61 protein-coding genes, 3 tRNA genes and 3 pseudogenes (1 of these 67 cut by a window edge) are annotated in these 54,118 nt (G+C 67.9%); 36 read left to right on the forward strand and 31 right to left on the reverse strand.

The window, feature by feature from the left end:
• Positions 1-120: 120 nt before the first annotated feature.
• Both E3O42_RS03710 and E3O42_RS03715 read right to left on the reverse strand, forming a co-directional pair.
• Positions 121-420 carry a Dabb family protein gene (locus E3O42_RS03710; RefSeq protein WP_134452590.1) on the reverse strand — a complete coding sequence of 100 codons (300 nt, stop codon included), beginning with the start codon at positions 418-420 and terminating at the stop codon, positions 121-123.
• Positions 417-686, reverse strand: a complete 270-nt coding sequence (locus E3O42_RS03715; protein ID WP_134452591.1) for a glutaredoxin family protein — start codon at positions 684-686, stop codon at positions 417-419. The genes E3O42_RS03710 and E3O42_RS03715 overlap by 4 nt, the downstream gene beginning before the upstream one ends.
• Positions 687-738: 52 nt before the next feature.
• On the opposite strand from E3O42_RS03715, the gene E3O42_RS03720 reads away from it, so the two are divergent.
• A complete protein-coding gene (locus E3O42_RS03720; protein WP_134452592.1) occupies positions 739-1,458 on the forward strand; it encodes an HAD family hydrolase in 720 nt (239 codons plus the stop codon).
• A 42-nt stretch (positions 1,459-1,500) separates the two neighbouring features.
• Here the strand turns inward: E3O42_RS03720 and E3O42_RS03725 are convergent, their stop codons facing one another.
• From E3O42_RS03725 to E3O42_RS03735, 3 genes are all read right to left on the reverse strand, one after another.
• Complete coding sequence (locus E3O42_RS03725) at positions 1,501-1,599, reverse strand: 30S ribosomal protein bS22 (protein ID WP_003792170.1); 99 nt, start codon at positions 1,597-1,599, stop codon at positions 1,501-1,503.
• A gap of 60 nt (positions 1,600-1,659) precedes the next feature.
• Positions 1,660-1,893 carry a helix-turn-helix domain-containing protein gene (locus E3O42_RS03730; RefSeq protein ID WP_134452593.1) on the reverse strand — a complete coding sequence of 78 codons (234 nt, stop codon included), beginning with the start codon at positions 1,891-1,893 and terminating at the stop codon, positions 1,660-1,662.
• 64 nt (positions 1,894-1,957) lie between these two features.
• Entirely contained in the window at positions 1,958-2,416 is a 459-nt protein-coding gene (locus tag E3O42_RS03735) for an ArsR/SmtB family transcription factor (RefSeq protein WP_134452594.1), read from the reverse strand.
• 76 nt (positions 2,417-2,492) lie between these two features.
• Here E3O42_RS03735 and E3O42_RS18890 point away from each other — a divergent pair, with 76 nt between their 5' ends.
• The 3 genes and pseudogenes from E3O42_RS18890 to E3O42_RS03745 all read left to right on the forward strand — a co-directional run.
• On the forward strand, positions 2,493-2,765 hold the full coding sequence (locus tag E3O42_RS18890) for a hypothetical protein (RefSeq protein WP_420897854.1): 273 nt from the start codon (positions 2,493-2,495) through the stop codon (positions 2,763-2,765).
• Positions 2,766-2,786: 21 nt separating this feature from the next.
• Entirely contained in the window at positions 2,787-3,053 is a 267-nt protein-coding gene (locus E3O42_RS18895; RefSeq protein ID WP_420897855.1) for a hypothetical protein, read from the forward strand.
• A gap of 22 nt (positions 3,054-3,075) precedes the next feature.
• Positions 3,076-3,486, forward strand: a pseudogene (locus E3O42_RS03745) (potassium channel family protein); the annotation flags it as partial.
• 120 nt (positions 3,487-3,606) lie between these two features.
• On the opposite strand, the gene proC reads toward E3O42_RS03745, so the two are convergent.
• Complete coding sequence (gene proC, locus E3O42_RS03750) at positions 3,607-4,455, reverse strand: pyrroline-5-carboxylate reductase (RefSeq protein WP_134452596.1); 849 nt, start codon at positions 4,453-4,455, stop codon at positions 3,607-3,609.
• Between the two features lie 83 nt (positions 4,456-4,538).
• Here proC and E3O42_RS03755 point away from each other — a divergent pair, with 83 nt between their 5' ends.
• Together E3O42_RS03755 and E3O42_RS03760 are read left to right on the forward strand one after the other, a co-directional pair.
• Positions 4,539-5,501 (forward strand): cation diffusion facilitator family transporter, encoded by a 963-nt coding sequence (locus tag E3O42_RS03755; RefSeq protein WP_134452597.1) that lies wholly within the window; start codon positions 4,539-4,541, stop codon positions 5,499-5,501.
• A gap of 10 nt (positions 5,502-5,511) precedes the next feature.
• A complete protein-coding gene (locus E3O42_RS03760) occupies positions 5,512-6,243 on the forward strand; it encodes a glutamine amidotransferase-related protein (RefSeq protein ID WP_134452598.1) in 732 nt (243 codons plus the stop codon).
• Here the strand turns inward: E3O42_RS03760 and tadA are convergent.
• Positions 6,185-6,700: a tRNA adenosine(34) deaminase TadA gene (gene tadA / locus E3O42_RS03765; protein ID WP_255454918.1), complete on the reverse strand. Its 516-nt coding sequence runs from the start codon at positions 6,698-6,700 to the stop codon at positions 6,185-6,187. The genes E3O42_RS03760 and tadA overlap by 59 nt on opposite strands.
• Before the next feature lie 42 nt (positions 6,701-6,742).
• On the opposite strand from tadA, the gene upp reads away from it, so the two are divergent.
• From upp to E3O42_RS03780, 3 genes are all read left to right on the forward strand, one after another.
• Complete coding sequence (gene upp / locus E3O42_RS03770; protein WP_134452599.1) at positions 6,743-7,375, forward strand: uracil phosphoribosyltransferase; 633 nt, start codon at positions 6,743-6,745, stop codon at positions 7,373-7,375.
• A 590-nt stretch (positions 7,376-7,965) separates the two neighbouring features.
• Entirely contained in the window at positions 7,966-8,676 is a 711-nt protein-coding gene (locus E3O42_RS03775) for a winged helix-turn-helix domain-containing protein (RefSeq protein WP_134452600.1), read from the forward strand.
• 548 nt (positions 8,677-9,224) lie between these two features.
• Positions 9,225-9,626 carry a RidA family protein gene (locus E3O42_RS03780; RefSeq protein ID WP_134452601.1) on the forward strand — a complete coding sequence of 134 codons (402 nt, stop codon included), beginning with the start codon at positions 9,225-9,227 and terminating at the stop codon, positions 9,624-9,626.
• 143 nt (positions 9,627-9,769) lie between these two features.
• On the opposite strand, the pseudogene E3O42_RS18705 reads toward E3O42_RS03780, so the two are convergent.
• Positions 9,770-10,231 (reverse strand): annotated as a pseudogene (locus E3O42_RS18705) (DedA family protein); the annotation flags it as partial.
• Between the two features lie 214 nt (positions 10,232-10,445).
• Entirely contained in the window at positions 10,446-11,387 is a 942-nt protein-coding gene (locus tag E3O42_RS03790) for a diacylglycerol/lipid kinase family protein (protein WP_134452602.1), read from the reverse strand.
• Between the two features lie 129 nt (positions 11,388-11,516).
• Here E3O42_RS03790 and E3O42_RS03795 point away from each other — a divergent pair, with 129 nt between their 5' ends.
• The 3 genes from E3O42_RS03795 to E3O42_RS03805 all read left to right on the forward strand — a co-directional run bounded on the left by E3O42_RS03795 (position 11,517) and on the right by E3O42_RS03805 (position 13,113).
• The gene (locus E3O42_RS03795) at positions 11,517-11,963 is read left to right on the forward strand and encodes a MarR family winged helix-turn-helix transcriptional regulator (protein WP_134452603.1); all 447 of its coding nucleotides are present in this window, start codon (positions 11,517-11,519) and stop codon (positions 11,961-11,963) included.
• A gap of 246 nt (positions 11,964-12,209) precedes the next feature.
• Positions 12,210-12,395, forward strand: a complete 186-nt coding sequence (locus tag E3O42_RS03800) for a DUF1918 domain-containing protein (protein WP_134452604.1) — start codon at positions 12,210-12,212, stop codon at positions 12,393-12,395.
• 97 nt (positions 12,396-12,492) lie between these two features.
• On the forward strand, positions 12,493-13,113 hold the full coding sequence (locus tag E3O42_RS03805) for an NUDIX hydrolase (RefSeq protein WP_134452605.1): 621 nt from the start codon (positions 12,493-12,495) through the stop codon (positions 13,111-13,113).
• Between the two features lie 67 nt (positions 13,114-13,180).
• Here E3O42_RS03805 and E3O42_RS03810 read toward each other — a convergent pair.
• From E3O42_RS03810 to E3O42_RS03820, 3 genes are all read right to left on the reverse strand, one after another.
• Positions 13,181-13,253, reverse strand: a tRNA-Arg gene (locus E3O42_RS03810).
• 52 nt (positions 13,254-13,305) lie between these two features.
• Positions 13,306-13,713 carry an MmcQ/YjbR family DNA-binding protein gene (locus E3O42_RS03815; RefSeq protein ID WP_134452606.1) on the reverse strand — a complete coding sequence of 136 codons (408 nt, stop codon included), beginning with the start codon at positions 13,711-13,713 and terminating at the stop codon, positions 13,306-13,308.
• Between the two features lie 2 nt (positions 13,714-13,715).
• Entirely contained in the window at positions 13,716-15,101 is a 1,386-nt protein-coding gene (locus E3O42_RS03820; protein WP_241984616.1) for an MFS transporter, read from the reverse strand.
• A gap of 498 nt (positions 15,102-15,599) precedes the next feature.
• Here E3O42_RS03820 and E3O42_RS03825 point away from each other — a divergent pair, with 498 nt between their 5' ends.
• From E3O42_RS03825 to E3O42_RS03835, 3 genes are all read left to right on the forward strand, one after another.
• Entirely contained in the window at positions 15,600-16,802 is a 1,203-nt protein-coding gene (locus tag E3O42_RS03825; RefSeq protein ID WP_134452608.1) for an MFS transporter, read from the forward strand.
• An 87-nt stretch (positions 16,803-16,889) separates the two neighbouring features.
• Positions 16,890-17,627: a flavodoxin family protein gene (locus E3O42_RS03830; protein ID WP_134452609.1), complete on the forward strand. Its 738-nt coding sequence runs from the start codon at positions 16,890-16,892 to the stop codon at positions 17,625-17,627.
• A 47-nt stretch (positions 17,628-17,674) separates the two neighbouring features.
• Positions 17,675-19,264 carry a carboxylesterase/lipase family protein gene (locus E3O42_RS03835; protein WP_134452610.1) on the forward strand — a complete coding sequence of 530 codons (1,590 nt, stop codon included), beginning with the start codon at positions 17,675-17,677 and terminating at the stop codon, positions 19,262-19,264.
• A 20-nt stretch (positions 19,265-19,284) separates the two neighbouring features.
• Here the strand turns inward: E3O42_RS03835 and E3O42_RS03840 are convergent, their stop codons facing one another.
• Complete coding sequence (locus E3O42_RS03840) at positions 19,285-19,728, reverse strand: winged helix-turn-helix transcriptional regulator (RefSeq protein ID WP_134452611.1); 444 nt, start codon at positions 19,726-19,728, stop codon at positions 19,285-19,287.
• A gap of 111 nt (positions 19,729-19,839) precedes the next feature.
• On the opposite strand from E3O42_RS03840, the gene E3O42_RS03845 reads away from it, so the two are divergent.
• The 3 genes from E3O42_RS03845 (at position 19,840) to E3O42_RS03855 (ending at position 23,126) form a co-directional block, all read left to right on the forward strand.
• On the forward strand, positions 19,840-20,694 hold the full coding sequence (locus E3O42_RS03845; protein ID WP_134452612.1) for an SDR family oxidoreductase: 855 nt from the start codon (positions 19,840-19,842) through the stop codon (positions 20,692-20,694).
• A 77-nt stretch (positions 20,695-20,771) separates the two neighbouring features.
• Positions 20,772-21,269: an FBP domain-containing protein gene (locus E3O42_RS03850; RefSeq protein WP_134452613.1), complete on the forward strand. Its 498-nt coding sequence runs from the start codon at positions 20,772-20,774 to the stop codon at positions 21,267-21,269.
• Between the two features lie 87 nt (positions 21,270-21,356).
• Entirely contained in the window at positions 21,357-23,126 is a 1,770-nt protein-coding gene (locus E3O42_RS03855) for a putative bifunctional diguanylate cyclase/phosphodiesterase (protein WP_134452614.1), read from the forward strand.
• Between the two features lie 12 nt (positions 23,127-23,138).
• On the opposite strand, the gene E3O42_RS03860 is transcribed toward E3O42_RS03855, so the two are convergent.
• A complete protein-coding gene (locus E3O42_RS03860) occupies positions 23,139-23,663 on the reverse strand; it encodes a metallophosphoesterase family protein (protein ID WP_134452615.1) in 525 nt (174 codons plus the stop codon).
• A 53-nt stretch (positions 23,664-23,716) separates the two neighbouring features.
• On the opposite strand from E3O42_RS03860, the gene E3O42_RS03865 reads away from it, so the two are divergent.
• A complete protein-coding gene (locus E3O42_RS03865; RefSeq protein WP_198414056.1) occupies positions 23,717-24,064 on the forward strand; it encodes a DUF389 domain-containing protein in 348 nt (115 codons plus the stop codon).
• Here the strand turns inward: E3O42_RS03865 and E3O42_RS03870 are convergent.
• The 5 genes from E3O42_RS03870 to serS form a co-directional block, all read right to left on the reverse strand.
• Positions 24,046-24,136 (reverse strand) — tRNA-Ser (locus tag E3O42_RS03870). The genes E3O42_RS03865 and E3O42_RS03870 overlap by 19 nt on opposite strands.
• Before the next feature lie 92 nt (positions 24,137-24,228).
• Positions 24,229-25,497 carry an LCP family protein gene (locus E3O42_RS03875; RefSeq protein ID WP_241984617.1) on the reverse strand — a complete coding sequence of 423 codons (1,269 nt, stop codon included), beginning with the start codon at positions 25,495-25,497 and terminating at the stop codon, positions 24,229-24,231.
• A gap of 43 nt (positions 25,498-25,540) precedes the next feature.
• Positions 25,541-25,625 (reverse strand) — tRNA-Ser (locus E3O42_RS03880).
• 153 nt (positions 25,626-25,778) lie between these two features.
• Positions 25,779-26,591, reverse strand: a complete 813-nt coding sequence (locus tag E3O42_RS03885; RefSeq protein WP_134452616.1) for an HAD family hydrolase — start codon at positions 26,589-26,591, stop codon at positions 25,779-25,781.
• Positions 26,588-27,853: a serine--tRNA ligase gene (gene serS, locus E3O42_RS03890; RefSeq protein ID WP_134452617.1), complete on the reverse strand. Its 1,266-nt coding sequence runs from the start codon at positions 27,851-27,853 to the stop codon at positions 26,588-26,590. Before serS ends, E3O42_RS03885 begins: the two co-directional genes overlap by 4 nt.
• Before the next feature lie 48 nt (positions 27,854-27,901).
• On the opposite strand from serS, the gene E3O42_RS03895 reads away from it, so the two are divergent.
• Complete coding sequence (locus tag E3O42_RS03895; RefSeq protein ID WP_241984618.1) at positions 27,902-28,933, forward strand: diacylglycerol/lipid kinase family protein; 1,032 nt, start codon at positions 27,902-27,904, stop codon at positions 28,931-28,933.
• 16 nt (positions 28,934-28,949) lie between these two features.
• Here E3O42_RS03895 and E3O42_RS03900 read toward each other — a convergent pair whose 3' ends face one another.
• Both E3O42_RS03900 and pheA read right to left on the reverse strand, forming a co-directional pair.
• The gene (locus E3O42_RS03900; protein ID WP_134452618.1) at positions 28,950-29,450 is read right to left on the reverse strand and encodes a hypothetical protein; all 501 of its coding nucleotides are present in this window, start codon (positions 29,448-29,450) and stop codon (positions 28,950-28,952) included.
• Positions 29,447-30,391 carry a prephenate dehydratase gene (pheA, locus tag E3O42_RS03905; RefSeq protein WP_134452619.1) on the reverse strand — a complete coding sequence of 315 codons (945 nt, stop codon included), beginning with the start codon at positions 30,389-30,391 and terminating at the stop codon, positions 29,447-29,449. The genes E3O42_RS03900 and pheA overlap by 4 nt, the downstream gene beginning before the upstream one ends.
• A 36-nt stretch (positions 30,392-30,427) precedes the next feature.
• Here pheA and pgm point away from each other — a divergent pair, with 36 nt between their 5' ends.
• Positions 30,428-32,044 (forward strand): phosphoglucomutase (alpha-D-glucose-1,6-bisphosphate-dependent), encoded by a 1,617-nt coding sequence (pgm, locus tag E3O42_RS03910; protein WP_134452620.1) that lies wholly within the window; start codon positions 30,428-30,430, stop codon positions 32,042-32,044.
• A gap of 15 nt (positions 32,045-32,059) precedes the next feature.
• Here the strand turns inward: pgm and E3O42_RS03915 are convergent, their stop codons facing one another.
• The 3 genes from E3O42_RS03915 to E3O42_RS03925 form a co-directional block, all read right to left on the reverse strand.
• Complete coding sequence (locus E3O42_RS03915; protein ID WP_166787888.1) at positions 32,060-32,740, reverse strand: amidase domain-containing protein; 681 nt, start codon at positions 32,738-32,740, stop codon at positions 32,060-32,062.
• 119 nt (positions 32,741-32,859) lie between these two features.
• Positions 32,860-33,816 carry an amidase domain-containing protein gene (locus E3O42_RS03920; RefSeq protein WP_134452622.1) on the reverse strand — a complete coding sequence of 319 codons (957 nt, stop codon included), beginning with the start codon at positions 33,814-33,816 and terminating at the stop codon, positions 32,860-32,862.
• Positions 33,817-33,910: 94 nt separating this feature from the next.
• Positions 33,911-34,771, reverse strand: coding sequence for a M15 family metallopeptidase (locus tag E3O42_RS03925; RefSeq protein ID WP_241984619.1), 861 nt, complete (start codon positions 34,769-34,771; stop codon positions 33,911-33,913).
• 89 nt (positions 34,772-34,860) lie between these two features.
• Between E3O42_RS03925 and E3O42_RS03930 the strand changes: the two genes are divergently transcribed.
• The 6 genes from E3O42_RS03930 to E3O42_RS03955 all read left to right on the forward strand — a co-directional run bounded on the left by E3O42_RS03930 (position 34,861) and on the right by E3O42_RS03955 (position 41,439).
• Positions 34,861-35,556 (forward strand): NAD(P)H-binding protein, encoded by a 696-nt coding sequence (locus E3O42_RS03930; RefSeq protein ID WP_134452623.1) that lies wholly within the window; start codon positions 34,861-34,863, stop codon positions 35,554-35,556.
• Between the two features lie 202 nt (positions 35,557-35,758).
• Complete coding sequence (locus tag E3O42_RS03935; RefSeq protein ID WP_420897857.1) at positions 35,759-37,042, forward strand: ABC transporter substrate-binding protein; 1,284 nt, start codon at positions 35,759-35,761, stop codon at positions 37,040-37,042.
• A gap of 99 nt (positions 37,043-37,141) precedes the next feature.
• Entirely contained in the window at positions 37,142-38,131 is a 990-nt protein-coding gene (locus tag E3O42_RS03940; RefSeq protein WP_134452625.1) for a carbohydrate ABC transporter permease, read from the forward strand.
• Positions 38,128-38,973 carry a carbohydrate ABC transporter permease gene (locus E3O42_RS03945; protein ID WP_134452626.1) on the forward strand — a complete coding sequence of 282 codons (846 nt, stop codon included), beginning with the start codon at positions 38,128-38,130 and terminating at the stop codon, positions 38,971-38,973. Before E3O42_RS03940 ends, E3O42_RS03945 begins: the two co-directional genes overlap by 4 nt.
• The gene (locus tag E3O42_RS03950; protein WP_134452627.1) at positions 38,970-40,400 is read left to right on the forward strand and encodes a GH1 family beta-glucosidase; all 1,431 of its coding nucleotides are present in this window, start codon (positions 38,970-38,972) and stop codon (positions 40,398-40,400) included. The genes E3O42_RS03945 and E3O42_RS03950 overlap by 4 nt, the downstream gene beginning before the upstream one ends.
• Before the next feature lie 10 nt (positions 40,401-40,410).
• Positions 40,411-41,439 carry a LacI family DNA-binding transcriptional regulator gene (locus tag E3O42_RS03955; protein WP_134452628.1) on the forward strand — a complete coding sequence of 343 codons (1,029 nt, stop codon included), beginning with the start codon at positions 40,411-40,413 and terminating at the stop codon, positions 41,437-41,439.
• Positions 41,440-41,457: 18 nt separating this feature from the next.
• Here the strand turns inward: E3O42_RS03955 and E3O42_RS03960 are convergent, their stop codons facing one another.
• Both E3O42_RS03960 and E3O42_RS03965 read right to left on the reverse strand, forming a co-directional pair.
• On the reverse strand, positions 41,458-42,384 hold the full coding sequence (locus E3O42_RS03960; protein ID WP_134452629.1) for an LLM class F420-dependent oxidoreductase: 927 nt from the start codon (positions 42,382-42,384) through the stop codon (positions 41,458-41,460).
• Positions 42,381-43,286 carry a DNA-methyltransferase gene (locus tag E3O42_RS03965; protein WP_134452630.1) on the reverse strand — a complete coding sequence of 302 codons (906 nt, stop codon included), beginning with the start codon at positions 43,284-43,286 and terminating at the stop codon, positions 42,381-42,383. The genes E3O42_RS03960 and E3O42_RS03965 overlap by 4 nt, the downstream gene beginning before the upstream one ends.
• Positions 43,287-43,320: 34 nt before the next feature.
• On the opposite strand from E3O42_RS03965, the gene E3O42_RS03970 reads away from it, so the two are divergent.
• Complete coding sequence (locus E3O42_RS03970) at positions 43,321-43,641, forward strand: GNAT family N-acetyltransferase (protein ID WP_241984621.1); 321 nt, start codon at positions 43,321-43,323, stop codon at positions 43,639-43,641.
• 27 nt (positions 43,642-43,668) lie between these two features.
• On the opposite strand, the gene E3O42_RS03975 is transcribed toward E3O42_RS03970, so the two are convergent.
• Complete coding sequence (locus tag E3O42_RS03975; RefSeq protein WP_134452631.1) at positions 43,669-44,718, reverse strand: lipoate-protein ligase LplAB; 1,050 nt, start codon at positions 44,716-44,718, stop codon at positions 43,669-43,671.
• A 9-nt stretch (positions 44,719-44,727) separates the two neighbouring features.
• Entirely contained in the window at positions 44,728-45,636 is a 909-nt protein-coding gene (locus E3O42_RS03980; RefSeq protein ID WP_241984622.1) for an alpha/beta fold hydrolase, read from the reverse strand.
• Between the two features lie 151 nt (positions 45,637-45,787).
• Here E3O42_RS03980 and E3O42_RS03985 point away from each other — a divergent pair, with 151 nt between their 5' ends.
• Together E3O42_RS03985 and E3O42_RS03990 are read left to right on the forward strand one after the other, a co-directional pair.
• Positions 45,788-46,294, forward strand: coding sequence for a MarR family winged helix-turn-helix transcriptional regulator (locus E3O42_RS03985; RefSeq protein ID WP_134452632.1), 507 nt, complete (start codon positions 45,788-45,790; stop codon positions 46,292-46,294).
• A complete protein-coding gene (locus E3O42_RS03990; protein ID WP_166787889.1) occupies positions 46,291-47,682 on the forward strand; it encodes an MFS transporter in 1,392 nt (463 codons plus the stop codon). The genes E3O42_RS03985 and E3O42_RS03990 overlap by 4 nt, the downstream gene beginning before the upstream one ends.
• Before the next feature lie 12 nt (positions 47,683-47,694).
• Here E3O42_RS03990 and E3O42_RS03995 read toward each other — a convergent pair whose 3' ends face one another.
• A complete protein-coding gene (locus tag E3O42_RS03995) occupies positions 47,695-48,099 on the reverse strand; it encodes a substrate-binding domain-containing protein (protein WP_420897858.1) in 405 nt (134 codons plus the stop codon).
• Between E3O42_RS03995 and E3O42_RS04000 the strand changes: the two are divergent.
• From E3O42_RS04000 to E3O42_RS04025, 6 genes and pseudogenes are all read left to right on the forward strand, one after another.
• Positions 48,092-48,699, forward strand: a pseudogene (locus E3O42_RS04000) (FGGY-family carbohydrate kinase). The gene E3O42_RS03995 and the pseudogene E3O42_RS04000 sit on opposite strands and share 8 nt — an antisense overlap.
• A gap of 27 nt (positions 48,700-48,726) precedes the next feature.
• Positions 48,727-49,122 (forward strand): sortase, encoded by a 396-nt coding sequence (locus E3O42_RS04005; RefSeq protein ID WP_241984623.1) that lies wholly within the window; start codon positions 48,727-48,729, stop codon positions 49,120-49,122.
• 78 nt (positions 49,123-49,200) lie between these two features.
• Positions 49,201-49,794 carry a DJ-1/PfpI family protein gene (locus tag E3O42_RS04010; RefSeq protein ID WP_134452634.1) on the forward strand — a complete coding sequence of 198 codons (594 nt, stop codon included), beginning with the start codon at positions 49,201-49,203 and terminating at the stop codon, positions 49,792-49,794.
• Positions 49,795-49,834: 40 nt separating this feature from the next.
• Entirely contained in the window at positions 49,835-50,206 is a 372-nt protein-coding gene (locus E3O42_RS04015; protein WP_241984624.1) for a helix-turn-helix domain-containing protein, read from the forward strand.
• Between the two features lie 134 nt (positions 50,207-50,340).
• Entirely contained in the window at positions 50,341-51,102 is a 762-nt protein-coding gene (locus E3O42_RS04020) for a FadR/GntR family transcriptional regulator (RefSeq protein ID WP_241984625.1), read from the forward strand.
• A gap of 67 nt (positions 51,103-51,169) precedes the next feature.
• Positions 51,170-52,444 (forward strand): alpha-hydroxy acid oxidase, encoded by a 1,275-nt coding sequence (locus E3O42_RS04025; RefSeq protein WP_134452637.1) that lies wholly within the window; start codon positions 51,170-51,172, stop codon positions 52,442-52,444.
• 101 nt (positions 52,445-52,545) lie between these two features.
• Here E3O42_RS04025 and rocD read toward each other — a convergent pair whose 3' ends face one another.
• Complete coding sequence (gene rocD / locus E3O42_RS04030) at positions 52,546-53,805, reverse strand: ornithine--oxo-acid transaminase (protein WP_166787890.1); 1,260 nt, start codon at positions 53,803-53,805, stop codon at positions 52,546-52,548.
• On the reverse strand, positions 53,802-54,118 hold the 3' end of the coding sequence (gene ddaH, locus E3O42_RS04035) for a dimethylargininase (protein ID WP_134452655.1). 475 nt of this gene lie beyond the right edge of the window; only the last 317 of its 792 coding nucleotides appear in the window; its start codon lies off the right edge, out of view; its stop codon occupies positions 53,802-53,804. The genes rocD and ddaH overlap by 4 nt, the downstream gene beginning before the upstream one ends.

Here is a 54,118-nt window from a genome sequence, read left to right on the forward strand (position 1 = left end):
ACCGACGCCGTCGCCGACCAGCTCCTCGTAGGCATCGCAACCATCACCGTCAACACCAAGTAACACCCACAACACACCAAAAACGGCCGAGCCCCGCTCGGCCGTTTTTGTGTGCGCGGACTAGACGAGCAGGTCGACAGCCATCCGCTCTGCGGTGACCGAGCGCACGTAGGCGCCCGCGGTGACGTGGGCCGGATGCACCTGGTAACGGCCCAGCGCCGCCTCGTCGTCGAACTCGGCAACGAGGGCGATGTCCCAGTTGGCGCCGCCGACCACGTCGGGGCCGATGCGGAGCGAGCGGATCTCGTCGACCACACCGACGAGAGCGCCGAGCCGGGCCGCCATCTGGTCGGCGTGCTCGGCCTTCTCGGCGGGTTCCGTGGCCGTCAGCTTCCACGACACGATATGCAGAATGGTCATCGAACCTCCAGCAGGGCGGTGTGCAGGCGTGCCGGGTCGATACGCCAGTAGTTGTGCACCAGGCCGTTGATGAGCAGCACCGGGATGTCTTCGACGTAGAGCTCGTGCAGCTCAGGGTCGTCGAGAATCGACTTCTGCTCGAGCACCACGACCGGGGAGCCTGGTTCGGCCGCCAGCTCTGTCAGCACCGTGGTGACCACGGCTAAGGCATCGTCGCAGAGGTGGCATCCCGGCTTGCCGATCAGGGTCAGGTTCGCGGTGGACATGCCCCCAGCCTAGGCCTCCGCCGTGCGGTGACCCTGAGTAGACTCAGGCGAAATGTCCGACGAATCCGGCCCCCGCGCAATCGCGTTCTTCGACGTGGACAACACGCTGCTCCGCGGTGCGAGCCTCTACCACCTGGGCGTCGGCGCCTGGCGGAGGCAATTCATTTCCCTCGCCGACATCCTCTCGTTCGGCTGGAATCAGACCCGGTTCCTGTATATCGGCGAAAACGGTGTCAATATCCCCCGGCTCCGGTTGCGCGCCATGGACATCATCACCGGGCACACCAGGGACGAACTCGTCTCCCTCAGCCACGATATCTTCGACAGCCGGCTCATCCATCGGCTCTGGCCGGAAACGGTCGCCGTGGCGCACGCTCACCTCACGGCGGGGCGCGAGGTGTGGCTGGTCACGGCCACTGCCCAGGAGGTCGCCGACGTCATCGCGGAACGCCTGGACCTCACCGGCGCGCTCGGCACCAAGCTGGCCACCGTCGATGGCATCTTCACGGGTCAGCTCATCGACGGCATCTGCCACGGCAGCCGCAAGGCCGTCGTCGCTCGCGAGGTCGCCGAGGCGCGCGGTATCGACCTGGCGCTTTGTTGGGCATACTCCGATTCGCACAACGACATTCCGTTGCTCGAACTTGTGGGCAACCCGGTTGCCGTGAATCCGGACACCACGCTGCGGCGATATGCGCTGGCGCGCGGCTGGCCGATCATGCACATGAAAATCGCCCAAATCAAGGCCGCCCGCGCAAGCAAAAAGCGCTAGGTCAATGACCTAGCGCTTTTTCAGGTAAACGGTCGAGACCGTCTACTTCTTATTACGACGCTGGTGGCGAGTCTTACGAAGCAGCTTGCGGTGCTTCTTCTTCGCCATACGCTTGCGTCGCTTCTTGATTACAGAACCCACACGGACCTCACAAAGATTTGGTTTAGCCGCGGGATTCGCGACCGACACGAAAACCCCATTCTAACGGATAAAGAAAGTCCCGTCCGACTCACTTCCACCGAGAGTGGGTTTGATTGCCCTCAGGACGGCCGATTCGGGCACCCGAAATGAGCGTCCGAAGCGGATGGCGGGCAACTCACCGGCGTGCACCATGCGGTACACAGTCATTCTGGACACCCGCATGACCCCGGCGACTTCGGCGACCGTGAGGAAGCGCAGATCGTCGAGTCGTGGGTCGGAAAGCTCGCGTGACATGGCGCCTCCCTTGCTTTCGACTGGTGAGTGTGCCCGTCACTGTAAAGCGAAGCCCGGCTGCCCGCTAGTCGCCTTTGCGCCACTTCTTGACGCTCTTCTTCACACCGGAGTCCTTGACCGCGTGCTGCATCTGGAAGGAGGTGTCCGCGAAAGCCTTACCGATCGCCGCCGCAAAGGCACGCTGCTCATCCTTGAGGATCTCGGTGTCGTCGACGGCACCCGCGAGAACGGCGCCCACGTCGATGCTGAGGAACGGGATCAGCCAATCCTCGATCTCCTCGAGCGGGGCATAGTCGAGGTGGTAGTACCGGTGCTGGCCCTCTTCTCGCACACCGACCAACCCGGCCTCGCGCAGCACCTTGAGGTGCTTGGACACCGTGGGCTGGCTCAACCCGAGCGCACTGACGATGTCGGAGACACTCAACTCCCCCTGGGCGGCGCTGGATTGGTTGTAGCGCTCGAGGAGAATGCGTAAGATATCGCGTCGGGTCGAGTCCGCCACTACGCCAAAGATGTCTGCCATGCCCCAAGGCTAGTCATTCCGGGTGAGGGTGCTACGACAAGTTGTCAGCGACCCCAGTCCAGGCAACGGGCTTCGAGTGAAAACGCAGGCCCCCAACGTGCGGTTCGCGCAACATTCGAACACTGTGCATGGGCGCATCCGGGACTCGGTCGACGGCCTGGTGCGCAATTCCCCATCCAGGTTCGCGCTGCTCGTCTTCACCGCGCTGATCCTGCTCTTCACCCTGCTGTTCTCCCTGCCGATCGCCTCGGCGGGCGACACCGAAACCCCGCTCCACGACGCCGTCTTCACCGCGGTGTCGGTAATCTGCGTCACCGGCCTCAGCACGGTCGACATGGCCACGCACTGATCACCATTCGGCAATGCGCTAGTGGTCATCGGTGTCAACATCGGCGGCGTCGGCGTGTTGACGCTGGCCTCCCTGATGGGCCTGGTCATCTCCCGCCGGCTCGGCCTGCGCGCGAAACTCATGGCGGCCAGCGACTCGAACCCGTCGCGCATCCACATGGGCCCTGTTGTGCTGGCAGCGACCATGTTCATGGGCCGGGTTGGTACAGTGACCCTCGCGGCGGCGCTGGCAGCGAGCCAGAGCAGACAGTTGTTCAGACGCCCCGAGGAGAGGCCCATGGTTGGTTGACCGGATCAAGTAGAAAGCTCCCGTGCTCATCATCGGCCTGGGCCGCTTCGGTGCAGCGACGGCGGGCAAACTCGACAGGCTGGGCCGCGAAGTGCTCGCCGTCGACAGCGGCGAGGCCCTGGTACAGAAGTGGTCAGAGCGCATCACGCACGCCGTTCAGGCCGACGCCAAGTCGATCGACGCGCTGCGCCAGATCGGAGCGCAGGATTTCTCGGTCGCGGTCTGCGCCTTCGGATCCTCGGTCGAGGCCAGCGTGCTGATCGTCGCGAACCTCGTCGACCTCAACATCCCGCAGATCTGGGCCAAGGCCATCTCACAGACACACGGCAAGATCCTCGAGCGCATCGGCGCCAACCACGTGATCTACCCCGAAGCCGATTCCGGCGAGCGCGTCGCCCACCTGGTTTCGGGGCGGATGCTGGACTTCATCGAGTCGCCGGCACCGAGGGCGACATCGAGCGGTTCGCCGCCCTCGGCACCTGAGCCGCGCACGAGGCATTCGCTGGTTGAGCTTGTCGAAACCTGGTGACAGGGCCCCGGCGCCGACGTGAGCTTAGGAGGCGGCGAGTTCCCGGGCCCGCGCGAGCGCGGCATCCGTCGCCCGGTCGAACAGGCCCTTGACGTCGCCGGTCTCGAGCTGCTGCACGGCCCGTTCCGTGGTGCCCTTGGGGCTGGTCACCTGGCGGCGCAGCTCGGAGGGGTCTAGGTCGGACACAGCCAGCAGGGCGCTCGCGCCGAGGAAGGTGCCGTTAACCATGATCGCCGCCTCCGCCGGGGTGAATCCCTTGTCGATGGCCGTCAGCGTGAGCTGTTCGATGAGGTAGAAGACGTAGGCGGGCCCCGATCCCGAAATGGTACTCAGAGCGTCGATTTTGTCTTCGGGCACCACGAGCACCTCGCCGACGGTCTCGAACAGCGCGGTCGCCAGCTCCATCTGGGCCGCCGAGGAACGGGTTCCGGCGCTGAGCCCGGTGACGGCCATGCCCACGACGGCGGGGGTGTTCGGCATCGACCGGATCACGGCCACCTCGTGCGGCAGCTGCTTTTCGAAGGTGGCGATGGTGACGCCGGCGGCCACACTCACGATGAGAGTGCCGGGCTCGAGGCTGTCGGCGATTTCGGCAAGCAGATCGGGCACCATCGCGGGCTTGACGGCCACGATCACGATGCCGGCACCGGCCACCGCGAGGCGGTTGGCGTTCGGCTCGGTCTCGGTCGCCCACGCGGTCACCCCGGCGGTGCCGGCGAGCTCGGCGGCCTTGGCCGCTGACCGGTTGGTGGTGCGGATGCCGCCCTCCACAGTGACGGTGGGCTTGAGCAGTCCGGCCAGGACGGCCCTGGCCATCGATCCGGCGCCCAGGAAGGCGATGGCAGGCAGGGTGACGGGTGCGGTCGAAGTCATCCCCCCAGTGTAGTTTTTCGCGCCGGTCCCGCTCGGAGGCATCTGGACGTTCGGGAAGAAGAGACGGTTCTAGGATTGTGGTCATGAGCGCATCAGGCGGAAACAAGGCGATTGTGGCGGCACTGCTGGCCAATCTCGGCATTGCAATCACCAAGTTCATCGCGTGGTTCGTCTCGGGGTCGTCCTCGATGCTGGCCGAGGGCGTGCACTCGCTGGCGGACTCCGGCAACCAGATCCTGTTGTTGATCGGCGGACGCAAGGCGAAGAAGGCCGCGGACACCGACCATCCGTTCGGCTACGGACGCGAACGCTACGTCTACGCCTTCGTGGTGTCGATCATCCTGTTCTCCGTCGGCGGTGTGTTCTCGATCTACGAGGGCATCGAAAAGCTGCAGCACCCGCACGAACTCGAGAACGCCTGGCTCCCGATCCTGGTGCTCATCGTCGCGATCGGCCTCGAGTCGTTCTCGCTGCGCACCGCGGTGAAAGAGTCGAACCACAGCCGCAAGAACGAGAGCTGGGTGCAGTTCATCCGCCACGCCAAGGCCCCGGAACTTCCCGTTGTGCTGCTCGAGGACGTCGCGGCCCTGACCGGGCTGGTGCTGGCGTTGAGCGGCGTGGGCCTGACCGTGCTCACCGGCGACGCCACCTGGGACGCCATCGGCACCCTCGCGATCGGCGTGCTGCTCGTGCTGGTCGCCATCGTGCTGGGCGTCGAGACCAAGAGCCTGCTGGTGGGCGAGGGCGCCAACGTGAAGGATGTCGACGCCATCAGGGCCGCGATCCTCGCCGGTCCGGAGACCAAGAACCTCATCCACCTCAAGACCCTCTACCTAGGCCCCGACGAGCTGCTGGTGGCCGCCAAGCTGTCCTTCGATTCGACCCAGCGCTTCTCCGACGTGGCCGCCGGCATCGATGCCGTCGAGGTTCGCATCCGCGCGGCCGTGCCGAGCGCCCGAGTGATCTACCTGGAGCCCGACGTCTACATCGACCCGGCCACCGTCAGCCCGCCCACGGATGCGATCTTCATCAAGGGCCTTGAGTAAGGATGACCGCGTGAGCCGCATCGCCCTCGTACTGCGGCACGCCGACGAGATCCATCTGGGCAACCTGGAGCAGGTGCTCCTCGAGCACGGGTACACGGTTCGTTATGTCGACACCCTCGGCGTGGACGGCGTGCGGGACATCGACCCGGCCGAGGCTGACCTGCTCGTGGTGCTCGGCGGCGAAATGGGCGTCTATGAGTCCGACCGATTTCCGGTGCTCACCGACGAGATCGCCCTGCTCACCAACCGGCTCGGGGCACGCCGGCCCGTCTTCGGAGTGTGCCTGGGCGCCCAGCTCATGGCCAGCGCCCTCGGCTCCACGGTCTACCGGGGCCCGAGCAACGAAATCGGGTATCGCCTGGTCGAGCCCACCGCGGCCGGCCAGGACGGGCCATTGCGCCATGTCGCGGGCATCCCGATGATGCAGTGGCACAGCGACACCTTCGACCTGCCGGAGGGCACCACCCGGCTCGCCGGGTCCGCGGCCTACGGCAACGAGGCCTTCGCCATCGAGGACTGGGCGCTGGCCGTGCAATTCCACCCCGAGGTGACCGCCGAGATGCACGAGTCCTGGCTGAGCTCCTCCGAGGAAGAAGTTCGCGCGGAGGGCCTGGACCCCGACGCCATGCGGCAGGATCGCGCTCTGCACTCCGACACGATGCAGCTCGCGTCCCGTGCCCTGTTCAGCGAGTGGCTATCGGCCCTGCCGGACGCCGCTGCGGGTCCCCGAAGAACTCCGTGAGCAGGCGGCCGCACTCGGCCTCGTCAACCCCGGACACCACCTCGACCCGGTGGTTGAGCCGACGGTCCCGCAGCACGTCATAGAGCGAGCCGGCGGCGCCGGCCTTCTCGTCCCAGGCGCCGAAGACCACGAGGGGGATGCGGGCGGCCACGACCGCGCCGGCGCACATCACGCACGGCTCCAGGGTCACCACGAGGGTGCAGCCGGTCAGGTGCCAGTCCCTTGTCGAGGCGGCCGCCGCACGGATGGCGACAATCTCGGCGTGCAGGGTCGGGTCCTGGTGCAGTTCGCGCTCATTGCGCCCCCGGCCGATCACCCGGCCGTCTGCGTCGATCACGACAGCGCCGACTGGCACGTCGCCACTGGCCAGGGCGCCGTTCGCCTCGCGCAGGGCCAGCCTCATCCAGGCCGCGTGTTCGTCGCTATGCCGCACCACGTCACCTTCGTTTCCGACCACCCACGAGAGCCGGATGCCCGTGTGAGCTAGTAGATTGAGCCTATGCGAGTCCACGTAGCCGACCATCCGCTCATCACCCACAAGCTCACCGTGCTGCGTGATCAAAGCACCTCGTCACCGATGTTCCGGGCGCTGGTGGAAGAGCTGATGACGCTGCTGGCCTACGAGGGTACCCGCGGTGTTCGCGTTGAGGAAGTCACCGTGCAGACGCCGGTCTCCCTCGCCAAGGGCGTGAAAATCAGCGACCCGAAGCCGCTCGTGGTGCCCATCCTTCGCGCGGGCCTGGGCATGCTCGAGGGCATGGTCAAGCTCCTCCCCACCGCCGAGGTCGGTTTCCTGGGTATGGCACGTAACGAAGAGACCCTGCAGCCGACGACCTATGCGGAGCGACTGCCGGACGACCTGTCCGACCGTCAGTGTTTTGTGCTCGACCCGATGCTGGCCACCGGCGGCTCGCTGATCGCGGCCATCGAGTTCCTCTTCGCCCGCGGCGCCGTTGATGTCACTGCCATCTGCATCCTGGCCGCCCCCGAAGGCCTCGCCGCCGTCGAGGCCGCACTGGCCGGCCGTGAGGTCACCATCGTCCTGGGTGCCGTCGACGAACGCCTCGACGAGCACGGCTACATCGTGCCCGGCCTCGGCGACGCCGGCGACAGGCTCTACGGCCTGGTCTGATCCGACCCGGTCTGATCCGGCTCGATCTGAGCCGCGGCCGCGGGCGTCGTCACATTCGGCGCGCCCGCCGCACGCAGATCCTGCGACGGGCGACGCGCCGATCGCAGTTGAATTCACAAAACTTTGAAATAGTCCGTTCTGCGGCGGATTTCTTTGATGAATTGCTTTTTTGTGCGAGATCCTCCGATTTCGCACAATCCCCGTGAACGTGGTGCAGGTTACCCAGCACGGTCCGTCGTAACTGAATTGACACAACTCGTCACAGTCGGCTTTACTCGCATTTATGACTTCCACCACACGCATCCCGACCTCCGCCGAGGCTTTGGGGACTGCCGGCATGATGATGCCCGGCAGTGTTATGGCGTGTTGCCGAATGTGCCGTTAGACCAGACAGGCATTCGCGCCGAGTCGTTCGCCCCTCACCCGCTGAGCTGCAGCCACTGAGGACGCCGCCACAGCGGTAGACCGATTCCAGGGCCCTCGCTACCGAGGCCGCCCGAACCACCGGCCACAACGGCCGCCCTTTCTCGAACCCATGAGCGCAGATGCGCCGGGTTCTCTGCGCATCATCACCCCCAAGGATTCCGATCATGTCACTTGCACACATCGACTCAGCCCGCTCCGTCCAGTCCTACCGCCCCGAGCTCACCCTGGCCCCGGCGCCCGCACCGGCCACCCCGCGCATCCGCGCCGTACCGGACGGCAGCCAGGCCCGTGGCTTTGTGCTCTACGTCGGCATAGACGAGGCCAAGGCCGCCGCGGCCGGCACGAGCCTGCACCGCATCGTCGAGGAGCTCAAGAAGCTAACCCAGGCGATCGCCCCTTCCTCCGAGACGCACGCCGCCGTAGCCCTGGCACCCGACGGCATCGGCGGCCGTGACGTGGACGTTGTGCGCCTGGCCCTGCAGGACCCGGCCGCCCTCGCCAAGCGCCGCACCACGACCGAAGACGCGGACCGTGCGCCCGGCGGAGTGGTCGTTGACATCTCCCGCAAGCGCGTGATCCTCGACAACGAGACCGCCGCACTCACCTACAAGGAGTTCGAGCTGCTGCAGTACCTGGTGCTGCGCGAGGGACGCACCATCGAGCGCGCCGAGCTCATCGCCAAGCTGTGGGACGCCGAGAGCGAAGAGGATGCCCCGAACGAGCGCACCATCGACGTGCACGTTCGTCGCCTGCGCGCCAAGCTGGGCCGCTACGAAGACATCGTGCGCACGGTGCGTGGCGTGGGCTACCGCTTCGACCGTCACGCCGACGTGTCGATCCGCCAGGCCAGCACGCCCAGCCCCGACCGCTTCTGACCGTCGCGCGGGCCCGCTCGTCGAGTCGCGCCCGATCGTCGGGTCGCGCCCGATCGTTGGTCGAGCATGTCGAGACCTTGTGACGTGCGTGTTGTCGCACCCGTCGTTGCGTTCACAGGTCGACTCGCGGGGTCTCGACAAGCTCGACCAACAGGGATGGTTGCGTTCGCGAGGCTGTCAAGCTCGTTCGACGGGACGGGCAGCCTCGAGACCCGGCCACACCTACCGGCGGTTAACGTGATTGAGGGCCGGTCGTAGAGGCAAACGACCGACCCTCTTCCCTTGCACCAAGAGTGTCCTGCAATCACATTCGCGTCTTCCGCCACAGCAAACGGTTGACGCACTACGAATATATAACGAAGAGGTAACGGAGCGCCAGTTATCCAATCGTTATTTTCCTGCGAGTTCACCTAGCGTCCCTGTGGACGCCGGAATGTGCCCGGTGCGCTGGCCCCTCCCGAGACCTCCGCACCGCTGGCGGCGTAGCGTGGCGTCATAACGCGCGCGCACCGATTGCTCGATGCGGGGCCTAGGACGAAGGAGACACCGTGGACATCATCCGCTTGCAACCTGCCGGACTCGTCGTGAGCCCGGCGTTCAGTCACGTCGCGATCGTTCCCGCCGGCGCCACAACCATCTACGTGGGCGGCCAGAACGGCATTGACGACACCGGCACGGTCGTCTCGACCGACATCGGCGAGCAATCCAGCCGAGCGATCGACAACGTGGTTGTCGCGCTCGGAGCGGCAGGCGCATCCCTCAAGGACGTCGTGCAGTGGACGGTGCTGATCGCCGCGGATGCCGATCTCGGCGCCGCCTACGGCGCCATCGCACCGCGGCTCGCGGGGCCCGGCGCCCCGCCGCTGGTGACCGCGGCCAGGGTCGCGGGGCTCGGGGTGTCGGGAGCCCTCATCGAAGTGAGCGTGATCGCGGCCGTGCTGCCGTCGTAGGACCGGCTGTCGCGATGCCGGCGGGCCCTCCTGACTACGGAATCGATGATCACGCCTCCGGCGAGCGCGACCACCACAGCCACCACAGCGCCCAAAACGGGTTGGTCCCGCAGCCGGGCGCCTGCGAAGACACCGACGAGAACCGAGTAGCCGGCCCATGCTGCCCCGGACACGGCGCTGAGCGGCACGAAACGGCGTCGGGGAAACCCGCTCGAGCCGGCCATGACGTTCACCGCGACGCGACCGACCGGTACGAATCGAGCCGTGAGGATGACGGACGCCGCCCGCCGGTCGAGAGAGGCACGAGCACGGTCGAGCAGTCTGGCCGCCCTTGGGCCGCGGGTCCAGCGGAAACGATCGAGGTCTACCCGGCAGCCGACGGAGAAGGCAAGGTTGTCGCCGACGAACGAGCCGATCGCCGCCACGAGTAACACCGCCCAGGGGCTCGGGGTCCCAGTGGCCATCCCGATCGCGGCGACGGCCACCACGACGGGTTCGCTGGGAATGGGCGGAAAGAACCCGTCGAGTGCCACCAGCAGCAGAACGGCGACAAGGACGAAGGGGGATGCCGCCCAGGTAACTATGAGCTCGTTGAGCGCCTCCATGAGATTCCGATCCGCCGGGAAGGTCACCCCAGGCGATAGCGATGGGGCGGAACTTCGTTGTCTCCGACGCTACGGACGCGCTCCGGCGCGCACTATCGAGCTGGCTCCCGAACTCGCAGGCGGGCTAACCCCACCATGCCTCTCGCCCGGATGGCCGGCTGCGGGCTTCCTCCTGATGATTGGGGACCAGGGCTCGTCGCTGGCGCAAGAGCGGCTAGCTCCGGCCGAGCCTGGCGGGGACGGGCAGCCGTACGATCAGGGCCCCCGGGTCCACCCCGAACCGGCCGGCGCGGGTCTCGCCGACGGGGTCACCGTCGATCTCGGCGAGCACCGGGCGGTCGAGCTGAAATCCGAAGTCCCGGCCAGACCACTGGCGCAGCGATGCGGCGCCGTTGCGGATTCCCGCGGCGACCTCGACCGCCACGCCCAGCCAGCCCGCGACGACGTTGGGTCGCAGCACCACCAGGTCCAGCTGTGCGTCATCGAGCTTGGCGCCGGTGGCGAGTTCGATATTGGCCACCACCGAACTGCAGTTGCACGCCAGCACCATGAGGCATTCGTGGCTCGTGTGCTCCTCACCGTCGACCGACAGGGTGACCCCGAACCCCTCGCGGAACATCGTCGCCCCGCCAGCAACGACGTAGGCGCCCCAGCCCACCTTCTTCTTGAGGCCATCATCGGTGTGTGCCATGATGTCGGCGTCCAGGCCCACTCCGCCCATCACGACGAACACCCGCTCTTCGTCGTCGTCGAAAGTCGCCAATCCCACGTCGATGGCGCGGTTCTGGCCCAGGAACGCGATCTCCAGTGCGTCGTCGAGGGAATCCACCGGGATGCCCAGGTTGCGGGCGAGTAGGTTTCCCGTGCCGCTGGGGAGCAGACCGCACGGCACCGAGGTGCCGCGCAGCACGCCGGCCACGGCCCGCACCGTGCCGTCGCCGCCCATGACGCAGACGAGATCCGGGGCATCCGCCAGAGCCGACCGGGCCGCAGCGACGCCCGAATCGTCCCTGCTTGTCTCGAACCACCGTGGCTCATCCCAGCCCAGGCGGCTCGCCGCAGCCCCCACCCGGGCCTTCGTTCCCGCAAAGTCCGGGAACTTGGTCGGATTGATGACGACGGCCACGGACCGGGTCCGGCTCAGCGAGGCATTCATACGCGCACTATAGAACGGTCTCGCTCAGCAAGCGGAAATGCGCAGGCGACCGGGCTAGGCTGCCGCGGGACGCCATGCCCATCCCATATTGTTGAACACGGGATGCCTGGGGCACGGTGAGGAGGCAACATGGTCGATCGTGCGATAGCCGTCGGCGCGTGGGAGTCACTGTTTCGCGCCCAGGTGGCCATCATGCGCAGCCTGGCCGAGGACTTCCCGTCCCGCGAGATCTCCTTCAACGAGTACGACGTGATGTTCAACCTGTCCCGCCAACCCGAACGCAGCATCCGGTTGCGGGAGCTGAACAAGCACGTGCTGCTCACCCAGCCCAGCGTGAGCCGGCTGGTCGACCGCCTGGCATCCAGGGGCTATGTGCTCAAGCACGCCGACCCCGACGACGGTCGCGGCGCCATCGTCCAGCTGACGGATCCCGGCTTCGCGCTGTTCAGGCGGGTGGCGCTGGACCACATGGGCTCGATCACGACGCGGGTGGGCGACAGCCTGAGCGACGATGAGCTCCTGCAGCTCACCTCTCTGTGCGACCGACTGCGGCTTGGACCGGACCAGCCGGCCTGAGCCGCCGCGAGTGGCGGCGAGGCAAGGGCCCTACCCCTCACCCCGCCGTGGCACTCCCTCGCAGGACTGCCCATCTCGGCCAGACGACCCGAACGCTGCCTGACTGAGAATCCAAGCCACGCGCGCGACAAAACTAAGGTTAGCTCAGTTTTGTGGCCGCTGCGGTCTGCGCGAATACTCGCTGACCAGGCGCGCCCCTGTGCAGGCGGGGACCGCGAGCGTAATCTGCCCGACAGGAGGTGCGTTATGCGCGCGACAGAGAACGACCGGATCATCATCCGAGGCAAGACCGATTCAACGCCCGATCGGCACGGTACGATTCGCGAGGTACGGGGGCCAGAGGGCGAACCGCCCTACCTGGTGTCGTTTGACGACGGCCACGAGACCCTGGTTTTTCCCGGCACCGACTTCGTCGTCGAGCACGCCCGCTGACCGGCGCAACTGTTGCCGCAACGGACAATTGCGCCCCTTGGGTTCAGGGGGTCCAATTGTCCGCCTGGGCCACAGTCTCCGGCAGCTACCCTCAGGTATGCCCAATCTCGCCCTCCGCTCCCCCACCGACGACACGCGTGCCGACGACCTGGTCCACCGGCTCCGGGCCTGGCTGCCTCTCGCACTCGGGCAGGCCCTGCTGCGCGACGAATACCTCGGCTTCGTACTCGGCTCACCCCGGGCGGCGCTGTCCCGACACGGCGGACCCGAGCACGTGACCGGGAGTTGCTTCGTCTTTACCCCGGATCTGGCGCAAGTTCTGCTGTGCTTCCACAAGAAGGGCGGGTTCTGGGTGCAACTGGGCGGCCACGTCGAGCCGGCCGACGGGTCCGTAGCCGAAACCGCCTTCCGGGAAGCCCGCGAGGAATGCGGCATCGACGACCTCGCGCCGATCGGCGACGGCATCCTGGATCTGGACCGGCACGCCCTGAGCGGCGCCTTCAGCTGCAGCGCCCACTGGGACGTGGGCTTTGCCTCGATCACCAGGCCGGAGGCCGCACCGGTGGCGAGCGATGAAAGTGACGATGTCGCGTGGTGGCCCGTGGGTGCGCTGCCGGAGAACGTGCCCCCGTTGTTCGCGCGACGCCTGGCCGGTGTGCTCGCTGAGCTTGACCATCAGCAGCGATCGGCGATGTCAGTGGCACCGGCGGCCCCGTAAGCCACGACGGCAGAAAGACCCCGGAAACGACGAAAGCGGCCCACCGAAGTGAACCGCTTTCAACCTGTGCGCCCGAAGGGATTCGAACCCCCAACCTTCTGATCCGTAGTCAGATGCTCTATCCGTTGAGCTACGGGCGCAGTGATGAATTCAGGACCGGAACCCTCGAAGACAACTTAGAAACTATAACAGCTATTTGGAGGCCTCTGGTGCGCCTGGGGCCCTCCAGCGGTCCAATTGCACCAGTTGCCGCTTGAGCGCGACCTGTCGATACGACGTCTCTACCAGTTCGCTTAGCTCTACCCAGTCGGTCTGGGGCGTGTCGAAGTCGATGGCCAGCCAGCCGGCCGGGCCGTAATACGGCGGGATGAAGAAGCGCGCATCCTGCGCGAGGGCTCGCCGCTCCTCGGGGTCGGGCTTGAAAACTATGCTGTGCGGCCGGTCCATGCTCGCGCCGGCGGTGATGAAGATCTTCTTGCCGGCGCGGAAGGTGGGCCGCCCCCAGGCGAGCACTTCGACGGCCTCGGGGAAGGCCAGGCACACCGCGCGCAGGCGCTCCAGCGCGGCATCCGGCGTGTCGAATAGCGCAGGGTGCTCCATGGTTACCCGGGCTCCCCGACGGCCGCGACCGGCGCATCCGCTGTTGGCACGGCCGTGCGGATGCCCAGCCAGGAGACGATGCCGCCCACAAACATCAGGGCGGCCACCACCACCATCGCTCGCTGGAAGCCGGCGACATCCAGGGCAGAGCCGACGATGGTGCCGGTCATGGCGATGGCGACGAGGCCGGCGACGCGGGCCACGGCGTTGTTGATCGCCGAGCCGATGCCCGCCTGGCCGGGGTGGATCGATCCGAGTACCGCCGAGGTGAGCGGTGCCACCGTGATCGCCAGGCCGAGGCCCACCAGCACGATTCCCGGCAGCACGTGCAAGGCGAAGTTGACCGGCGGCACCGCCGTGGTCACCAGGAGGAAGCCGGCGCCGGCCACGAACGGGCCGACCGTCATGAACAGCCGCGGCCCGTATCTGCCGGCCAGGGTGCCGAAGAGAGTGGCGAAAATCAGCATCATCACGGTGGCCGGGATGCCGGCGAGCCCGGCGAGGGTGGCGGAGAAGCCGCCGACCTCCTGGAGGTAGAGCGCGAAGAGGAAGAAGCCCAGGTTGAGCGCGGCGTAGATGCCGACGGTGGCGATGTTGCCCACGGCGAAGTTGCGCACCCGAAAGAGGCCCAGTGGCATCATCGGCTGCGGGGCCCGCGCCTCCCACCAGAGGAAAGCGGCGAACGCGATCAGGCCGATGGTCATCGGGAGGTAGACGACCGGGCTGTCCCAGCCGAACCGGCCCTGTTCGATCAGGGCGAAGACCGGCCCGCCCAGTCCCACCACGGCCAGGCAGGCGCCGAGCACGTCGACGCGGGCGCCGGCGGCGGGCCGGGTCGGTTCCTGCACGCGCCGCAACAGGAACATCGTGACCGCGATCGGGATGACGTTGATGAAGAAGACCAGCCGCCAGCTCACCGCATCCACCAGGATGCCGCCGAGCAGGGGGCCGGCAATGCCAGCCACCCCGGTCCAGCCGGTCCACGCGCCGATGGCCTTGCCCTGCGCGACGCCCCTGAAGACGGAGGTGATCAGGGCCAGCGAGCTCGGCACCAGCAGCGCCGCCGCCACCCCTTGGAGCAGTCGGGCGACGACGAGGATGACTCCGGTGGGTGCCAAACCGCAGGCCAGCGAGGTGATTCCGAAACAGATCAGGCCAGCGCGCAGCACCCGCACCCGGCCGAAGGTGTCGGAGAGCGACCCGGCCACCAGGATCAGCGCGCCCAGGCTGAGCAAATAGCCGTCGACCACCCACTGCTGCAGCGGCAGGCCGCCGCCGAGTTCCCGGGAGATGGCCGGCAGTGCGACGTTGATGATCGAGCCGTCCAGGAACGCCACGAATGACGACAGAATGGCCACGATCAGGATGCGCCGCTGGCTGGGAGTCACCCTCCCAGTAAACCGCACCGCACGTAGTACCGAGCGGTGGGCGAGCCGATACCGCGGCCGCCCACGTCGTTGGCAGTTGACCCGACCGACCGCCAAATTGTGCACAAATGGTGACATCTCGGTGGCCGTGTGGTGGAAGACGATGGAGCGAACTCAGGGGTTTCAACTCGGTCTACCGCTGCGCATCCTGCTCGCCGCTCGGCGGCATCGTGGACACGGTGGCACCGGTGGTGGCCGGCTGCCCACATACCAACGGCAGCCGGTCAGCGGCATGCCCGGCGCGGCAGCGGCCCATCCGGCCCGAGCATCTCACCCCACCGCGGATGTTGGACCAGCACCTCCGTCTCGCCGCACTCTATAAACACCCGCAAACCCTGCTTGCACACTGGTAGCCTCCGGGCACCGCCCTGTTGCACCGGCACCAGCCGTCTGCCGCACAATGGAGATCAGTCACTACTCCTTCGGCGGTCCCGCCACCTACGATCTGGAGCCGACCGCATGAGCGCACCGACGACCATCCGCCCTGTGGCCGGCATCCGTCGTTCCCGGGTGGCGGTGAGCGCCAGCTACGCCGCGCAGGGCTTCGGCTACGCGGTGGTTGTCACCTCGCTGCCCAATCTCAAGACCCGGCACGGCATCGACGACATCGTGGTTTCGCTCATCGTGCTGCTGGTCTGCCTCGCAGCGGCCGGAGGTTCCCTGCTGGCAGACCGGCTCGCAGTGCGCTGGGGCAGCCGGGTGGCCCTGGTGGTGGGACTGCTCCTCGAGGCCGTGGCGCTGCCGTTGATCGCCTCCCCGGTGGGGCTGCCCGCCTTCATCGCCGCGTTTGCGATCTACGGCGCGGGCCTGGGCATCGTCGACGCTGCCGGCGCCATGCAGGGCGTGCTCGTGCAGCAGCGTGCCGGCGTCTCCGTGATGGCCGGCTTCTTCGCCTGGTACACCGGCGCGGCCATCGCCGGGGCCCTGCTGATGTCGGCCGTTGCCGGCACCGCAGCCAACGCCGGCATCGCGCTGGTCGCGGGCGCCGTCGTCGCCCTCGCGATCGCCATCGTGGGGGTGCGCGGCTTCGACCCGCGGCGCACCAAGCTTCCGTCGGCCCCGGATGCGGCACGGCACGGCAAGCTGCCGCACCGCGGCATCACCGTCTTCGGCACCGTGGTGCTGGCCGCCTTCGTGGTGGACTCCGCCGTCAGTACCTGGAGCACCGTGTACCTGCACGACGTGCTGCTCACCGGCGCCGCTATCGCCCCTCTCGGCTACGCCGCGTACCAGGCCGCGATCCTGGTCACCCGTATCGGCGCCGACCGGCTGGTGCGCCGGTTCGGCCGGGTCGTGCTGGCAGTCTGCACCACGGTGCTGGCGATCCTCGGCTGCCTGGTTGTGGCGACGATGCCCGTCACCTGGGCCGCCGTTGCCGGCTTCGCACTCGCCGGCTTTGGGGTGGGCGCCCTGGTGCCTCTGGCGTTCAGCGCGGCGGGCGAACTGCACGAGGCCCGAAGCGATGAGGTGATCGCCAGGGTCAATCTGTTCAACTACGCCGGGGCCGTGCTCGGCGCCGTGCTGGTGGGCTTGCTCGCGGATTCCACCGGGCTCGCCCAGGCGTTCCTAGTGCCGATGGTGATGCTCATCCCAGTGCTGTTCCTGGCCCGGCGGTTCGCACCGCGCCAACCACGCGCCGCGGCTCCGGTGCCTGCACCCTGACCCGCGGGGCCGTGGCGCTACTGACACCCCGGCGCCCGCACCCGCACCGGCCTAGACGCTGCCCGGTGCCGGTGCTTGACTGGCCCCATGGCTCATACGACCAGAAACACCCAGGCCTCGTTTGATTATCAGGGCCTGCGCGCACTGTTCATCAATTGCACCCTCAAGCGCAGTCCGGAGATCAGCAACACCCAGGGCATCATCACTCTCAGCGCGCACCTCATGCGGGAGCAGGGTGTGCACGTCGAGGTCATCCGCGCCATCGATCACGACATCGCCACGGGCGTCTACCCCGACATGACCGAGCACGGCTGGGCGACGGATGCCTGGCCGGCACTGTTCGACAAGGTGGCGGCCGCCGACATCCTGGTGCTCGGCGGGCCTATCTGGCTCGGCGACAACAGCTCGGTCACCAAACGGGTCATCGAACGGCTCTACGCAATGTCGTCCGAGTACAACGACAAGGGCCAGTACATCTACTACGGCAAGGTGGGCGGCGCCATCATCACCGGCAATGAAGACGGCGTGAAGCACTGCGCCTCCAACGTTCTCTACAGCCTGATGCACATCGGCTACACGATTCCGCCCGCTGCGGATGCCGGCTGGATCGGCGAGATCGGGCCCGGCCCGAGCTATCTGGATGCGGGCTCCGGCGGCCCTGACAACGAGTTCACCAACCGCAACACCACGTTCATGACCTGGAACCTGATGCACCTGGCCGCGATCCTCAGGGCCAACCGCGGCATCCCCGCCTACGGCAACCTGCGCACAGAGTGGGACGCCGGCGAACGCTTCGGGTTCGAACCGAATCCGGAGTACCGCTAGGAGACGACAGGCCCCGAGCAAGCGAACCGGGGCAGGAGGGATCCACGATGTTCCGCCCTCTGCCGGAAAACGCCCCGGCGCACCAGGCACCATCCGAAGCCCAGTCCTGGCCCCTTGAGGTGCGCGTCACCGGCGGCCTGGTGCGCGGCAGTCGACCCACCGCGGGTGTGCAGACGTGGCGCGGAATCCCCTACGCGGCCCCGCCGGTCGGGCCGCTGCGGTTCTGCGCACCACAGCGGGTGATCCCGTGGACGGGCGTCCGCGACGCCACCAGATACGGCCCCGTCGCCCCGCAAGACCGGGGCACCCAGTTCAAGGGTGTCAGCCGCCGCACCCGAATGGGCGAGGACTGTCTCACCCTGAACGTGCAGCGGCCCGCCGACCAGCCGGACGAAGCCAACATGCCGGTGATGGTCTTCATCCACGGCGGCGGCTACACCGCCGGGTGCTCGCAGGACTTCACGGAGCGCAGCCAGGACATCGTGCGCAGCGGCGGCGCGGTCTACGTCGCTCTCAACTACCGGCTGGGCGCCCTCGGCTACCTCGACTTCAGCCGGTTCAGCACCCGTGACCGCACCTTTGAGAGCAATCTCGGGTTGCGGGACCAGGTCGCCGCCCTGGAATGGGTGCAGGGCAACATCCGGTCGTTCGGCGGCGACCCTGGCAACGTCACCGTGATCGGCGAGTCCGCCGGCGGCAATGCCGTGGTGACGCTGCTCGCAACGCCCACCGCCCGTGGCCTGTTCGCCCGGGCGATCGCCCAGAGCCCGCCGTCGAATGCGGCGTATTCTCCCGCCCTGGCCGGCCGCTGGGCCTCGGAGTTCATTGAGGTGCTGCGGCAGGGCCGCGCGCCGGAGCTAGCCGGCGGTCGACGGCCCGCCGCCGAACTGCTGGACACCGCCACGTGGCCCGCCCTGGTCCGTGCCGCCCTCGTTCTGCAACGGCGCACCCCGGACGTCGACCCCGGCACCTTCTGCATGGCCCCGGTCGTCGACGGGAACTTCCTGCCCGAACGCCCACTTGACGCCTTCCGGCAGGGGCACGCTCATCCGGTGCCGCTGATCATCGGCACCAACGACCGGGAAGGCTCGATGTTCCGCGGCCGGCTTGACATCCTTCCGCGGTCGATCCAGCGCATCCAGTCGCTATTCGACGAGGCCCCGCCCGGCTCACATCAGGGCATGCGGGCGGTGTACTCCGCCCTGCCGGCCCTGCGCGCCGAAGCGGACTTCAGCGGCGACTACGCCTTCTGGTTTCCCAGCGTGCAGGTCGCCGACCTGCACTCCCGGTCGGCACCGGTTTACCTCTACCGCTTCGACCTGGCCCCCCGGCTGCTGCACCTCCTGGGCTACGACGCCACCCACGGGCTCGAATTGCTCGCCCTCTCCACGTCGGGCGCCGACGGCCAGCTGCGCAAACTCACGGCCCTGGGAGGTCGGGCGAGTTTCCTGCGCACCGGTGACCGGATGCGTGCGCACTGGCTGCGCTTTGCGGCCACCGGCCTCACCGGACCAGGCTGGCCGGTGTACACGGAGGGCGATCGCCTGACCCTCATCTTCGACGAGGAGGACCGGGTGGAATCCGACCCCCGCGGCGAGCGCCGGGTGGCCTGGCTGCAGTTCCTGCCCGACCTGTAATCGACGGCGACCCCGCCGGGTCAGCGACCACCCACGATGTCGCCGGCGTTCACGCCCACCCAGCGCACCAGCGGCAGGAGATGACCGGCGAGCTCGTGGCCACGGTCGGTGAGGCTGTAGTCCACCCGGGGCGGGATGGTGGGCTGCGCGTCGCGGTGCACGAGACCGTCGGCCTCGAGGGTGCGCAGGGTCTGCGCGAGCATCTTCTCGCTGATGCCCTCGATGCCGCGGCGCAGTTCGCCCCAGCGCAAACTGGACTCGATGAGCGCCACGATCACGAGCACACCCCACTTGCTGGTGACGTGGTCGAGCACCACCCGACTGGCGCAGCCGGCCGCGAAAACGTTCGCCGCCTGCGTCTCGGTCCCGGCCGGTACCGCGTCGCCGACCAGCTGGGCAAGGCGCTCCCGCACGACTCCGTCGGCGGTGGGCGGGACGGCCGGGGTGAGCAATGCAGCGGTCATGGAAAGTAGCTTACCAAAAGGTGGGTACCTGCGGTTGGGAAGCATTAGGCGCGACAGCGGGTTGCACCGACCAGAAGGCCCGCACCCTGCGGGCCGCGAAGGGAACATCCCATGTCTATCGTCGTCACCGGAGCCACCGGCCAGCTCGGCCACCTCATCGTCGAGCACCTCATCAAACGCGGCGTCGCCCCGGCCGGGATCACCGCCGTTGGCAGGAACACCGCGCGCCTGGCCGACCTGGCGGCGACGGGCGTCGCCACTGCGGTCATCGACTACACCGACCCGGCCAGCCTGGCGGCCGCGTTCACCGGCGCCGACGTGCTGATGCTCGTTTCCGGCAGCGAGGTGGGCCAGCGCGTCGCCCAGCACGGCAACGCCATCACTGCAGCGGTCGCCGCGGGCGTGGGCCGCATCGTCTACACGAGCGCCCCGAAGGCGGACACCTCGGCCCTGATCCTCGCCCCGGAGCACAAAGCCACCGAGGAGGCGCTGCTGGCGTCCGGTGTCCCGTTCACGATCCTGCGCAACGGTTGGTACACCGAGAACTACGCCGCCGCCGTACAGCAGGCCCGGGAGACCGGCGTTTACCTCACCAGCACCGGTGCGGGCCGCGTGGCCAGCGCCTCACGCAGCGACTACGCCGAGGCCGCCGCCGTGGTGCTCACGACGCCCGGCCATGAGAACGCCATTTACGAGCTCGCCGGCGACATCGCCTGGACCGGCAGCGACATGGCCGTCGCCCTCACCGAGGTCGTCGGCCGCCCGGTCGTCTTCACCCCGGTCTCCCCTGAGGAGCACACGGCCATCCTCACCGGTGCCGGTTTGGACGGCGGCACCGTCGGCTTCGTCGTGGCCCTGGATGGCAACACCCGCGACGGTCTGCTGGCCGGCGGGTCGAGCGACCTGGCGACACTGATCGGCCACCCCACCACCCCGCTGCTGGACGGCCTACGCGCGGTCGCGTAACCCCCACCGCGCCGGGGCGGTGCCATTGAGAGCGCCGGAGGCCTCGACTACGCTGTACGGATTATCGGAGGGAGATCATGAAACCGCTTTCTGTTGCCGAGATCCGGGGTTCCATTGTGAACGCCAGCGCCGACGAGATCGCCAGGATGCCGCTCCCCGGCCTGCACGAAACCATCTGGGACGAACGTGAATATCTGGGTTGGCGCGACCCGCAGGCCGCGCAGCGCGGCTACCTCGTGTTCTGGCGGGGCGATGCTCCGGTGGGCATGGTGCTACGGGCCGCGGCCCGGGGGCCCGGGCGGTCGATGTCGGCGTTCTGTTCGCTGTGCCGCACGCAGCAGCCGGCGCACCAGGTGAGCCTGTTCAGCGTTCCCAAGGCCGGCCAGGCCGGCCGGGACGGCAACACCGTCGGCACCTACATCTGCTCTGACTTGGCCTGCTCCACGCTCATCCGCATCCTGCCGCCACCGTCTCAGATGCAGCCCAACCCCGCCGAGATGATCACCTCCAGGGGCGCCGGGTTGTTGGCCCGTCTCGACGGGTTCACGAACGAGGTGCTCAAGCCCGCGGAGTAGTCACCTGTCACGCATTCGGGGGGCGGCGGAGTAGATTGGCATAGTCCGACGAAGACGACGACAACAGTGGGGCAGGGGGTATGGGGTATGGCGCGCTCTGCGCAGCGCCCGGGGGTGGGCTACCACCCCGGGCTCTTCAACGCCGCCGAGTCGGCCGGCATCCTGCTCGGCGTCGCTCAGGTCGGCTTTGGGCTGCCCCTCTTCCTGTACGCCTGGTACGAGTCGGTGCAGAGCGACGAGCCGCTGGTCGTGCTCCTGGCCGTCGGAGCGGCCCTCCTGGTCTCCGGGGTCCTCAGCGCCGCGTTCCGCCGCCGGATGCGGGTGCCGCTGCGCCACCTCATCCTGTGCTGGATGAGCGTCATGGGCCTGCTCTGCCAGGCCGCGACAGGCGCTGACCCGATCACCTTCACCTTCGCGTGGACCCCCAGTCTGCTGGCCCTGATCGCATTCGCGGTGATCCCTGCCGCGCAATCCCTGATCTACCCGATCGTCTTCATCCCCCTTTCGCTCATCACGCTCGCTTTACACTCTGGCTCAAACCCGGCGGATGTCGCCATGTCGTCGCTCCTCATGCTGTCAACGGGCCTGGGGCTCACCTGGTTCGCCCGTAGCGCTCTCCTGGCGGAGACCGATGAGCTCACCCGCATCCCCAATTTCGCGGGCTTCGAGCAGGTGCTCAGTGCCGCCATGCGTGACAACGCACCGACCCAGCCCCTCTCCCTCGTGCGCCTGGACATCAACGAGTTCGCCCTGGTCAACAGGCGAGAGGGCCGGGAGGGCGGCGACGCGGCGATCGTGGCCTTCGTCGCCGGCGTGTCGGCGGTGCTGCCGGCTGCGGCCACGATGGGCCGCATGGAGGGCGACGCGTTTGCGATCCTGTTGCCCTCGTTCACCGCCGCCGACACCCGCGACCTGCTGGTGCGGGTGCAAGGCCACGTGGCCGGGTTCTCGGCCGGCATCTCGTCCAGGGAGGGCAGCGAGTCCGAGAGCGAATTCTTCGGCCGGGCCGGCAAGGCTCTCTTCGAGGCCCAGCGCGTCGGCCGCGGCAAGATCATCACCCACGGCGGTTTCTACGCCTCCCCGGCAGCCGTGCGGGACGGCCTACGGAATGGCGAGTTCTTCCTGCTCTTCCAGGCCGTGATCGATCTGGCCACCGGCGTGGCCATCGGCGCGGAGGCCCTGGTGCGTTGGCAACACCCCACCAGGGGCCTGGTGTCGCCCGCCGAATTCATCCCGCTCTGCGAGGCGAGCGGCTCCATCGTGGTTCTCGGGCAATGGGTCGTTCGCGAGTCGATCGCGGAGGCCGCGAACTGGCGCCGGCTGCGCCGGTGGGAGCACGAAGAGGTGAGCGTGTCGATCAACGCTTCGGCGCGGGAACTGGCCTCCACCGGCTACGGCGAATTCGTCCTCGCCGAGTGCGCCACAGCAGGCCTTCCGCCCGCACAGGTGTGCATCGAAGTCACCGAGACTGACTTCGGCACTGATGCCGCAGTCGTGCGCGCCAACATCCGGGTTCTGAGAGGAGCCGGGGTGCTCATTTCGATGGACGATTTCGGAACCGGCCACTCGAGCCTGTCCAGGCTCACCGAGATCGATCTCGACGTGATCAAGATCGACCAGTCCTTTGTGGCCGTGATTGATACCCAACTGGATTCCCCGGTCGCCGACCTGACGATCAAACTGGCGGCGGCCCTCGATCTGCAGGTTGTCGCCGAGGGTGTCGAAACCGAGGCACAGGCGCAGTGGCTGCGGGAGCGCGGCTGCCTGCTCGCGCAGGGTTACCTGTACTCGCGGCCGGTTGCCGCCGACGAATTCGTGGCCAGGTTCCTCGTCCAGCCCTCGAGTACCCGCCCCTGACCTTCCGGCGGCTCAGCCTGTTCCGGTGGGAGCTTCCGGCGAGATCCGCACGAGGGTGACGTCGGTGAGCTGCCCGTTGTCGGCGACAGCGGTCAGGTAGGTGTGGGCGCTCTGACCCCGCCGGTCGGTAGGTGACCCCGGGTTGAGTAACCGCAAGCCTTGCGGCGACACGCTGTCCCAGGGGATGTGGCTGTGCCCGAAGACGAGCACATCGGTGTCGGGAAAGGCCGCGTCCATGCGCGTCTCGCGCCCGGTGGCCGCACCGGTTTGGTGGATCATGGCAAAGCGGATGCCCTCGATCGTGTCCCGGGCGATCTCCGGCAGCACGCCGCGCAGGTCGGCGCCGTCGTTGTTGCCGTATACGCCCAGCAGCGCCGTCGCGCGGCGGGACAGCTTGTCGTAGAGGCTGAGGTCGACCCAGTCCCCGGCGTGCAGCACGAGATCGGCCTCATCGACGGCCCGCCACACCTGCTCGGGCAGCTGCCGGGCCCGCTGGGGAACGTGGGTGTCGGAGATCAGCATCAGTCTGGTGGCCATGCCCCATTCTGGCCCGCCTACCGATCCTCGCGCACGGGGGCTGGATTCACAGCGTGGCCGACCGCTTCAACACCGCCGAGGACATGCGCGACTCCGTCTTCTTCGACGGGCCGGCGTCCGGTGCGCGGTACTCCAGATTCTGGATGCTGCTGGTGCTCGGCGACCGCACCAACCTCATCCGCTCGCTGGTGCTGGTGCTGGTGCTGGGCGGCGCGGCCGCGGCCGTGGTGATCGGCGTCGAGGTCGGCCTCCTGGTGCAGACCGATGTGATCTCCGACACGCTGCCCGGCGTCGCGATCGTCATCTCCCTGGTGCCACCGCTGACCGTGGCCGGCGCAGAAAAGCCCGCCGGATCCTGGGATCCGGCGGGCTTTTCGAAGTGCGGAGACGGAGGGATTTGAACCCTCGGTGCCCTGTGAAGGGCACTCCACCTTAGCAGGGTGGTGCACTAAGCCGGGCTATGCGACGTCTCCCGGATGTCTGCTTGCGCAAACACACATCCACAATACTAACCGCACCGCGGCGTCAGTTTGAACACCATCCCCACGGGTGGGTGCCGGCGGTACTACTGGTCGGCCAGAGTGCGCCCGGCCGAACAGGTGTACTGGGACGCGTCCTGCCCGTAGACGTTGCTGGGCAGCGCCGTTTCGGTGGGGGCCGGCTCGGTCGCGGCAGGGTCGGTCGCTGCGGGGTCCACCGGCTCTACGGGAGCTTCGGTCGCCCCGGCTGCGGGGTCGGCCACGGAGCGGAAGTCGGCCTCGCCGGGCGCCAGCGACGGAGACTCGTCGGCCAGGATGGACGCCATCAGGTCGTCCGCGGCGGACTCGTCGGGTTCGACCCCCCCGTCGACGTTGAAGACCGGATATTGCACGAAGACGACCTTCTCGAGCGGAATGTCCTTCATTGCCATCGCGATGGAGACCATGGTGTCCATGCTCTGCAAGTAGGTAGACAGCTCCATATTGTCCACGGCGGCCTTGGCGATCGAGTACAGCTTGATCGGGTCGCTCAGCGTCTCGGCGCTCTTGAGGGTGCGCACCAGCGAGGAGAGGAAGACCTGCTGGTTGCTGATGCGGCCGAGGTCGCTGCCGTCGCCGACGCCGTAGCGGGTGCGCAGGAACTGCAGGGCCTCCAGGCCCTTGAGCTCATGCTCGCCGGCCGCGAGGTCCAGGTCGGTGTGTTCGTCGACGATGGGTTCCGCGATGCAGACGGGCACCCCGCCGACGGCCTCAGACATGGCCGCGACACCGTTGAACTGCACGACGGCGGCGTACTGGATCGGCAGACCGGTGAGTTCCTCGACCGTCGAGACGGTGCAGGAGAGCCCGCCGTAGCCCAGGGTGGTGTTGATCTTCTGGCTGCTCATGGCGGAGTAGGTTTCACCGTCGGGGCCGGTGCATTCCGGGATGGGCACGTAGGTGTCCCTGGGGAAGCTGACCACGGTGGCGCTGCTGTGGTCTTCGGCGATGTGCAGCAGCATGGTGACGTCGTTCAGGACCGCTGTCTCCTTCTCAGGATCGCCGTAGCCGCCGCCCTGGCCAGCACGACTGTCGCTGCCGACGAGAAGCAGGTTCGCCCCGCCGTCGATCGCGCCGATCTGCGGGATCGGACCCTCGGTCTCGCTCTCGAGGCGGATGGGATCCTTGACACTGGTGGCCACGTTGAGAGTGGCGAGGGCTGCGACGGAGACGCCGCTGACCATGACGACGGCAAGAGCGGCAGCGAGCACCTTGGCGACGTTGGCGAACGCGTTGGACCGCTTGAGCCTTCCGTGTCGGGCCATCGGGCTGATCTGCTTCGATCGTTTCGAGCGGGGGCGCAACTGGTCGCTCACTTACGATCCTTTCGTCATTGTGCAGGTGCAGCGCCGCACGGCGCGGAGGGCGTGGGATTCGAACCCACGAGACATTTCTGCCCACCAGTTTTCAAGACTGGCTCCATCGGCCGCTCGGACAGCCCTCCCGATTCGGCGCTGGAGCATCCCATGACGGGCTGGATCCAACATCGAACTTCGCCCGATCTTAGCCGATCACGGAATATGTAGCCTGACACGCGAATCTGGTAAGGCCCTGCACGGCGGGCGCGGCCCGATTATGGCGTCGCCCGGCCGTGATGTCAGATGCTGCTTAGGACCACGGCCAGGCCGTCGTCCTGCACGCTCACCGTCAGCTCGCTGGCGGCCTCGAGGACCTCATCCGGGGACTGGCCCATGGCCACACCCCGGCCCTCCACGCCGGCCCAGAGCAGCATGTCGATATCGTTGCGCCCGTCGCCGACAGCCATCACCCGGCTGCGCGGGATGCCGCACTCGGCACGCACCCGCTCCATGGCGGTGGCCTTGTTGACTCCGTCTGGGGCGATGTCGAGCCAGGCGGTCCAGCCGATCGCGTAGCTCACCCGGTTCAGGCCCATCTGCTCAACCACCGCCAGGAAGTCCTCCATGTCGTGGTCGGGCGAGACGACGACGACGCGGGTGGCGTCGTGACGCAACAGCTCGTCGAAGCCGACGTGCTCACTGTCGATGCCGATCGTGGCGTCGGGGAACACCTCCGTGTACCGGTAGAAGCCGTGCTCGTCTTCGACCGCATAGCGCGCATCCTTGAGGTGCGAGCGGATGGAGAGCAGCACGTCGCTAGGGTCGAAGGTCTCGACCCATTCACGGCGGTATCCGGTCGGGGCATCCGCGTCACGATGCAGCGTGATGGCGCCGTTGGAGCACACGACGAACCGTGGCGAGATCCCGAGACGGTCCAGCACCGGAAGGGTGGCGGCGGAGCTTCTCCCGGTGGCGAGCATGATCTCGTGGCCGGCCTCGTGCACCCGGCGCACCTGACGGATCACGGCCTCGCTGATGGTGCCGTCTTCGTGCAGGGTGGTGCCGTCGATGTCGAGGGCGACCAGCCAGGGCGCGTCAGTCTTGGGCGTCATCGGATGGGCGTGAGAACGTCGAGCCCGCCAAGGTAGGGGCGCAGTGCCTTCGGCACGAGAACCGAGCCGTCGGCCTGTTGGTGCGTTTCAAGGATGGCGACGATCCAGCGGGTCGTGGCGAGGGTTCCGTTCAGGGTCGCGACCGGGGCGGTCTTGCCCGACTCGGTGCGGTAGCGGATGTCGAGGCGCCGGGCCTGGTAGGTCGTGCAGTTGCTGGTGCTGGTGAGCTCTCGGTAGGCGCCCTGGGTGGGCACCCAGGCCTCGATGTCGTACTTGCGGGCCGCGCTGGAACCCAGGTCGCCGGCGGCGACGTCGATCACCCGGTAGCTCAGGCCGAGGGCCTGCAGCATGCCCTCCTGCAGGGCGACGAGGCGGTCGTGCTCGGCTTCGGCGTTCTCGGGCAGAACGTAGGTGAACATCTCGAGCTTGTTGAACTGGTGCACCCTGATGATGCCGCGGGTGTCCTTTCCACCCGACCCGGCCTCACGGCGATAGCAGGTGGACCAACCGGCGTAGCGCGTCGGGCCGCCGGACAGGTCGAGGATCTCGTCGCTGTGGTACCCGGCGAGCGCGACCTCGCTGGTTCCGGTGAGGTAGAGGTCGTCGGCGGGCAGGTGGTAGATCTCGTCGGCGTGCTCGCCGAGGAACCCGGTGCCGTCCATGATCTCCGGGCGCACCAGGGTGGGGGTGATCATCGGGATGAAGTCGGCCGCGAGTGCGTGGTCCAGCGCCATGTTCATCAGGGCGATCTCGAGCCGGGCCCCGATTCCGCGCAGGAAGTAGAACCGGGCGCCGGACACCTTGGCGCCGCGGGCCATGTCGATGGCGCCGAGCATCTCGCCAAGCTCGAGGTGGTCGCGGGCTTCGAAGTCGAAGGTGGGGATCTCTCCGTGGGTGCGAAGGGTGGCGAAGTTGTCTTCGCCGCCGGCGGGCACGCCGTCGATGATTGGGTTGGCAATGGTACGCATCACACTCGTGAAGCGGGCCTCAGCCTCGGCGGCGGTCGCTCCGGCCGCCTTGACCTCAGCGGCCAGGCTCTGCGCCTGGGCGACGAGGGCCTTCTTCTCGGCCGGCGGCGCCTGCGCCACGGTCTTGCCGAAGGCGTTCTGCGAGGCACGCAGCGCCTCGAACGTGGTGATCGAGGATCGCCGGTCGGCGTCGGCGGCGAGCGCGGCGTCGACGGCGTCGACAGAGTCGCCCCGCGCCTCCTGCGATCGCTTGACGAGGTCGGGATTTTCGCGTAGCAGCACCGGATCAATCACTCGGTCAGTCTACAAGCGCCAGCAGTGGCCCCTTGCTAGCCTGTGCGGGTGCCAGACTCCAGTTCCGGAACCAGCGACATCCCCTCGAGCGTGCGCCGTGCCGCGGTGGTCTACAACCCCGTGAAGGCGGATGTCGACAGGTTGCGCCTGAGCGTGAACACCGCGGCCGCCGCGGCGGGCTGGGCCGAACCGCTCTGGTTGGAGACCTCCGTGGCAGACCCCGGCCAGCGGGTCACCCGGCAGGCCCTGCGCCAGGGTGTGGTCATGGTGATCGCTGCCGGCGGCGACGGCACCGTGCGTGCGGTGGCCGAGGCGCTGCGCGGTTCTGAGGTGAGCGTCGGCATTCTTCCGGTGGGCACCGGCAACCTGCTGGCCCGCAACCTGCAACTTCCCCTGAACAGCCTCGACGACTCCATCAGCATCGCCTTCGACGGGGTCGACAAGGCCATCGACCTCGGCGTGGCCTCGGTGACCTACACCGACAACAGCATCAATGACCACGTCTTCCTGGTGATGGCCGGACTCGGTCTCGACGCCCAGATGATCGTCGAGACCCGCCCCGACCTCAAGAAACAGGTGGGCTGGCTGGCCTACGTGGACGCGGGCATGCGCGCCATCCCCAGGGCCGAACCGTTCCGGATCCGTTACAGCCTGGGCACCCGCAACGAGCACCAGGCGCTCGTGAGCACCATACTGATCGCCAACTGCGGGGTGCTGCCCGGCAACATCCAGTTCCTGCCCGAGGCCCGCATCGACGACGGCGTCCTGGACATCGCCGTGCTGCAGCCCAAGGGTGTGCTCGGCTGGCTCAAGATCTGGCGCCGGGTGACCTGGCAGAACGGGGTGCTGCGGCGCTCCGCCGTCGGGCGGAGGATCATCGAGCTCACCGAAAGCGACAACGAACGCGCGATGACGACCCTGGTCGGCACCGACATCCGGATCGTGCCGGACCAGCCGCAGCAATTCGAGTTGGACGGCGACGAATTCGGCTTGGTGAAAAGCGTGTTCCTGCGGGCGGATGCCGGTGCCCTGCTGGTGCGGGTGCCGGCCGGACGCGCGGTGCCGACGGACGCATCCTGAACGGTTCGGCGGGTGGCTAGAGGCTCGGGGCGCTTCGGCGCCGACGGGCTCGCCACGCCCAGGCGTGCCAGAAGAGCAGGCCAGAGAGGGTGAGCAGGCCCGCGATCTGCATTGGCGGGGCGATCGTATAGCTCAACTGTTGGACCAACATGCCGAACGGGACGGGCCCGCTGCCGGCGTAGGAAAAGTTTGTGAATGAGTACGTCGCGCCCTGCCACTGCAGGGTCACGGCGACGACGACAAAGAGGACACCACCCGCCCAGAGCAGCGTGATGAACGGGTTCCAGCTCGATCGTTCCAGCTCGTCGTGGAAGGTGTCGCCGTCGAAGGCCAGGGTGTCGAGGTCGTCGCCGGGTCCGGCGGCCGCGGTGTCCGGATTCGCCGGCGGCGGGCCGATCAGCTCACGCCGCTCGGGCGGGCGGGGCGCGTCGCCGGGCTGGTAGCCGCGCTGAAACCTGGCATCGTGCCGCGGGTCGAACGCCGGCCGATCTGCGCCGGTCCCCCCGGGCTCGGTCACGCTGTCGGCTCCCCCGACACCAGGCCGCGCAGCCAGTCCCTGGCTTCGATGAAGACACCGTCGTCGTACCGGTCGGTGAACACATTGGCCTGTTTGTCGGCCCGCGGATACGAACCGAGGAAGATCACCTTGGGACTGAACCGGCGCAGCCCTAGCAGGGCGTCCGCGACCCGTTCGTCGAGGATGTGCCCGTCGGCGTCGATGACGAAACGGTAGCGGCCGAGAGAGTCGCCGATCGGCCGGGACTGGATCAGGCTGAGGTTGACACCGCGGGTGGCAAACTGTTCGAGCATCTCGAGCAGGGCGCCGGCCCGGTCCTCCGGCAGCTCCACGATGACGCTGGTCTTGTCGGCCCCGGTCGGCTCCGGGATCACGGTGGTGCGTCCGACGAGTACGAACCGGGTGACGGCGTTGGGGTTGTCGCCGATGTTGCGGGCGAGCACCACCAGGTCGTGGTGCTTCTCGATGCCGGGCGGAGCGACGGCGGCATCCGCCGGGCCCGGTTCGAACAGGGCGGCCGCGGCGGCCACGTTGCTCGACGAGGGGATGTGCCCGTGCCTGGGCAGCGTCGCTTCGAGCCAGCTGCGGCACTGCGCGTACGCCACCGGATGCGCGTTGACGATCTTGACGTCCTCGAGGCTGGTTCCGGGCCTGGCGACGAGCACGAAGTTGACCGGCACCAGGTATTCGCCGATGATCCGCAGGTTCGGCACGCTGGCCAGGGCATCCTGGGTGGCGCTCACCCCGCCGTCCACCGAGTTCTCGATGGCGATCATGGCGGCGACGCTGCGGCCGCTCACGACGTCAGCGAAGGCCTCCCCCACGTTGTTGACGGCCCGCCACGGCAGGCCCTGGGCCGCGGCCACCTGGGCGAGGGCGGCCTCGGTGAAGGTCCCGGCCGGTCCCAGGAAGCTGTAGTGCACATCGGGAGTCTCTGGCATGGCTCACAGCCTAGTTGGAGTGCAAGACTGGGGACCATGACCGAACGCGCAGGCACCCTGGCCCAGAACTCAGATCTGATCGACGTCGGGGCCCTCATCCGGGCCTACTACGACCTCAAACCGGATGTGTCCGTGACGGCTCAACGGGTCGTCTTCGGCACCTCGGGCCACCGCGGCAGTTCGCTCAACACGGCCTTCAACGAGAACCACATTCTCGCCACCACCCAGGCGATCGTGGAGTACCGCGCCGGCCAGGGCATCACCGGCCCGCTGTTCATCGGCGCCGACACCCACGCTCTGAGCAAGCCGGCCACCACCACGGCCCTCGAGGTCCTCGTCGGCAACGGCGTGCGCGTGCTGGTCGACGAGTTCGACGACTTCGTGCCCACCCCGGCGCTTTCCCACGCGATCCTGGCCTACAACAGGGCCGGCCACGACGACCAGGCCGACGGCATCGTTGTCACCCCCAGCCACAACCCGCCCATGGACGGCGGCTTCAAGTACAACCCGCCGCACGGCGGACCGGCCGACAGCGACGCCACCTCATGGATCGCCAACCGCGCCAACGAGATCATCGCCGACGAGATACGCGCGGTGCGCATGGCCGAGCCGAGCGCCGTGGAAACCTACGACTTCCGCGGCCATTACGTCGACGACCTCGAGAACATCATCGACATGAAGGCCATCAAGGCCAGCGGCATCCGCATCGGCGCCGACCCGCTGGGCGGCGCGAGCGTGGGCTATTGGGGCGCGATCCGCGACCGGTACGAGCTCGACCTCACCGTGGTCAACCCGCTGGTCGACCCGACCTGGGCGTTCATGACACTGGACTGGGACGGCAAGATCAGGATGGACCCGTCCAGCCCCTCCGCGATGGCCTCGGTGCTGGCGCACAAGGACGACTTCGATATCCTCACCGGCAACGACGCCGACGCCGACCGCCACGGCATCGTCACGCCGGACGCCGGCCTGATGAACCCGAACCACTTCCTTGCCGTGGCCATTGAGTACCTCTACAGCCACCGCGACGGTTGGCGGGCGGATGCCGCGATCGGCAAGACCCTCGTCTCCTCCACCATGATCGACCGCGTTGCCGGGTTCCTCGGCCGTGAGCTGTGGGAGGTCCCAGTGGGCTTCAAGTGGTTCGTTCCCGGCCTGATCGACGGCTCGGTCGCCTTCGGCGGCGAGGAGAGCGCCGGCGCAAGCTTCGTGCGCTTCGACGGCACCGTCTGGACCACCGACAAGGACGGCATCCTGCTGGCCCTGCTCGCCGCGGAGATCGTAGCCGTCACCGGCAAGTCGCCCAGCGTGCGGTACGCCGAGCTGGCCGAGCACTTCGGCGCCCCGGCCTACGAGCGCATCGATGCCGTCGCCACGCCCGCGCAGAAGACCGCCCTCGGCAAGCTCGACGGCGCGGCCATCACCGCCACCGAGCTCGCCGGCGACAAGATCATCGGCGCGCTCAGCAACGCCCCGGGCAACGGCGCGGCCATCGGCGGTGTCAAGGTCTTTACCGAGTACGCCTGGTTCGCGGCCCGGCCCAGCGGCACCGAAGACGTCTACAAGATCTACGCCGAGTCGTTCAAGGGCCCGGAGCACCTCAAGCAGGTGCAGGTCGAGGCGAAGGCCATCGTCGACGCCGCGATCAGTTAGCCCGCACTCGGCAGGTTACGGGATGCTCCAGTAGTAGGCGGTACCGCCCGGGTGCTTCTCGGTGATGGCGAAGTCCACCGAGAGGTAGTCGGTGTCGTCGGTGTGCCCGGCGTAGTAGATGACGATGTCGTCTCCGGTTCCCTCAATGCGGGAGACGATGGCGGTGTGGTCACGGTCACCGGTGTTGTCCCAGTCGAACTGCACGACATCGCCGAGTTTCACCTGGTCGCGCTGGTCGTCGGTCAGGGCTGTGGCCCGGCCGGAGTCCGTCAGGTAGTTCATGAACGCGGTGGAACTCACCCACGGTGATGAGAAGTCGAATTCGGAGCCGGTTCCGCTGGTCCACCAGTCCTCGTCCATGGCCCATCCCCTGGCCACCAGGGCTTGGCTGGTGAAGTTCACGCAGTCGTTTCCGGTGACCACGCCGTAATCGTCGGTGTTGTAGTCCTTCCAGTGCGCCAGCGCGTAGCCCAACTGAGCCTGCACCGCGGGGTCGACGTCGACGGGCGCGGCCGTTGTGGCCGGGGTCGCGCGCGGCGCGGCCTCCGCCGATGTGGCGGCATTGACCGTCGTGGCACCGTCTTCGGCCGAACCGGTTCGATCCGCGCCGGATGTTGCCAGGGCCACGGTTCCGACGACGAGTCCGCTGAGGACCAGGGCGATGACGCCGATCCGTGCTGGTCGAGCTAAAGCCACAGCTACCTCTATTCGAAGGGAATATCCAAGCAAACCACATCATTTGGTGAAGAGTCTGGGACTGGACCCCGAGCCGCCGATGGGCCGGCAGGAGTCCGCCCGGCACCTATTGGACGCTCCTATAGCCCACGCTGCCACCGGCCAGCACTAGCGATTCGTCGACGGACCTGTAGTCGGTGTTGTTCGTGTGCGCCGACAGTGACCTCGGCGCGCTGATCGTTCGTCAGCGCCGTCGCTCGCTCGGGATGGGCGGTGAGGTAGGCGGCGAAGGCTGTTGAGCTGGCCCACGCTGGGCTGTACTGGCCGGTGCTGAAGGACCACTCGGCGTCCATCGTCCAGCCGCGCGTGATGAGCGACTGGCTGGTGAAGTTCACGCAGTCGTTGCCGGCAATCGAGCCGAAGACCTCGGTGTTGTAGTCCTGCCAGTGCGCCAGGACGTAGTCGATCTGCGCGGTGATTTTCGGATCCGGCACGTAGGTGAAGGTGAGTACCGGCGGCGTCGGCTCCGCGGTGGCCGGTGCCACCGCGGCGACGGCCCCACCGGCGGCGGGCTCGATGGCCTGCGTGAGGGCCGCCGTTGCGGCGCCGCTCGAGGCGGCGCCGTCACCGGAGACGCCCGTTCCGCCGGCCACCTGCACCGGATCACCGGTACCGGCGAACAGGCTCACCTGCACCGCACCGGGGTCCGTCGTGGCGGGGGTCTGCAGCGTCACGGTGTCCGCTGTCGCCGAGACCACCTGGGCCGGCTTGTCGCCGAAGCTTGCGCTGGTCACACCCTCGAGGTCGGTACCCGTGACGGTCACCCGGGTGCCGCCGGTCACCGGTCCGGCCGGCGTTCCATCGGCGGCGAGCACCGTGCTGCGGATGATCGGAACCGCCGGGGTGATAACGGCGGGCATCGAGATGGTGGCAGTGGGCGTCGGAGACGGCGTGACCGTTGCCGTGGCGGCGGCGAGGTCGGCCACGATTGGGAGGTGGCGTTTCTGCCGGGCCTTCTGGTGTTGGCGTTTGAGCTGGCGCCTGGTGGATTTTCGGGAGTCAAGAACGGGATCGGGGCGCACAGAATCGTTTCTCATCGGCGGGGTGGGGACCTGTCAGGGAAACATCCGCGCATGGCCAGACCTTGTGGAGAACCTCCAAAACCCATGCATGAGCATGGATTTATCCGATTTACCCGTAGGACGGAGCGGCCGGAAGGCCGAAGAACTCCTCGAGCGTGGTGACCCCGGTGTTGTGCATTTCCGTGGCCAGGTCGATCCCGATGTAGCGGAAATGCCAGGGCTCGAACTCGTAGCCGGTCACCGGGATCTTGTCGGCGGGGTAGCGCAACAGGTAGCCGAATCGCCACGCGTTCGCGGCGAGCCATTGTCCGTGCGGGGTGTCGGCGAAGCACGCGTTGAGGGAGCATTCGCCGGGCTGGGCGCTGATGTCGATGGTGAGACCGGTCTGGTGTTCGCTCGTGCCTGGGCGCGCGGTGCTCAGGTCGGCACCGGCCTGGCCGAGGTTGACGAGATCGTTGTTGTAGACCCGCGTCTGGGCGTCGAAGCTGCGAAACGCGCTCTGCGATTGGAGCGCGAGGCCGGTCTCGGCCGTGAATGCGGCGAAGAGCGCCACCACGGCGTCGGATGCCTCCTGCCGGAGCTGTGGCTTGTTTTGGAAGGGTACCGGGACGTCGACGAGGTCGCCGGGGCTGTAGTCGGTCGGGTTGAGCGGACGGAGCTTGTCGACGACCACCCAGATGCTGTTCGGGTCGTCGATCGAATGGGCCTCACGGTCGAAGGTGGGTGCCGCCGCCGGGTCGGGCGAGGCGGACGGAGAGGGGCGTGGTTCGGCCGGCGTGATGGCAGGCTCGGTCTCCGTGGGGGCGGCGGAAGTGGTCGGCCCGGTGTCCCCGGATGTGGCGCGCCCGGTGAGACCGCCCAGGATGACGGCTCCGCCGCCGGCGATCACCAGGAGGCCTGCCGTGGCCGCGACAAGCGTGCGGCGACGGCGCACGCGCGGTGACGCCCCCCGGCGCGATTGTTCTAACACGATGCCGAGCATATCCTGCACCGACGACATCCCCGCGCTCGGAGCGCGGTCTGGGGAATTCCCCCGGCCGACGTCCGGTTGTAGTGGGTATGCGAATTGTTGTAGCAGGTGCCCACGGAAAAATTGCTCGATCCCTCAGCCGGGAGCTGTCTCGCGACGGACACACGGTGATCGGGCTGATCCGGAATGAAGAGCAGAGCGCTGACCTCCTGCTCGACGGCGCCCAATCCGTGCTGCTGGACCTGGAAAACAGCTCGGTCAACGCGTTGGCCGCGGTTCTTGCCGGTGCCGACGCTGCGGTCTTCGCGGCCGGAGCAGGTGCGGGCAGCGGCGACGCGCGCAAGAGCACGGTCGACCTGGGCGCCTCGGTGCTTCTGGCCGATGCCGCAGAAGCCGCCGGCGTGCGCCGGTTCGTGCAGATCTCCTCCACCGGCGCCGACCTCGTGCGGGACGGCGTCACGCCGGGGGGAGTGCCGGCCGATTTCGTGACCTACCTCCGGGCCAAGCTCGGCGCCGAGGAAGACCTCGTGCGCCGCAACCTCGCCTGGACCATCGTGCGGCCGGGCACTCTCACCGACGATGAGCCCACCGGCACGGTGCGGCTCGAGCGCAGCGGCCCGGACGAAGCCGGAGCCGTGCGCGCGGAGACTCCTGGCAGCATCCCCCGCGCCGATGTGGCCGCGGTCCTGGCCGAACTCCTCCGCTCCGGAGCGGGCGATCACACCGTCCTGCATCTCATTTCCGGGCCCGCACCGGTGGCGGAAGCGGTCGCGATTTTCGCCTAAGAAGTCGGCTAGCTCGTTTTTGACCCTCGAAGGGGTCGCTGCCGAGCCGCGAACAAAACGAGTACGCCATGACGGCAGGTTCGTGAGAGCGCTCTCTTGACATTGCGTCCGGGTGGGTTCTATGGTGGGCATCACACGTGAGAGCGCTCTCACAGCTTTCTTCGGCGGCGCTCCACACCACCAGCACCACACACACAAAGGAGTGACCGTGAAGCGTTTCCCGCGCCCCACGATTGTGGCCGCCGTTGCCGGCGCCGCAGCCTTCGCCTTACTTGCCTCGGGCTGTGCGCCCGCAGCTGACTCGAGTGAATCAGAGGGTGGCAAGATCAAATTGACCGTCGCCACCTTCAACGAATTCGGCTACGAGGGCCTGTTCGAGCAGTACATGGAGGAAAACCCCGACGTCACCGTCGTCGCCAAGAAGGCCGCGACATCGAACGAGGCCCGCGACAACCTCACCACCCGGCTCGCCGCCGGCAGTGGCCTGAGCGACGTCGAAGCCATCGAGGTCGACTGGCTTCCCGAGCTTCTCCAGTACTCCGACCAGTTCGTCGACCTCACCTCCGACGAGGTCGAGGGCCGCTGGCTCGAATGGAAGGAAGAGGCCGCGACGGACGCCGACGGCAACTTGATCGCCTACGGCACCGACATCGGGCCGGAGGGCGTCTGCTACCGCTCCGACCTGTTCGCCGCCGCGGGCCTGCCCACCGACCGCGCCGAGGTCGCCACTCTCCTCGGCGACAGTTGGGACAGCTACTACGCAGCTGGTGAGACGTTCAGCGCTGCCGGCACCAACGTGCCGTGGTTCGACTCGGCCGGAGCCACCTGGCAGGGCGTCATCAACCAGTTCGACAACGCCTACGAAGAAAATGACGGAACCGTCATCGCCACCGAGAACCCCGAGGTGAAGGCCGCATACAACAGCGTCCTCGACGCCAGCAGCACCCTCTCGGCTCACCTCCAGCAGTGGAGCGACGACTGGACCGCGAGCTTCCAGAACGATGGTTTCGCGACCATGCTGTGCCCGGGCTGGATGCTGGGCGTCATCGAAGGCAACGCCGCCGGCGTCACCGGCTGGGACATCGCCGACACCTTCCCCGGTGGCGGTGGCAACTGGGGCGGTTCGTACCTGACCGTTCCGACCCAGTCCGAGCACCCCGAAGAAGCCAAGGCGCTGGCCGCCTGGTTGACCGCCCCGGAGCAGCAGCTCTCGGCGTTCGCCTCCAAGGGCACCTTCCCGAGCCAGGTCGATGCTCTTGAGAGCCCCGAACTGCTCGATTCGACGAACGAGTTCTTCAACGACGCACCGGTCGGCCAGATCCTCGCCACCCGCGCCGCCGCCGTTGAGGTCACCCCGTTCAAGGGCGTGAAGTACTTCCCGATCAACGACGCCATGCAGCAGGCCCTCACCCGGGTCGAAGACGCGTCGATGACCCGCGAGCAGTCGTGGGAACAGTTCGTCACTGACGTGAACGCACTGGGCTAACAAGCCGGTTCGCCGATCTGCGCAGTACCCGCCAGGTGGAGGCATCTGCCTCCACCTGGCTCCCTTTCGCACAACCTGCTCCCACCCTCAAGGACTCGAATGACAGCCGCGACCGAAGTCGATGCCCGCGCGATCCGCCGCATCGCCTTCAACCACCGCCTTTCCCACTGGGACGTGAAGCTCTCCCCGTACCTTTACATCTCACCGTTCTTCATCGTCTTCGCACTGATCGGCCTGTTCCCCCTCGGGTACACGGCCTGGGTGTCGCTGCACGACTGGAACCTCATCGGTGGCCAGGGCGACTTCGTCGGTCTCGAGAACTTCCAGACCGTGCTCGCTCAGCCGTACTTCTGGATCTCGCTGCGCAACACCTTCAGCATCTTCCTGCTGTCGGCGGTCCCCCAGGTGATCGCGGCCATCGCCATCGCCGCGGTGCTCGACTTCAACCTGCGCGGTAAGACCTTCTGGCGCATGGGGGTCCTGCTGCCCTACGTCGTGGCCCCTGTCGCCGTCGCCCTGATCTTCAACGACCTGTTCGGCGACAAGTACGGCGTCATCAACCAGCTTCTCAACACCGTCGGCATCGAGTCCATCCGCTGGCACGTCGACATCATTCCCAGCCACTTCGCCATCGCCACGATGGTGAACTTCCGTTGGACCGGCTACAACGCCCTGATCTTCCTGGCCGCGATGCAGGCTGTGCCGCGGGACTACTACGAGGCCGCGATCATCGACGGCGCCGGCCGCTGGCGCACGTTCTGGTCGCTCACGGTTCCGCTGATGCGCCCCACCATCATCTTCGTGATCATCACCTCCACCATCGGTGGCCTGCAGATCTTCGACGAGCCGCGCATGTTCGACCAGTACGGCCAGGGTGGGGCAAGCCGGCAGTGGCAGACGCTGACCCTCTACATCTACGAGTTGGGCTGGAACCAGCGGAACTTCGGCAGGGCCTCCGCCGTCTCGTGGCTCCTGTTCCTCATCATCATCCTGATCGCCGCGCTCAACTTCTACATCAGCCGGCGGATCAGCGCCACGAGCGACAAAGCCATCAAGGTTCGACCCATCAAGGCACGAGGAATCTCATGAGAAAGTCACGTTCAATCGGCGGACACGACCGCCGCCCGGGCTTCTGGGTCTACGGCGTTCTGGTCGCGGTCATTGTCGGGTCCTTCTTCCCGATCTGGTGGTCCTTCCTGATCGGCAGCCAGGATGCGGCCGCCATCAACAAGAACGGCATGATCTTCGTGCCCGGCGGCAACTTCTTCGCCAACGCCGCGACCGTCATCGACAGCATCCCGTTCTGGAACGCCCTGTTGAACAGCATCATCGTGTCGTCGGCCGTGGCCATCAGCGTGGTCGCCTTCTCCACCCTGGCCGGTTACGCCTTCGCGAAGCTCAAGTTCCGCGGCCGCGAAGGCCTGCTCGTCTTCGTCATCGCAACCATGGCCGTGCCGACCCAGCTCGGCATCGTGCCGCTGTTCATCGTGATGTCCAGGCTCGGGTGGACCGGCAGCCTCTGGGCCGTCATCGCCCCCGGCCTGGTCACCGCGTTCGGCGTGTTCTGGATGACCCAGTACCTCAAGGACGCCCTGCCCGACGAGCTCATCGAGGCCGTGCGCATGGACGGCGCCTCGATGATCCGCAGCTTCTGGCACGTGGGCCTGCCCGCGGCCCGGCCGGCCGCCGCGATGCTCGCCCTGTTCGCCTTCATCGGCACCTGGACGAACTTCTTCTGGCCGTTCATCGTGCTCGACCCCGGCAACCCCACCCTGCCGGTGGCGCTGCAGCAGCTGCAGGCCGCTTACTACGTGGACTACTCGCTGGTCCTCTCCGGCGTAGTAATGTCGATCATCCCGCTGATCGTGCTCTTCGTCTTCCTCGGCAAGCAGCTGGTCGCCGGCATCATGCAGGGCGCGGTCAAGGGATGACCAGGGGCTTCCCGGCCGGCTTCCTGTTCGGCGCGGCCACGGCGGCGTACCAGATCGAGGGCGCCGCCCATGAAGACGGCCGCACCGACTCGATCTGGGATGCCTTCAGCCGCATCCCCGGCACTGTCGTCAACGCCGAAAACGGCGAGGTGGCCTGCGACCACTATCACCGCTACACCGACGACGTGGCGCTGATGAAGGAGCTGGGGCTCGGGACCTACAGGTTCTCCACCTCGTGGTCGCGGGTTCGACCCGACAACGGACCGGTCAACCCGAAGGGCATCGACTTCTACTCGCGACTCGTCGACGAGCTGCTCAGTGCGGGAATCAAGCCCTGGCTCACGCTGTACCACTGGGACCTCCCGCAGGCGCTCGAGGAGAAGGGCGGCTGGGTCAACCGCGACACCGCCGAGCTGTTCCGCGATTACGCCCTGTCCGTTCATGACGCGCTCGGCGACAGGGTCGGCGTGTGGACCACGCTCAACGAGCCGTGGTGCTCCGCGTTCGTCGGGTACACCGCCGGCGTGCACGCGCCCGGCCGGCAGAGCAAGACCGACGGCCTGGCCGCCGGCCACCATCTGCTGCTCGGTCACGGCCTGGCTGCCCAAGCCCTGCGCGAACGCGACCCCGCCCTGGAACTTGGCATCACGCTGAACCTCACCGTGGCCAAGCCGGTGGACCCGGCCCGCCCCGGCGACGTGGATGCGGCCCGGCGGATCGACGGCCAGCTCAACCGGTTCTTCCTCGACCCGCTCTTCCGGGGAAGCTACCCGGCAGACCTCCTTGACGACGTGGCCCATCTGGGCTTCACCGAGCTCGTGCGGGATGGCGACCTCGCTCAGATCAGCCAGCCCCTGGACAGCTTCGGGGTGAACTACTACAACGGGTCGCTGGTCTCCGATCTGCCCACCGGGTCCGCACAGCTCTCGCACGACCCCACCAATCGTGTGACCAGCTCGCCCTTCCCCGCCGCGGACGGCGTGTTCAACCATCCTCAGGGCCTGCCGGTCACGGCGATGGACTGGGAGGTGCAACCCGACGGGCTGCGGGAGCTCCTGGTGCGCGTCGGGGCCGAGTACACCGGGCCGGCCGGCACCGACCTCTACGTCACCGAGAACGGCGCCGCCTATGACGACGTCGTGGCGACGGACGGCGCTGTGCACGACGCCGACCGCACCCTGTTCCTTCAGCTGCACCTGGGCGCCGTCCTGGACGCCATCGACGAGGGTGTGGACGTGAAGGGCTACTTCTACTGGTCACTGATGGACAACTACGAGTGGGCGTGGGGGTACCAGAAGCGCTTCGGTATCGTGCGGGTGGACTACGACACCCAGGAGCGTCTGGTCAAGGACAGCGGCCGTGCTTACGCGGCCATCATCGCGGCTCGCTCGCTGCCCGCGGCAGCGGAAGCGGCTCTCGCAAAATAGAATGACGTTCATGACAACCGGAACGCGCCAGACGCGTCCAGCGCAACCAACACTCGAGTTGGTGGCTGAAGCCGCTGGCGTGTCCCGCGCCACGGTGAGCCGGGTGGTGAACGGTTCCACCAAGGTGAGTCCGCAGATCGTCGCGGTGGTCACCGCGGCGATCGAACGGCTCAACTACGTGCCGAACCGCGCCGCCCGGTCGCTCGCGAGCCGGCAAACCCAGGCCGTCGCCCTGGTCGTCCCCGAAGACATCACCCGGTTCTTCGGTGACCCGTACTTCGCGGCCGTCGTGCAGGGCATCACCCGGCGCCTCGACGAGAGCCAATACATCCTCAACCTGCTCGTCGCCTCCAGCGATCCCAGCCACAAGACCATGCGGTACCTGCGCAGCGGCAACGTGGACGGCGCCCTGGTGGTCTCCCACCACACGCGCGACGAGTTCCTGACCGATATCGGGTCACAGATCCCGCTGGTTTTCGGCGGCCGGCCATCGGACCATTTCGGCCCGAACGCCTATTTCGTCGACGTCGACAATGTCGCCGGCGCGCAAGCCGGCACCCAGCACCTGCTGGACATCGGCCGACGGCGCCTGGGCTCCATCACCGGCCCGATCGACATGCCGGCCGGTATCGACAGGTTCACCGGCTTCCAACGCACCCTGGAGCAGGCCGGACTGCCCGCGGACGCCGTCGAGCACGCCGACTTCACGGCCGTTTCCGCCGCCGCGGCGATGCGCCGGCTGCTCGAGCGCAGATCCGACCTCGACGGACTCTTCGTGGCCAGCGACCTGATGGCCACCGGTGCCCTCGGCGTGCTGCGTGAGCAGGGCTACACGGTTCCCGACGACATCGCGATCGTGGCCTTCGACGACAGCCCCGCCGCGATCGGAGCCGCAGTGCCGCTGACGACCATCAGCCAGCCGTCCGCCGAGATGGGTTTCGCCATGGCCGACATGCTGCTGCGCCTGCTCGCCGGCGACCCCGACGTGCCGCACCGCAACATCATGCCGACCCGGCTCATCCAGCGCGCCTCTGCCTGATCCGGGCTGCGCCCGGCCCTAGCCGAGCTGCGGCATGACCTCGCGGGCGAGAAGATCGAGGTGGTCGAGGTCGGCCAGGTCCATGATCTGCAGGTAAACGCACTCCACGCCGTCGGCCGCGAGGGCACCCAGCCTGTCGACGACCTCGCTGGCGGTCCCGGCGATCCCGTGTTCGCGGAGCTCGGCGGGCTCCCGGCCCACGGCGGCGGCGCGGCGCGCGAATTCGGCCTCGTCGGCGCCGGCCACCGCGATGAGCGCAGCCGAGTAGACGAGTTCCCTGGGGTCACGGCCCACGGCCTCGCAGGCGGCGCGCACCCCGGCGAACTTGCCCGGAATGTCCGCGAAATCGGGGAAGGGCAGGTTGAACTCGGTGGCGAACCGCGCGGCCATCGCGGGGGTGCGCTTGGCACCACCGCCGCCCACGATCACCGGGATCCGGGACTGCGTGGGCTTGGGCAGGGCGGGAGAGTCGATGATCGTGTAGTGCTCGCCGGCGAAGCTGTAGGTCTCCCCGACGGGCGTTCCCCACAGGCCGGTGATCACTTCGAGCTGTTCTTCGAGCATGCCGAACCGCTTGGCCGGGAAGGGGATGCCGTAGGCCAGGTGTTCCTGTTCGAACCAGCCGGTGCCCAGGCCCAACTCCACCCGTCCGCCCGACATCTGGTCGACCTGGGCGACCTGGATCGCCAGGACTCCCGGCGGGCGGTAGGTGACCGACGACACCAGGGTGCCCAGGCGGATGCGTTCGGTCTCGCGCGCCAGCCCGGCCAGAGTGGTCCAGGCATCCGTCGGCCCGGGCAGCCCGGAAACATGATCGCCCATGGCCAGGTAATGGTCCGAGCGGAAGAAGGCGTCGAAGCCGAGAGTCTCGGTGGCCTGTGCGACCGCGAGGAGGTCGTCGTAGCTGGCGCCCTGCTGGGGCTCGGTGAAAATGCGGAGTCTCATGCTCCCAGTCTTGTCTCCAGCTCGGCGTCGATGAAATCCACGCCGGGCAGAGCGGCGAGCCTCTCGTGCATCACGGCCAGCGACTCCGGGTTCTGGTCGATGAGCAGGAACCTGCGCCCCAGGGCGGCCGCGACGGCACCCGTCGTGCCGCTGCCGGCGAAGAAATCCAGCACCCAATCGCCCTCACGGCTGGACGCCTGGATAATGCGCCGCAGGATCCCGACGGGCTTCTGGGTGGGGTACCCGGTCTTCTCCTTGCCCGTCGGTGAGACGATGGTGTGCCACCAGACATCCGTAGGCAGCTTGCCCTTTGCCACCTTTTCCGGCGTGACCAGACCCGGCGCCATGTAGGGCTCGCGGTCCACGGTGCTGGAGTCGAAGTAGTAGCCCTTGGGGTTCTTCACGTAGACCAGGATCGTGTCGTGCTTGGTGGGCCAGCGGTTCTTCGATTTGGCGCCGTAGTCGTAGGCCCAGATCAGTTCGTTGAGGAAGCAGTCCCGGCCGAAGAGCGCGTCGAGGAGCACCTTGGCGTAGTGCGCCTCGCGGTAGTCGAGGTGCAGGTAGAGGGTGCCATCGTCGGCGAGCAGCCGCCAGGCCTCGATCAGCCGCGGCTCCAGGAATGCCCAGTAGTCCTCGAACTGGTCGTCGTAGCCGAGCAGGTCGCCCTTGATGCGCTCGTAGCGCTGGCCCTTGAACCCGGTGATGGTGCCGGTGGCGTGCGCGCCGCTGGCCAGGGTGCTTCGCACCGAGGTGGTCGACTGCCGCTTCTGGCTGCGGCCGGTGTTGAACGGCGGGTCGAGGTAGATCAGGGTGAACGCGCCATCGGGCAGCGTGGGCAGCACAACCAGGTTGTCTGCCTCGATGACCCTGCTGGGAGAGGACTGAGTCCACACGTTTGGCATTCCCTCATTCTGTCAGTCGGCTTACGCTGTTCCGATGACAAGTGAAGAGATGACGGGTGCCGACACCATCGCCCACGTCAAGCACGAACCGGACCTCTCGCGCTACACGCTGTGGCAGGACGGCGAGCCGGTGGGCCTGGCCGACTACAGGCTGGTGGGCCAGGAACTGAAATTCACCCACACCGAGATCGACCCGGCCAAGCGCGCCCACGGGCTGGCGAGCATCCTCATCGAACAGGCTCTCGATGACGTGCGTACCCGCACCGATCTCACCGTGGTGGCGGCCTGCCCGTTCGTCGCGGATTGGATCGACCAACACGCCGAGTACCAGGACCTGCTCATTCGCGGCACCTGACGCTGTGCTCGCCAGGGGTTGTGCTGGTCAGGGCACGCGGCCGATCCACGCGTCGGTGCTGAACTTGGTCTCGACCAGGTCGGCGGCCTTGGCGTATTCCTCGTCGGTGATGTCGCCGGGCTTGGCCCCGTAGAGGCTGGTGAAGGTCTGCTTCATGCGGTCGATGATCTCGGCGCGGCTGAGGCCGGTCTGGCTGCGGAGCGGATCCACCCGTTTGGCGGCGCTGGTGATGCCCTTGTCGCTGAGCTTCTCCCGGCCGATGCGCAACACCTGCACCATTTTTTCGCCGTCCATGTCGTAGCTCATGGTGACGTGGTGCAGCACGGCGCCGCTGCCGAGGCGCTTCTGGGCGGCCCCGCCGATCTTGCCGGTGGGGCTCGTGATGTCGTTGAGCGGCTGGTAGTGCGCGTCAATGCCGAGCGACTTGAGCGCCGTGATGACCCACTCGTCGAGGAAGGCGTAGGAGTCGGCGAAGGTCATGCCGTGCACGAGCTCGGTGGGCGCGTAGATCGAGTAGGTGATCACCGAGCCGGCCTCCATGAACATGGCGCCGCCGCCGGACACCCGCCGCACCACGGTGAAGCCGTGCTTTTCGGCGTTGACCGGGTCAACCTCGTTCTTCAGTGACTGAAAGCTGCCGATCACGACGGCCGGTTCATTCCACTCCCAGATGCGCAGGGTGGGGCTGCGACGGCCCTCACCGACCTCGACCGCGAGGACCTCGTCGAGCGCCATCTGCATGACCGGGGGCACGGCCTTGGTGTGGATGATCTGCCACTCGTAGTCCCGCCAGCCGCTGGCGTGGGCGAGTGAACGACGGATGGCGACGGCAACCGACTCCGGGGAGAACCCGAGCAGGGTGGCCTGGGGCGGCAACGCGGCCCGCACCGCGGCCGCGATGGTGGCGGCGTCGCTGTCGGCGGCGAGGCCGTTCACCGCGGCATTGATGTCCTCGAGGGCGTCGTCCGGCTCGAGAAAGAAATCACCGGCCAGGCGGAAATCGGTGATGAGATTCTCGACGACATCCAGATCGACCACAACGAGTTTGCCGCCTGGAACCTTGTATTCACCATGCATGTGCCCAGCCTAATCGTCGGCCGGAGCCTCCCGGACGGTGGCCGGAAGATGCGCGTCGAGCCAAGCCACCAGGTCGGCGAGCACCTCGTCGCGGTTGATCTCGTTGAAGACCTCGTGCCGGGCGCCGGGGTACACGATCAGGCGCACCTCCTGCAGGCCGGACCGGCGCCTCAAGGCGGCCACGAGTTTGCGTGCGCTGCGCTCCCCGCCCACGGGGTCGTCGCCGCCCACCTGGATGAGCACGGGCAGGGCCGCGGGGAGCCGCCGGGCGGGGCGGCCGAGGATGCGGGCGGCGTCGCGCAGGCCGAACAGCTTGGCCAGCGGCACGCTCGTGGTGAGCGGATCGGCCACGAATGCCGCCGCGACCGCCGGGTCCCGGCTGAGCCACTCGGCACCGGTAGTGCCGAGGTTCTGGTGCCTGGCGTTGAGATCGCCGCTGTTGAGATAACCGGGCCAGCGGTAGGCGGTGCCGGTGAGGACGACCCCCTGGTAGTCCTCCGGATACCGGTTGAGGATCATCTGTGCCATGAACGACCCCCAGCTGTGCCCGAGCAGCACCAGCGGCACCGGGGGGCGCCCGGGCTGCACGCCCTGGACCGCCGTCTGCTCGAGGGCCGCCTGGCGGATCACGCCGGTGAAGGCGTGCACGGCGGCGACCGCCGCGCGCAGTCCGCCAACGCCGAGCCGGCCGAGCTGGGCGGCGTCGCCACCGTGCTGAAGCATCCCGGTCTGGCCGTGCCCGCGGTGGTCGTCTGCATAAACCGAGTAGCCGGCCGAGTTGAGCGCGCGGGCCACCTCCCGGTAGCGCAGGGCGTGCTCGCCGACCCCGTGCACGAGCTGCACGATGGCACGCGGGTTGTCGACCGGCCAGGCGTAGTAGACGATCGGGACGCCGTATTCGTCGATGAAGGTGGGCACGCGCTCATTCTGCCGTAACTGTTGCCCCTGCGGACATTTGTGCCCGGTGCGCCGGACGCAAATGTCCGGCTGGGCAACAGTTGCGGCGATCTTCAGCGGATCTGGTCGAGCGGGAATCATTAGCATGGCTAATTTGTTAGGCTAAGTAATCATGTCAGAGAGTCCCCTTGCGCCCAGCCCTCTCGCGCCTAGCCCCCCAGCACCAGCCCCCGCGGCGGCACGCGCGCACACCAAGCGTCGCTCCGTCGCCGAGTTGAGCCACGACTTCAGGCTCGCCAACGGTCGGCTTGCCCGCCGGGTGCGCCAGGAGCTGGCCGACAACGAACTCACCGGCGGCCAATTCTCGGCCCTGGGCGCGGTCTTCAGGCTCGGGCCGATGACCCTGAGCGCGCTCAGCGAGGAGGAACGGGTCACGCCGCCCTCGATGAACCGCACCGTCAACGCCCTCGTCGAGGCTGGCCTCGTCAACCGGGCCGGCTCCGCGGAGGACGGCCGCAAGGTGGTGCTCACGGTCACCGACACCGGGATGAGCCTCGTGCGCGAAACCCGCAGACGCCGCGACGACTGGATCGCCAAACGCATCCTGCGACTCACCTCAGAACAACGCCAGGTCCTAGCGTCCGCCACCGAAATCATGAAGGAGCTCGCCAACAGTTGAGTGCAATGTTCCGCTCCTTGAGCGTGGTCAATTACCGGATCTGGTTCGCCGGCGCCCTGGTGTCCAATGTGGGCACCTGGATGCAGCGCACGGCCCAGGACTGGATTGTGCTGACCCAGCTCACCGACTACAACGCCACAGCGGTGGGCATCGTGATGGCCCTGCAATTCGGGCCGCAACTGGTGCTGATGCCGTGGTCAGGCCTCATTGCCGACAGGTTCGACCGGCGCAAGCTGCTGATGCTCACCCAGACCCTGATGGGCCTGCTCGCCCTGGGCCTCGGCCTGATCACCGTTACCGGCGTCGTCGAGCTCTGGCACGTCTACCTCTTCGCTCTCGGCCTGGGCATCGTCGCCGCCATCGACGCCCCCGCCCGGCAGACCTTCGTCTCCGAGCTCGTGCCCGACGACAATCTCTCGAACGCCGTGGCGCTGAACTCGGCCTCGTTCAACGGCGCCCGGCTGATCGGCCCCGCCGCGGCCGGCCTTCTCACCGTCGCCGTCGGCGCCGGCTGGGTGTTCATGATCAACGCCGTCACCTTCGCCTTCACGGTCGCCGCCATGACGCGGCTGCGCACCCAGCAGCTCCGCAAGCAGCCCCGCGCACCCCGTGAACGTGGCCAACTCATGGCCGGCTTCCGCTACGTCTGGCATCGGCCCGACATCGTCGCGGTTCTGATCACGGTGTTCCTGGTGGGCACCTTCGGCTTCAACTTCGCCATCTTCACCTCGACCATGGCCACCGTGGAGTTCGGCATGGGTGCCAGCGAGTTCGGGATGCTCAGCTCGATCATGGCCGTGGGCAGCGTGGCCGGCGCCCTGCTTTCTGCCCGGCGCAGCCGGCCCCGGATGCGCCTGGTGGTGGGAGGCGCCTTCTTCTTCGGCCTCACCTGCACCATCGCCGCCGTGATGCCCACCTACCTCACCTTCGCGATCTCGCTCGCGTTCGTCGGGCTCACCTCGCTGACCCTGATGACCACCGCGAACGCCTATGTGCAGACCACCACCGAGCCCGCCATGCGCGGCCGGGTGATGGCGTTGTACATGGCCATCTTCGCCGGTGGCACCCCGCTCGGCGCCCCGCTGGTCGGCTGGGTCGCCGACCAGTACGGCCCGCGCTGGGCCATCGGAGTCGCCGCGGTGTCCGGGTTGATCGCGGCCGCCGCGGTGTTGTTCTGGATGATCAGGTACCAGAGACTGCGGGTCCGCATCCGTCCGCGCACGTCCCCCCGTACCGCGCGGGTGCATGTGCGGCACCGCGGCGACGGCCATCCGCTCACCTCGGCCATTCGCGTCGTCACCGCCAGGGCGGCATCCGCCGCGCGCGAGCGCGACCGCGAGACCGCAACACGCGAGATCGCGGTCACCGAGGCGACCGGACCGCGCTAGGCGGGTGCTCGGTCAACCCCCGGTCGAGGCCCGGACGATGAGTTCGGGCTGGAACACGATCTGCTCATGCTCGCCCTCCGCCCCATTGGCGGCCTCGCGCAACAACAGGTCGACCGCGGTGTGGCCGATCAGCTCACTCGGCTGACGGATGGACGAAAACGGCACGACTGCCGCCGACGCGAACGCGATGTCGTCGTAACCGATCAGGGCGATGACACCGGGAATCTGGACGTCACCGTTCATGTTCAACGCCTGGAGTACGCCCAGCGCGAGCAGGTCGTAGATCGCGTCCGGCCGCCCGGCCGTCACTCTGGCCATCACCGACACGCCCGCCCTACGACCCTCCAGGACCGACAGCGCGGTGGTCTCGATCACCTCGAGGCACGCCTCCGCCGTCGTCCGGGTGCCGATGCTCACCGACGACTGCGCCTACATCTCCAGCGGCACCTGGTCCCTCGTCGGCGTCGAATTGCCCGCGCCGGTGCTCTCCGAGGCCAGCCGGGCCGCGAACTTCACCAACGAAGGCGGCGTCGACGGCCGGGTGCGCTACCTGCGCAACGTCATGGGGCTGTGGCTGCTCAGCGAGACGATCCGCTACCGCCGGGGGACATGCCGGCGCGCATCAGGGCCTACTGCCTGGAGCACGACATCCGACCGCCCGGCAGCCGCGCCGAACTGGTGCGCAGCATCGTGGAGAACCTCGCGGCCGCCTATGCCCGTACCTTGGCCGCGATCACCGAGCTGACCGGCCGCACCGTGCGCACGGTGCACCTGGTGGGCGGAGGCTGCCAGAACGAGCTGCTCTGCCAGCTCACCGCCGACTACACCGGTGTAACGGTCCAGGCCGGGCCGGTGGAGGCGACCGCCATCGGGAACGTTCTCGTGCAGGCCCGCGCGCAGGGATTCGCGTACTGCAGCCTGGAGGGGCTGCGGGCCCTGGTGCATCAGGCCCATCCGCCGCGCAACTACATACCGACACCATCCTCCCGGGCCGCGCGCGCTAACATTTCACCCTAGGCAGAGCGACGGGAAACGGCGGCACGGGTGGACCTTCACGACATCGTCTCGATGCTCAGCGAGATCTTCACCATCGTCGGCCTCCTGGTGGGCGTTCCGCTCTACATCGTCGGCCTGTCGGTGCGCGGCTTCGGCGGCCGGTGGGTACAGGCGGATGGCGTCGTGGCGGGCACCAAGTCCGGCTCGGTGATCCGCTGGTTCGACAGCACCGGTGAAGTGCATGAGGCCCGCGCCGACAGCCACGAGACCGTCCACCTGCAGCCCGGGGACGATGTGACCGTGTGGTTCAAGGCCAGGTCCCCCGAACGGTGCCGCACGCACTCCCCTGACCACGACGGCAAGGCCCTGCGGCTCACCGGCCTGATCCTGACCGGCATCGGTCTCGGCTCCGCGGTCCTGGGGATCGTGCTGCTCTTCATCTGACCGGGAGGGGTTGCGGCCGGCTCCGGACCGACGGATGCTGACCGGCAGAGATGTGAATCCCATACAGAGAGGTATGCCATGGACAAGATCATCATCCTCACCGGAGACGCCGCCGAGACCCTTGAGGTGTTCTACCCCTATCAGCGGCTCCTGGAGGCCGGCTACGAAGTGCACATCGCCGCCCCTGAAAAGAAGACGCTGCAGTTCGTGGTGCACGACTTCGTGGACGGTTTCGACACCTACACCGAGAAGCTCGGCCACACCCTGGCTGCCGACGTTGCATTCAGGGACGTGAATCCGGCCGACTACCTGGCCCTGGTGGTGCCCGGCGGACGCGCGCCCGAGTACATCCGCAACGACGAAGACGCCCAGCGCATCGTGCGGTACTTCTTCGAGACCAACGCGCCCGTCGCAGCGCTTTGCCACGGGCCGATGCTGCTCGCCGCCGCCGGTGTGCTCAAGGGCGGCCGCATCTCCTCTGCCTACCCGGCGCTGAAGCTGGACGTGGAGCTGGCCGGCGGCATCTTCGAGAACGGCGCGGCCGTCGTGGACGGCAACCTGGTCTCCGGACGGGCCTGGCCGGACCACCCCGAGTGGATGCGCGAGTTCATGAAGCTCCTCGACGACGCCCGGGTGCAGAGCCGACCGGTGGAGGCCGTCACGACCGCGTAGCCTGTATGCAGGCACGCGACTCGCGCGTGCGGCAGAGAGGATGCCCGTGGACACCACACTGCTCCAGCGTTTTGTCGCCGTCGCCGAGGAACTTGACATCGCCCGCGCCGCAAAAAACCTCAACGTGTCGCGCACGACGTTGATGAAATCGGTCGCCGCCCTGGAAGCCGAGCTCGGGGTTGCCCTCTTCGAGCCCGCCGCCGACAATCCCTACCTCACCGAGGCCGGCATCGCCCTGCTCGCCGAGGCCAAGGGCCTGATCAATCACATGCCACCGGCCGGCGGCCCCTCCCAGGGATCGGGCAACAGCAGCGGATCCGGCGGCGGCAAGGCCAAGGCATCCAAGGGCCGCGGCCGCGCGCCCGCCGTCAAGGGCCAGGCCGCGCCCGGCAAGCGCCGCCAATCCCGCTGAGCTGAATATTCGCTGTCGACCCTGAAGCCGGGGTGGTGTTTGGCGTGCCCGCTGGTTAGCGCTATGTGGTCAGACCACAGCACGCAAATCTAGAGCACGCCAGACCCACAAGCCCGCCAATGGAGGAGGACACCGTGACCGTCGACGAACGCCGAGCCTGGGAGATCGTGCTCGCGCACATCGAGAACGACCTGCTGTTGGGCCGACTGAGGCCCGGTGACCGGCTCCCCGGCGAGCGCACCCTGGCCACCGACCTCGGCGTGGGGCGCTCGAGCGTGCGCGAGGCCATCCGGGTGCTCGAGGTGCTCGGGCTGGTGCGCACCAACGTCGGCTCCGGGCCCAACGCCGGCGCCATCATCGTGGCCCTGCCCGGCGGCGGGATGAGCGCCCTGATGCGCCTGCAGGTCGCGGCACAGGGATTCCCGGTGGCCGACATCGTCAAGACCCGGCTCGTGCTGGAGACCGCCGTCGCTGCCGAACTCGCCGAGGCCGTGCTCTCCGCCGCGCTGCTGCGTCCCGACCGGCAACACCCGGACCGACAGGACCCCGACCTCGGCCGGTGCGCGCAGTTGCTCGACGCTATGGACGCCCCCGGCCTGACCGAAGACGAGTTCCTCGCCCTGGACGCCGCCTTCCACCTGTCGTTGGCCGAGGCGTGCGGCAACCAAGTGGTGATCGCAACCATGGCGGGCCTGCGCACTGCCATCGAGGGGTACGTGCGCGCCGGGGTCGCCCGGCTGGCCTCCTGGCCGGACACCTCGGCCCGGCTGCGCGCCGAGCACCGCGGCATCCTGGCGGCCATCGAGGGTGCCGACCCGGCCGGCGCACACGGCCTCGTGCACGCGCACATCTCCGGCTACTACGCCGAGACCCGACTCACCCCCGCCCCGCACTGACCGATCCACCCCTCACCCCAGACCAGCTCCGACCCGCCGCCCGACCCCGACGAGAACAGGACCTACCATGGTTGACCGACGCCTGCCTAAGATCAAAGACCTCGCCCCGCTGATGCAGTTCAAGGCGCCTGAGCTGAACGCCAGGAAGCGCCGCCTGGATGCCGCCCTCACCATTCACGACCTGCGTGCCATCGCCAAGAAGCGCACCCCCAAGGCCGCCTTCGACTACACCGAGGGCGCCGCGGAGGCCGAGATCTCGCTGACCCGGGCCCGGCAGGCTTTCGAGGACATCGAGTTCCAGCCGGCGATCCTGCGCGACGTGTCCACGGTCTCTACCGGCTGGGAGGTGCTCGGCGGGCCGGTCGCCCAGCCGTTCGGCATCGCCCCGACCGGCTTCACCCGGATGATGCAGACCGAGGGCGAGATCGCCGGCGCGCACGCGGCCGCGAAGGCGGGCATCCCGTTCTCGCTGTCGACGATGGGCACCACGGCCATCGAAGACGTCAAGAAGGCCAACCCGAACGGCCGCAACTGGTTCCAGCTCTACATGTGGAAGGACCGCGACCGGTCGATGGCCCTGGTCGAGCGGGCCGCCGCGGCGGGTTTCGACACCCTGCTTGTGACCGTAGACGTGCCCGTGGCCGGCGCCCGCCTGCGCGACAAGCGCAACGGTTTCTCCATCCCACCCCAGCTCACCGTGGGCACAGTGCTGAATGCGCTGCCGCGTCCGGAATGGTGGATCAACTTCCTCACCACCGAACCTCTCGCCTTCGCCAGCCTGGACCGCTGGAGCGGCACCGTCGGCGAACTGCTCGACACCATGTTCGACCCCACCGTGACCTTCGAGGACCTGGCCTGGATCAAGGTGCAGTGGCCGGGAAAGCTCGTGGTGAAGGGCGTGCAGAACCTCGCCGACGCGAAGAAGCTCGCCGACCTTGGCGTGGACGGCATCATCCTGTCCAACCACGGCGGCCGGCAGCTCGATCGGGCGCCGATCCCGTTCCACCTGCTGCCGAGCGTGGCCCGCGAGGTGGGCAACGACCTCGAGGTGCACCTGGACACCGGCATCATGAGCGGCGCCGACATCGTGGCCTCCGTGGCGCTCGGCGCCCGGTTCACCCTGATCGGCCGCGCCTACCTGTACGGCCTGATGGCCGGCGGTGAGGCCGGCGTTGACCGGGCCATCCAGATTCTCTCGGACCAGGTGGCCCGCACCATGCGGCTGCTTGGCGTGAACTCGCTCGAGGAGCTCGAGCCCGGCCACGTGACCCAGCTCACCAGGCTGGGCCGCATCGACCCGCTCGCCGCACAGGCCGTGGAGGCGCTGCCCGGCCACCTCTAGCCGCGCAAGCCTGCGGGAGTGCCCCCAGCCGGACGAGTTGCCCCGGCGCACGGGGGCAACTCGTCCACAGCAGGGCAACTCGCGGGCAGGGCAGCGGGATGCTAGACGGCGCCGAACTCGTCGAGCACCGCGGCGAGCTGGTCGACCGCCCAGTCGAGGTCCTCGGCCGACACCACCAGCGGCGGGGCGAGCCGGATGGTGGAGCCGTGCGTGTCCTTGGCCAGCACGCCGCGCTCCATCAGGGCCTCGCAGACCGCACGGCCGGAGGCCAGCGCCGGGTCGATGTCGACGCCGGCCCAGAGGCCCGCACCGCGCACCTCGAGCACACCGTGGCCGACCAGGCCGAGCAGCCGCTCGTGCAGGTGGGCGCCGAGGTCCCGGGCCCGCTGCTGGTACTCGCCGGTGGCCAGCAGGTTCACCACGGCCAGGCCCACGGCGGCGGCGAGCGGGTTGCCGCCGAAGGTGGAACCGTGCTCGCCAGGGCGCAGCACGCCGAGGATGTCGGTGTTGCCGACGACCGCGGAGACGGGCACGATGCCGCCGCCGAGGGCCTTGCCGAGCAGGTACAGGTCGGGCACCACGCCGGCCTGTTCCACCGCAAAGGTGGCACCGGTGCGGCCTAGGCCGGACTGGATCTCATCGGCGATGAAGAGCACGTTGTGCCGGGAGGTGATCTCCCGCACGGCGGGCAGGTAATCCGCCGGTGGCACGACGATGCCGGCCTCGCCCTGAATGGGTTCGAGCAGTACCGCCACGGTGTTCTCGTCGATGGCCGCCTCCAACGCAGCGGCATCCCCGTAGGGCACCGTACGGAAGCCCGGCGTGAACGGACCGAAGTCGGCGCGGGCCGACTCGTCGTCGGAGAAGCTGATGATCGTGGTGGTGCGGCCGTGGAAGTTGCCCCCGGCGACGATGATGTTCGCCATCCCCGCCGCAACCCCCTTCACCCGGTAGCCCCAGGCGCGGGCGACCTTGACGCCGGATTCCACGGCCTCGGCGCCGGTGTTCATCGGCAGCACCATGTCCTTGCCGGCCAGCTTGGCCAGCGCGGTCACGAACGGGCCGAGCTGATCGTTGTGGAAGGCACGGCTGGTGAGGGTGATCCGGCCCAGCTGGGCGCGCGCGGCATCCAGCAACACCGGGTTGGAGTGGCCGAAGTTGACCGCGGAGTACGCGGCCAGGCAGTCGAGGTAGCGCTTGCCGTTGATGTCGGTGACCCAGGCACCGTCACCGGAGGCGACGACAACGGCCAGCGGGTGGTAGTTGTGCGCGGCGTGCTTGTTCTCGAGCGCGATCGCCGCACTCTGGTCGGTCAGGCCCACCTGCGCGGTGAGGCCGGACTGGTCGGTCAGGGCGCTCATCGGCGCAGCTCCAGAGTGCAGCATTTCACTCCTCCTCCGCCAAGCAACAGCTCGGACAGGTCCACGCCGATCGGGTTGAAGCCGCGTGCACGCAACTGGCGTTCGAAGTCCTTCGCCTTGGCGGCGATCACGACGTTGAAGCCGTCGGAATAGGAATTGAGGCCGAGGATCGCCGCGTCCTCCTCGGTGACGATGATGGCATCAGGGTAGCGTTCGCGCAGGACGGCCAGGCTCGGTTCGTCGAACGCGCTGGGCAGGTAGGCGATTTCGCCGTTCCCCGACGTCGGGGACGCATCCAGCACGGCGATGGCGG

The sequence above is a fragment of the Cryobacterium adonitolivorans genome, assembly GCF_004402695.1.
GTDB lineage: Bacteria > Actinomycetota > Actinomycetes > Actinomycetales > Microbacteriaceae > Cryobacterium > Cryobacterium adonitolivorans.

Coding starts and splice junctions, on each gene's coding strand:
- E3O42_RS03945 (WP_134452626.1), top strand. CDS start 38,128: ATGAGAAAGTCACGTTCAATCGGCGGACACGACCGCCGCCCGGGCTTC.
- E3O42_RS03930 (WP_134452623.1), top strand. CDS start 34,861: ATGCGAATTGTTGTAGCAGGTGCCCACGGAAAAATTGCTCGATCCCTC.
- E3O42_RS03885 (WP_134452616.1), bottom strand. CDS start 26,591: ATGACGCCCAAGACTGACGCGCCCTGGCTGGTCGCCCTCGACATCGAC.
- E3O42_RS03850 (WP_134452613.1), top strand. CDS start 20,772: ATGAAACCGCTTTCTGTTGCCGAGATCCGGGGTTCCATTGTGAACGCC.
- E3O42_RS03815 (WP_134452606.1), bottom strand. CDS start 13,713: ATGGAGCACCCTGCGCTATTCGACACGCCGGATGCCGCGCTGGAGCGC.
- rocD (WP_166787890.1), bottom strand. CDS start 53,805: ATGAGCGCCCTGACCGACCAGTCCGGCCTCACCGCGCAGGTGGGCCTG.
- E3O42_RS03855 (WP_134452614.1), top strand. CDS start 21,357: ATGGCGCGCTCTGCGCAGCGCCCGGGGGTGGGCTACCACCCCGGGCTC.
- E3O42_RS03720 (WP_134452592.1), top strand. CDS start 739: ATGTCCGACGAATCCGGCCCCCGCGCAATCGCGTTCTTCGACGTGGAC.
- upp (WP_134452599.1), top strand. CDS start 6,743: ATGCGAGTCCACGTAGCCGACCATCCGCTCATCACCCACAAGCTCACC.
- E3O42_RS03825 (WP_134452608.1), top strand. CDS start 15,600: ATGAGCGCACCGACGACCATCCGCCCTGTGGCCGGCATCCGTCGTTCC.
- pgm (WP_134452620.1), top strand. CDS start 30,428: ATGACCGAACGCGCAGGCACCCTGGCCCAGAACTCAGATCTGATCGAC.
- E3O42_RS04025 (WP_134452637.1), top strand. CDS start 51,170: ATGGTTGACCGACGCCTGCCTAAGATCAAAGACCTCGCCCCGCTGATG.
- E3O42_RS03975 (WP_134452631.1), bottom strand. CDS start 44,718: ATGCATGGTGAATACAAGGTTCCAGGCGGCAAACTCGTTGTGGTCGAT.
- E3O42_RS03985 (WP_134452632.1), top strand. CDS start 45,788: ATGTCAGAGAGTCCCCTTGCGCCCAGCCCTCTCGCGCCTAGCCCCCCA.
- E3O42_RS03940 (WP_134452625.1), top strand. CDS start 37,142: ATGACAGCCGCGACCGAAGTCGATGCCCGCGCGATCCGCCGCATCGCC.
- E3O42_RS03955 (WP_134452628.1), top strand. CDS start 40,411: ATGACAACCGGAACGCGCCAGACGCGTCCAGCGCAACCAACACTCGAG.
- E3O42_RS03805 (WP_134452605.1), top strand. CDS start 12,493: ATGCCCAATCTCGCCCTCCGCTCCCCCACCGACGACACGCGTGCCGAC.
- pheA (WP_134452619.1), bottom strand. CDS start 30,391: ATGCCAGAGACTCCCGATGTGCACTACAGCTTCCTGGGACCGGCCGGG.
- E3O42_RS03775 (WP_134452600.1), top strand. CDS start 7,966: ATGTCACTTGCACACATCGACTCAGCCCGCTCCGTCCAGTCCTACCGC.
- E3O42_RS03715 (WP_134452591.1), bottom strand. CDS start 686: ATGTCCACCGCGAACCTGACCCTGATCGGCAAGCCGGGATGCCACCTC.
- E3O42_RS03970 (WP_241984621.1), top strand. CDS start 43,321: ATGACAAGTGAAGAGATGACGGGTGCCGACACCATCGCCCACGTCAAG.
- E3O42_RS03960 (WP_134452629.1), bottom strand. CDS start 42,384: ATGAGACTCCGCATTTTCACCGAGCCCCAGCAGGGCGCCAGCTACGAC.
- E3O42_RS03830 (WP_134452609.1), top strand. CDS start 16,890: ATGGCTCATACGACCAGAAACACCCAGGCCTCGTTTGATTATCAGGGC.
- E3O42_RS04010 (WP_134452634.1), top strand. CDS start 49,201: ATGGACAAGATCATCATCCTCACCGGAGACGCCGCCGAGACCCTTGAG.
- E3O42_RS03755 (WP_134452597.1), top strand. CDS start 4,539: ATGAGCGCATCAGGCGGAAACAAGGCGATTGTGGCGGCACTGCTGGCC.
- E3O42_RS03845 (WP_134452612.1), top strand. CDS start 19,840: ATGTCTATCGTCGTCACCGGAGCCACCGGCCAGCTCGGCCACCTCATC.
- E3O42_RS03800 (WP_134452604.1), top strand. CDS start 12,210: ATGCGCGCGACAGAGAACGACCGGATCATCATCCGAGGCAAGACCGAT.
- E3O42_RS03840 (WP_134452611.1), bottom strand. CDS start 19,728: ATGACCGCTGCATTGCTCACCCCGGCCGTCCCGCCCACCGCCGACGGA.
- E3O42_RS04015 (WP_241984624.1), top strand. CDS start 49,835: ATGCCCGTGGACACCACACTGCTCCAGCGTTTTGTCGCCGTCGCCGAG.
- proC (WP_134452596.1), bottom strand. CDS start 4,455: ATGACTTCGACCGCACCCGTCACCCTGCCTGCCATCGCCTTCCTGGGC.
- E3O42_RS03965 (WP_134452630.1), bottom strand. CDS start 43,286: ATGCCAAACGTGTGGACTCAGTCCTCTCCCAGCAGGGTCATCGAGGCA.
- E3O42_RS03790 (WP_134452602.1), bottom strand. CDS start 11,387: ATGAATGCCTCGCTGAGCCGGACCCGGTCCGTGGCCGTCGTCATCAAT.
- E3O42_RS03735 (WP_134452594.1), bottom strand. CDS start 2,416: ATGGCAGACATCTTTGGCGTAGTGGCGGACTCGACCCGACGCGATATC.
- E3O42_RS03860 (WP_134452615.1), bottom strand. CDS start 23,663: ATGGCCACCAGACTGATGCTGATCTCCGACACCCACGTTCCCCAGCGG.
- E3O42_RS03795 (WP_134452603.1), top strand. CDS start 11,517: ATGGTCGATCGTGCGATAGCCGTCGGCGCGTGGGAGTCACTGTTTCGC.
- E3O42_RS03730 (WP_134452593.1), bottom strand. CDS start 1,893: ATGTCACGCGAGCTTTCCGACCCACGACTCGACGATCTGCGCTTCCTC.
- E3O42_RS03835 (WP_134452610.1), top strand. CDS start 17,675: ATGTTCCGCCCTCTGCCGGAAAACGCCCCGGCGCACCAGGCACCATCC.
- E3O42_RS03920 (WP_134452622.1), bottom strand. CDS start 33,816: ATGAGAAACGATTCTGTGCGCCCCGATCCCGTTCTTGACTCCCGAAAA.
- E3O42_RS03950 (WP_134452627.1), top strand. CDS start 38,970: ATGACCAGGGGCTTCCCGGCCGGCTTCCTGTTCGGCGCGGCCACGGCG.
- E3O42_RS03710 (WP_134452590.1), bottom strand. CDS start 420: ATGACCATTCTGCATATCGTGTCGTGGAAGCTGACGGCCACGGAACCC.